The 54164-nt window shown below is 39.5% G+C and carries 53 protein-coding genes and 1 pseudogene; 43 read left to right on the top strand and 11 right to left on the bottom strand.

Annotated elements, in window-relative coordinates; genetic code table 11:
• Nucleotides 1-5: 5 nt before the first annotated feature.
• On the bottom strand, nt 6-983 hold the full coding sequence (locus tag KMHG_RS05890) for a DUF1385 domain-containing protein (RefSeq protein ID WP_010287859.1): 978 nt from the start codon (nt 981-983) through the stop codon (nt 6-8).
• A gap of 149 nt (nt 984-1132) precedes the next feature.
• On the opposite strand from KMHG_RS05890, the gene aroQ reads away from it, so the two are divergent.
• The 21 genes from aroQ to meaB all read left to right on the top strand — a co-directional run bounded on the left by aroQ (nt 1133) and on the right by meaB (nt 24152).
• Complete coding sequence (gene aroQ / locus KMHG_RS05885) at nt 1133-1564, top strand: type II 3-dehydroquinate dehydratase (protein WP_010287858.1); 432 nt, start codon at nt 1133-1135, stop codon at nt 1562-1564.
• A gap of 13 nt (nt 1565-1577) precedes the next feature.
• Entirely contained in the window at nt 1578-2636 is a 1059-nt protein-coding gene (locus KMHG_RS05880; RefSeq protein WP_010287852.1) for a M24 family metallopeptidase, read from the top strand.
• 27 nt (nt 2637-2663) lie between these two features.
• Nucleotides 2664-3221 (top strand): elongation factor P, encoded by a 558-nt coding sequence (gene efp / locus KMHG_RS05875; protein ID WP_010287847.1) that lies wholly within the window; start codon nt 2664-2666, stop codon nt 3219-3221.
• A 345-nt stretch (nt 3222-3566) separates the two neighbouring features.
• A complete protein-coding gene (gene accB / locus KMHG_RS05870) occupies nt 3567-4085 on the top strand; it encodes an acetyl-CoA carboxylase biotin carboxyl carrier protein (protein ID WP_010287845.1) in 519 nt (172 codons plus the stop codon).
• Nucleotides 4086-4099: 14 nt separating this feature from the next.
• Nucleotides 4100-5452, top strand: a complete 1353-nt coding sequence (gene accC / locus KMHG_RS05865; protein WP_010287840.1) for an acetyl-CoA carboxylase biotin carboxylase subunit — start codon at nt 4100-4102, stop codon at nt 5450-5452.
• Between the two features lie 22 nt (nt 5453-5474).
• Entirely contained in the window at nt 5475-5879 is a 405-nt protein-coding gene (locus KMHG_RS05860; protein ID WP_010287837.1) for an Asp23/Gls24 family envelope stress response protein, read from the top strand.
• A gap of 266 nt (nt 5880-6145) precedes the next feature.
• A complete protein-coding gene (gene nusB, locus KMHG_RS05855) occupies nt 6146-6526 on the top strand; it encodes a transcription antitermination factor NusB (protein ID WP_026022012.1) in 381 nt (126 codons plus the stop codon).
• A gap of 75 nt (nt 6527-6601) precedes the next feature.
• Nucleotides 6602-7471 carry a bifunctional methylenetetrahydrofolate dehydrogenase/methenyltetrahydrofolate cyclohydrolase FolD gene (gene folD / locus KMHG_RS05850; protein ID WP_010287834.1) on the top strand — a complete coding sequence of 290 codons (870 nt, stop codon included), beginning with the start codon at nt 6602-6604 and terminating at the stop codon, nt 7469-7471.
• Between the two features lie 153 nt (nt 7472-7624).
• Nucleotides 7625-8971 (top strand): exodeoxyribonuclease VII large subunit, encoded by a 1347-nt coding sequence (gene xseA, locus KMHG_RS05845; RefSeq protein ID WP_026022011.1) that lies wholly within the window; start codon nt 7625-7627, stop codon nt 8969-8971.
• 2 nt (nt 8972-8973) lie between these two features.
• Nucleotides 8974-9204, top strand: coding sequence for an exodeoxyribonuclease VII small subunit (locus KMHG_RS05840; protein WP_010287831.1), 231 nt, complete (start codon nt 8974-8976; stop codon nt 9202-9204).
• Nucleotide 9205: 1 nt separating this feature from the next.
• Nucleotides 9206-10087 carry a polyprenyl synthetase family protein gene (locus KMHG_RS05835; RefSeq protein WP_010287830.1) on the top strand — a complete coding sequence of 294 codons (882 nt, stop codon included), beginning with the start codon at nt 9206-9208 and terminating at the stop codon, nt 10085-10087.
• Between the two features lie 228 nt (nt 10088-10315).
• The gene (gene dxs / locus KMHG_RS05830) at nt 10316-12220 is read left to right on the top strand and encodes a 1-deoxy-D-xylulose-5-phosphate synthase (protein WP_010287828.1); all 1905 of its coding nucleotides are present in this window, start codon (nt 10316-10318) and stop codon (nt 12218-12220) included.
• A complete protein-coding gene (locus KMHG_RS05825; RefSeq protein ID WP_010287826.1) occupies nt 12220-13041 on the top strand; it encodes a TlyA family RNA methyltransferase in 822 nt (273 codons plus the stop codon). Before dxs ends, KMHG_RS05825 begins: the two co-directional genes overlap by 1 nt.
• A gap of 102 nt (nt 13042-13143) precedes the next feature.
• Nucleotides 13144-13593 (top strand): transcriptional regulator AhrC/ArgR, encoded by a 450-nt coding sequence (gene ahrC / locus KMHG_RS05820; protein WP_010287824.1) that lies wholly within the window; start codon nt 13144-13146, stop codon nt 13591-13593.
• A gap of 16 nt (nt 13594-13609) precedes the next feature.
• Nucleotides 13610-15304: a DNA repair protein RecN gene (recN, locus tag KMHG_RS05815; protein ID WP_010287822.1), complete on the top strand. Its 1695-nt coding sequence runs from the start codon at nt 13610-13612 to the stop codon at nt 15302-15304.
• A 225-nt stretch (nt 15305-15529) separates the two neighbouring features.
• Nucleotides 15530-16339, top strand: coding sequence for a sporulation transcription factor Spo0A (gene spo0A / locus KMHG_RS05810; RefSeq protein ID WP_010287820.1), 810 nt, complete (start codon nt 15530-15532; stop codon nt 16337-16339).
• 402 nt (nt 16340-16741) lie between these two features.
• Entirely contained in the window at nt 16742-18313 is a 1572-nt protein-coding gene (locus tag KMHG_RS05805) for a flagellar assembly protein A (protein WP_010287817.1), read from the top strand.
• Complete coding sequence (locus KMHG_RS05800) at nt 18306-19025, top strand: glycerophosphodiester phosphodiesterase (protein WP_010287816.1); 720 nt, start codon at nt 18306-18308, stop codon at nt 19023-19025. The genes KMHG_RS05805 and KMHG_RS05800 overlap by 8 nt, the downstream gene beginning before the upstream one ends.
• 224 nt (nt 19026-19249) lie before the next feature.
• The gene (locus tag KMHG_RS05795) at nt 19250-20941 is read left to right on the top strand and encodes a methylmalonyl-CoA mutase family protein (protein ID WP_238984671.1); all 1692 of its coding nucleotides are present in this window, start codon (nt 19250-19252) and stop codon (nt 20939-20941) included.
• The gene (gene scpA, locus KMHG_RS05790) at nt 20938-23082 is read left to right on the top strand and encodes a methylmalonyl-CoA mutase (protein WP_010287814.1); all 2145 of its coding nucleotides are present in this window, start codon (nt 20938-20940) and stop codon (nt 23080-23082) included. Before KMHG_RS05795 ends, scpA begins: the two co-directional genes overlap by 4 nt.
• A complete protein-coding gene (gene meaB / locus KMHG_RS05785; protein WP_010287812.1) occupies nt 23082-24152 on the top strand; it encodes a methylmalonyl Co-A mutase-associated GTPase MeaB in 1071 nt (356 codons plus the stop codon). Before scpA ends, meaB begins: the two co-directional genes overlap by 1 nt.
• A 118-nt stretch (nt 24153-24270) precedes the next feature.
• Here meaB and KMHG_RS05780 read toward each other — a convergent pair whose 3' ends face one another.
• On the bottom strand, nt 24271-24681 hold the full coding sequence (locus KMHG_RS05780) for a GyrI-like domain-containing protein (RefSeq protein WP_010287810.1): 411 nt from the start codon (nt 24679-24681) through the stop codon (nt 24271-24273).
• 178 nt (nt 24682-24859) lie between these two features.
• On the opposite strand from KMHG_RS05780, the gene KMHG_RS05775 reads away from it, so the two are divergent.
• The 3 genes from KMHG_RS05775 (at nt 24860) to KMHG_RS05765 (ending at nt 26658) form a co-directional block, all read left to right on the top strand.
• A complete protein-coding gene (locus tag KMHG_RS05775) occupies nt 24860-25054 on the top strand; it encodes a hypothetical protein (RefSeq protein ID WP_010287806.1) in 195 nt (64 codons plus the stop codon).
• A 76-nt stretch (nt 25055-25130) separates the two neighbouring features.
• Complete coding sequence (locus KMHG_RS05770) at nt 25131-25571, top strand: BrxA/BrxB family bacilliredoxin (protein WP_010287802.1); 441 nt, start codon at nt 25131-25133, stop codon at nt 25569-25571.
• 103 nt (nt 25572-25674) lie between these two features.
• The gene (locus KMHG_RS05765) at nt 25675-26658 is read left to right on the top strand and encodes an aromatic acid exporter family protein (RefSeq protein WP_010287801.1); all 984 of its coding nucleotides are present in this window, start codon (nt 25675-25677) and stop codon (nt 26656-26658) included.
• Between the two features lie 41 nt (nt 26659-26699).
• On the opposite strand, the gene prli42 is transcribed toward KMHG_RS05765, so the two are convergent.
• A complete protein-coding gene (gene prli42 / locus KMHG_RS19030; protein ID WP_154647360.1) occupies nt 26700-26795 on the bottom strand; it encodes a stressosome-associated protein Prli42 in 96 nt (31 codons plus the stop codon).
• 418 nt (nt 26796-27213) lie between these two features.
• Between prli42 and mce the strand changes: the two genes are divergently transcribed.
• The 6 genes from mce (at nt 27214) to KMHG_RS05730 (ending at nt 33460) form a co-directional block, all read left to right on the top strand.
• Entirely contained in the window at nt 27214-27612 is a 399-nt protein-coding gene (mce, locus tag KMHG_RS05755) for a methylmalonyl-CoA epimerase (RefSeq protein ID WP_010287800.1), read from the top strand.
• 21 nt (nt 27613-27633) lie between these two features.
• Complete coding sequence (locus KMHG_RS05750) at nt 27634-29181, top strand: acyl-CoA carboxylase subunit beta (RefSeq protein ID WP_010287799.1); 1548 nt, start codon at nt 27634-27636, stop codon at nt 29179-29181.
• Nucleotides 29182-29314: 133 nt separating this feature from the next.
• A complete protein-coding gene (gene dsdA / locus KMHG_RS05745) occupies nt 29315-30493 on the top strand; it encodes a D-serine ammonia-lyase (RefSeq protein ID WP_010287798.1) in 1179 nt (392 codons plus the stop codon).
• Nucleotides 30494-30581: 88 nt separating this feature from the next.
• Nucleotides 30582-31736 (top strand): hypothetical protein, encoded by a 1155-nt coding sequence (locus KMHG_RS05740; protein WP_010287795.1) that lies wholly within the window; start codon nt 30582-30584, stop codon nt 31734-31736.
• Between the two features lie 103 nt (nt 31737-31839).
• Nucleotides 31840-32955, top strand: a complete 1116-nt coding sequence (locus KMHG_RS05735) for a M20/M25/M40 family metallo-hydrolase (RefSeq protein ID WP_010287793.1) — start codon at nt 31840-31842, stop codon at nt 32953-32955.
• 22 nt (nt 32956-32977) lie between these two features.
• Nucleotides 32978-33460 carry a chemotaxis protein CheW gene (locus KMHG_RS05730; RefSeq protein ID WP_010287792.1) on the top strand — a complete coding sequence of 161 codons (483 nt, stop codon included), beginning with the start codon at nt 32978-32980 and terminating at the stop codon, nt 33458-33460.
• Between the two features lie 260 nt (nt 33461-33720).
• Here KMHG_RS05730 and KMHG_RS05725 read toward each other — a convergent pair.
• Nucleotides 33721-34410 (bottom strand): annotated as a pseudogene (locus KMHG_RS05725) (M15 family metallopeptidase); the annotation flags it as partial.
• Nucleotides 34411-34483: 73 nt separating this feature from the next.
• Nucleotides 34484-35374, bottom strand: a complete 891-nt coding sequence (locus KMHG_RS05720) for a DMT family transporter (RefSeq protein ID WP_010287789.1) — start codon at nt 35372-35374, stop codon at nt 34484-34486.
• Between the two features lie 101 nt (nt 35375-35475).
• Between KMHG_RS05720 and KMHG_RS05715 the strand changes: the two genes are divergently transcribed.
• From KMHG_RS05715 to KMHG_RS05695, 5 genes are all read left to right on the top strand, one after another.
• Nucleotides 35476-36306 carry a helix-turn-helix transcriptional regulator gene (locus KMHG_RS05715; RefSeq protein ID WP_010287786.1) on the top strand — a complete coding sequence of 277 codons (831 nt, stop codon included), beginning with the start codon at nt 35476-35478 and terminating at the stop codon, nt 36304-36306.
• Nucleotides 36307-36340: 34 nt separating this feature from the next.
• The gene (locus KMHG_RS05710) at nt 36341-37567 is read left to right on the top strand and encodes a DNA polymerase IV (RefSeq protein ID WP_010287785.1); all 1227 of its coding nucleotides are present in this window, start codon (nt 36341-36343) and stop codon (nt 37565-37567) included.
• 8 nt (nt 37568-37575) lie between these two features.
• Nucleotides 37576-38517 (top strand): ribonuclease Z, encoded by a 942-nt coding sequence (rnz, locus tag KMHG_RS05705; RefSeq protein WP_010287784.1) that lies wholly within the window; start codon nt 37576-37578, stop codon nt 38515-38517.
• A 159-nt stretch (nt 38518-38676) separates the two neighbouring features.
• The gene (locus KMHG_RS05700) at nt 38677-40203 is read left to right on the top strand and encodes a fatty acid--CoA ligase family protein (RefSeq protein ID WP_010287782.1); all 1527 of its coding nucleotides are present in this window, start codon (nt 38677-38679) and stop codon (nt 40201-40203) included.
• A gap of 68 nt (nt 40204-40271) precedes the next feature.
• A complete protein-coding gene (locus KMHG_RS05695; protein ID WP_010287779.1) occupies nt 40272-40880 on the top strand; it encodes a flavin reductase family protein in 609 nt (202 codons plus the stop codon).
• A 33-nt stretch (nt 40881-40913) separates the two neighbouring features.
• Here KMHG_RS05695 and KMHG_RS05690 read toward each other — a convergent pair whose 3' ends face one another.
• The 5 genes from KMHG_RS05690 to KMHG_RS05670 form a co-directional block, all read right to left on the bottom strand.
• Nucleotides 40914-41384, bottom strand: coding sequence for an S-ribosylhomocysteine lyase (locus KMHG_RS05690; RefSeq protein ID WP_010287777.1), 471 nt, complete (start codon nt 41382-41384; stop codon nt 40914-40916).
• A 60-nt stretch (nt 41385-41444) separates the two neighbouring features.
• A complete protein-coding gene (locus KMHG_RS05685; RefSeq protein ID WP_010287775.1) occupies nt 41445-42335 on the bottom strand; it encodes a ferrochelatase in 891 nt (296 codons plus the stop codon).
• A gap of 121 nt (nt 42336-42456) precedes the next feature.
• Nucleotides 42457-43371 (bottom strand): alpha/beta hydrolase, encoded by a 915-nt coding sequence (locus tag KMHG_RS05680; protein WP_010287773.1) that lies wholly within the window; start codon nt 43369-43371, stop codon nt 42457-42459.
• A 126-nt stretch (nt 43372-43497) separates the two neighbouring features.
• Nucleotides 43498-44028 carry an isochorismatase family protein gene (locus KMHG_RS05675; protein ID WP_010287771.1) on the bottom strand — a complete coding sequence of 177 codons (531 nt, stop codon included), beginning with the start codon at nt 44026-44028 and terminating at the stop codon, nt 43498-43500.
• Nucleotides 44029-44091: 63 nt separating this feature from the next.
• Nucleotides 44092-44715 carry an NAD(P)-dependent oxidoreductase gene (locus tag KMHG_RS05670; RefSeq protein WP_010287769.1) on the bottom strand — a complete coding sequence of 208 codons (624 nt, stop codon included), beginning with the start codon at nt 44713-44715 and terminating at the stop codon, nt 44092-44094.
• A gap of 195 nt (nt 44716-44910) precedes the next feature.
• On the opposite strand from KMHG_RS05670, the gene KMHG_RS18705 reads away from it, so the two are divergent.
• The 7 genes from KMHG_RS18705 (at nt 44911) to KMHG_RS05635 (ending at nt 53229) form a co-directional block, all read left to right on the top strand.
• Nucleotides 44911-45066, top strand: coding sequence for a YezD family protein (locus KMHG_RS18705; RefSeq protein ID WP_010287768.1), 156 nt, complete (start codon nt 44911-44913; stop codon nt 45064-45066).
• 194 nt (nt 45067-45260) lie between these two features.
• On the top strand, nt 45261-46019 hold the full coding sequence (gene cobA, locus KMHG_RS05660; RefSeq protein WP_010287767.1) for a uroporphyrinogen-III C-methyltransferase: 759 nt from the start codon (nt 45261-45263) through the stop codon (nt 46017-46019).
• 14 nt (nt 46020-46033) lie between these two features.
• Nucleotides 46034-46852: a sirohydrochlorin chelatase gene (locus KMHG_RS05655; protein WP_010287765.1), complete on the top strand. Its 819-nt coding sequence runs from the start codon at nt 46034-46036 to the stop codon at nt 46850-46852.
• Nucleotides 46794-48578: an assimilatory sulfite reductase (NADPH) flavoprotein subunit gene (locus tag KMHG_RS05650; protein WP_010287762.1), complete on the top strand. Its 1785-nt coding sequence runs from the start codon at nt 46794-46796 to the stop codon at nt 48576-48578. The genes KMHG_RS05655 and KMHG_RS05650 overlap by 59 nt, the downstream gene beginning before the upstream one ends.
• A 14-nt stretch (nt 48579-48592) precedes the next feature.
• Nucleotides 48593-50326, top strand: a complete 1734-nt coding sequence (cysI, locus tag KMHG_RS05645; protein WP_010287758.1) for an assimilatory sulfite reductase (NADPH) hemoprotein subunit — start codon at nt 48593-48595, stop codon at nt 50324-50326.
• Nucleotides 50327-50621: 295 nt separating this feature from the next.
• Entirely contained in the window at nt 50622-52313 is a 1692-nt protein-coding gene (locus tag KMHG_RS05640) for a hypothetical protein (protein ID WP_010287756.1), read from the top strand.
• A gap of 184 nt (nt 52314-52497) precedes the next feature.
• On the top strand, nt 52498-53229 hold the full coding sequence (locus tag KMHG_RS05635; protein WP_010287753.1) for a hypothetical protein: 732 nt from the start codon (nt 52498-52500) through the stop codon (nt 53227-53229).
• Between the two features lie 16 nt (nt 53230-53245).
• Here KMHG_RS05635 and KMHG_RS05630 read toward each other — a convergent pair whose 3' ends face one another.
• Entirely contained in the window at nt 53246-53497 is a 252-nt protein-coding gene (locus tag KMHG_RS05630) for a hypothetical protein (RefSeq protein ID WP_010287752.1), read from the bottom strand.
• A 438-nt stretch (nt 53498-53935) separates the two neighbouring features.
• Between KMHG_RS05630 and KMHG_RS05625 the strand changes: the two genes are divergently transcribed.
• The gene (locus KMHG_RS05625; protein ID WP_010287751.1) at nt 53936-54130 is read left to right on the top strand and encodes a helix-hairpin-helix domain-containing protein; all 195 of its coding nucleotides are present in this window, start codon (nt 53936-53938) and stop codon (nt 54128-54130) included.
• The last annotated feature ends 34 nt before the right edge of the window (nt 54131-54164 follow it).

Here is a 54164-nt window from a genome sequence, read left to right as displayed (position 1 = left end):
TTTTTTTATGCTTGTTTTTCAACTGGGTGCATATGTTCATCTGTATTTAATGTATGAATGATAGATGGATCTTGCTCAACTTCGCGTAATTTATTAAATGAAGCAATCGCAATTTCTACTTGATCGTCTGTTGGCTCTTTTGTTGTTAATAGTTGTAGCCATAAGCCAGGGTAACCGAGGATGCGTAATATGGGAATGTTACGACATGCATTTGTCGCTTGTAGTACTTCGAATGACACGCCAAGGACGACTGGAATTAAAATGATACGGTTGACGATACGTAACCAAAATGGATCACTCGGTACGAAGAAATAAATAATCATGCCGACGAATACTGTAAATAAAATAAAGCTAGAACCACAACGATAATGTAGGCGCGTTTGTTTTTGAACGTTTGCTACAGTTAATGGCAAGCCATTTTCAAAGCAATTGATGACTTTATGTTCAGAACCGTGGTATTGAAAGGTCCTTTTAATAATAGGTGTTAAAGATACTAAATAAATGTAGCTTAGGAGTAGCACTAATTTAAACAAACTTTCCAGTAATACTTGTGCAACATGCCCAGGAAAAATGCCGTGAAATGCCTGTGCTAAAAATACCGGAATTAATGTGAAAATAAATTTACCAAATAAAAATGATAACACACCAATTGCTGCAACACCGAGCCATATTTGCATTTTACTAGGTTGTGCTTGGTCGGCTAATGCTTGTTGTTCTTCACCTGGATTGACGTTGTAGCGATCACTCGCAAATTGTAAATGTTTTGAGCCGTTCGCTGCTGACTCAATAATAGCGACAATTCCGCGAACGAAAGGTACTTTTTTCAATTTTTGTAGCGTCGGGTTTTGCTTGCGCTCTGCGTAATAATAATCAACAGAACCGTCATTGCGACGAATGGCTGATACTGTATGCTTACCGCCACCCATCATAACGCCTTCTACTAGTGCTTGACCGCCGTAAATCGGTGGTTTTGATTCACTCATATAAAACACCGCTCTCTTATGTAAGTTCAAACTGCTTTTATTGTACTAAAAACATGACAAATTCTCTACAAAAAGCGTCTTCTAATACTTCAATATCCGAAATAATGTGCTAAAATGTAAGAATAAACTGAAAAAAGGAAGTGTCGTACGTGAAATACTTATGTTTAAATGGGCCAAACTTACAACGTCTTGGAAAACGCGAGCCTGATATTTACGGCCATGAAACGCTAGCGGATATTGAACGTGATTTACGCGCACTAGCTGCTGAATTTGGCGCAGAACTTGAATTGAAACAATCAAATCATGAAGGGCAATTGATCGATTGGATTTATGAAGCTGAAGATGGCGATATTGATGGTATTATTTTTAATCCAGGGGCGTATACACATACGAGTGTTGCACTTCGCGATTGTATCGCAGGGGTAGAAGTGCCGGTAATAGAAGTTCATATTTCAAACGTACATAAGCGTGAAGCATTCCGCCATCATTCTTATTTAGCACCTGTATGTGTTGGTCAAATTACAGGACTGGGCACATTCGGTTATCAAGCAGCTTTACGCATGTTTTTACAAACAACATAAAAGGGGAATTAAAATGAAAGTACAACAATTACGCGATCAGTTCGCGGCACACAATATCGATGCGATGCTCGTAACGAATCCAATTAACGTATCTTACTTATCAGGTTTTACAGGAGATGACAGCTACATTTTAATCACACAAAATGAAGCAATCTTTTTAACAGATGCACGTTATACAGAGCAAGTGAAGCATGAAACGTCAGGTTTCCGCCTTGTAGAACGTAAATCTACTTTATTAGAAGAAGTCGTTCGTGAAGTAAAAACAGCGGGCTTAAAAGCAGTTGGTTTTGAAAAAGAATATGTTACATTTGCGATGTATCAGCTATTTGATAAGTATATTGACGCGCAAATCGTTGGTGTAGGTGGGTTAATTGAAAAATTACGCTTGATTAAGACGCCAGAAGAGATTAATATTATAAAGGTCGCTTGCGGCATTGTTGACGATACATTTGAACATATTTTACAATTCATTCAACCAGGTATGACAGAATTACAAGTATCAACTGAAATGGAGTACTACATGCGCAAACTTGGCGCAAAAAGTTCTTCATTTGATACAATTGTTGCCTCTGGATGGCGCTCAGCATTGCCACATGGCACAGCAACTGATAAAATAATAGAAAAAGGTGACATTGTCACTTTAGACTTTGGCGCCCTATACAATGGCTATATTTCTGATACAACACGTACAATTGCTGTCGGGGAGCCTTCAGATCAACTGAAGGAGATTTACGACATTGTTTTAAATGCCCAAATCCGCGGTGTCGAAGCTTTAAAACCAGGAATGACTGGTGTCGAAGCTGATGCAGTCGCACGCGATTATATTACGAAAAATGGTTATGGGGAAGCTTTTGGTCATTCAACAGGTCATGGGATTGGTCGAGAAGTACATGAAGCCCCAGCATTATCATATCGCTCAGGCTATACGTTAGCGCCAGGGATGTGTGTTACTTGCGAGCCAGGCATTTATATTCCAGGTGTCGGTGGCGTCCGTATTGAAGATGACGTATTAATCACTGAGACAGGACATGAATTGCTGACTCATGCCAAAAAAGATTTAATTATCTTATAAACGAGATAAATTGGAGGAAATTTAGTAATGATTTCAGTAAACGAATTTAAAACAGGCTTAACAATTTTAGTAGAAGGAAACCTTTTCCGTGTTATCGAATTCCAACACGTAAAACCAGGTAAAGGCGCAGCTTTCGTACGTTCTAAATTACGTAACTTACGTAACGGCAACGTAACTGAAAAAACTTTCCGTGCTGGTGAAAAAGTAGAAAAAGCACAAATCGACAACCGTAAAATGCAATACCTTTACGCTTCAGGCGGTCAACACGCGTTCATGGATATGGAATCTTACGAACAAATTGAAATCCCAGAAGAACAATTAGAATACGAATTAAAATTCTTACTAGAAAACATGGAAGTATTCATCATGAGCTACGAAGGCGAAATCCTTGGTATCGATCTTCCAAACACAGTAGAATTAGTTGTATCTGCAACTGAACCTGGTATTAAAGGTGATACAGCTACTGGTGGTTCTAAACCAGCAACACTTGAAACTGGTCTTGTAGTCAACGTACCATTCTTCGTAAACGAAGGCGACAAACTAGTTATCAACACTGCTGATGGTTCTTACGTATCTCGTGCGTAAGCAAAGCTAGGGTAAAACCTCTCATATTTCATGAGAGGTTTTATTTTAACGTAAAATTAGCACCAAGTAATACAATCTGATTTTAATTCCTAATAACTAAAAACTGTTGCAGTACAGAAGAAATGTTATCGTTTTAGGCTGATCGTAATATCGCTTTCATTTATAGGGAATATACAAAAAATTAATTGTAAATATTATGAAAATAAAAATAAAAGTTAATTAGTGCGTTAAAATTCTAATTTATTGATACTTTTATCTAAATTAAGCTAAAGTGTTACAATTTTCCGAAAAAGGATGTACAATAGGTTTTGTATTATAATACACAGACGTTAGGGGAGTAATGTTATGTTAAAAATTCAAGAGATTCGTGAAATCATCAAATTAATCGATTCATCATCAATCGACGAATTCACTTTAAACGAAGAGGGTACAAAATTAAAACTTAAAAAGAACGCTGGCCAAGTTGTCGTAGCAGAAGCGCCTAAAGCGGTAGCTCAAGCAGTTGCACCACAAGCGCCTCAAGCTCCTAAAGCAGAAGCAGCTCCAGCACCACAAGCAGCTCCAGCGGCTCCTAAAGCAGAAGCAGCTCCAGCACCAAAAGCGGAAGCTACAACTGATGCGAACTTACATAAAATCGTATCTCCAATGGTTGGTACTTTCTATCAATCTCCAGACCCAGATTCTCCAGCATTCGTGAAAGTTGGCGATCAAGTGGGAGAAGAATCAGTAGTATGTATCGTTGAAGCAATGAAACTATTCAACGAAATCGAAGCTGAAGTAACAGGCGAAATCGTAGAAATCCTTGTCAAAGATGGCGAGTTAGTTGAATACGGTCAACCTCTATTCCTAGTTAAAGAAGCCTAAGGGGGAGAACTTCGATGAAAAAAGTATTAATTGCCAACCGTGGCGAAATCGCGGTACGTATTATCCGTGCTTGTAAAGAATTAGGCATCGAGTCAGTAGCGGTTTATTCTGAAGCTGACAAAGACGCACTTCACGTACAATTAGCTGACGAAGCATATTGCATTGGACCAAAATCATCATCTGATAGCTACTTACGTATCGATCGCTTAATCACTGTAGCGAAAAAAGTAGGTGCTGATGGTATCCATCCAGGTTACGGTTTCCTTGCAGAAAACGTTGACTTCGCATTAGCTTGTGAAAACGAAGGAATTACATTCATCGGACCAAAATCAGACTCTATTAAAGTAATGGGTATTAAAGACGTTGCACGTGACACGATGGCGGCAGCTAACGTGCCATTAGTTCCTGGTACAGGTATCGTTCCTGATATTGAAACAGGTAAAGAATGGGCAGCAAAAATTGGTTACCCAGTAATTATTAAAGCAACAGCAGGCGGCGGCGGTAAAGGTATCCGTGTTGCACGTACTGAAGAGGATTTAGTAAAAGGTATTGAGATTACACAAAAAGAAGCAGCAGCTGCTTTCGGTAATCCAGGGGTGTACCTAGAAAAATTCATCGAATACTTCCGTCACTGCGAAATTCAAGTATTAGCAGATAACTACGGCAACACAATTCACTTAGGTGAACGTGACTGTACAGTTCAACGCCGTATGCAAAAATTAGTCGAAGAAGCACCGTCTCCAGCATTATCTGAAGAACGTCGTGCAGAAATGGGTGAAGCAGCAGTGAAAGCAGCGTTAGCATGTGGCTACCGTGGTGCTGGTACTTGTGAATTCATTTACGACTATACAGAAGATAAATTCTACTTCATGGAAATGAATACACGTATCCAAGTAGAACACCCAGTAACTGAATTAATCACTGGTGTAGACTTAGTTGAATGGCAACTAAGAATTGCATCTGGTGAAGAATTAGTGTATAAACAAGAAGATGTGAAAGTGAATGGTTGGGCAATCGAATGCCGTATTAACGCAGAAAACCCATACAAAAACTTCATGCCTTCAGCTGGTAAAGTAGATACTTACATCACACCAGGTGGTATCGGTGTTCGTATCGACTCAGCAATGTACGCAGGTTACACGATCCCTCCATACTACGATTCAATGGTTGCAAAACTAATCGTACATGCGGATACTCGTGAAAAAGCGATCGCAAAAATGCACCGTGCATTAGGCGAGTTCGTTGTAGAGGGTCCTGGTATTAAAACAACAATTCCTTTCCATAAGAAATTAATGGAGAACGAAGTATTCAAATCAGGTAAATTCAATACGAAATTCCTTGAAGAAAACGACGTTCTAAATTCATAAGAATAGGAAGGGGCATGAAAAAATGGCTGAACAAGTTGTGAAATCATTACCTCAAATGACACCAGCAGGTAAAGAAGAACTAGGCAGTATTGAAGTCGCGCCAGAAGTCATTGAAGTTATTGCAGGTATTGCAACTACAGAAGTAGAAGGAATCTTCGGAACACGAGGAAACTTTGCATCAGGCGTAGCTGAAAAATTCGGTAAAAAAGTACACGGTAAAGGGATCAAAACAGAATGGACTGCAGATGGTCTAATCATTGATGTATATTGTGTCGTACAATACGGTGCTCAAGTAGCGAAAGTTGCTGCGAAAGTACAACGCCAAATCCGTGAATCAATCGAAAACATGACAGCATTAACGACGAAAGAAGTTAATGTGCATATTACTGGTATTCAATTCGAGCAAGAGCAACAAAAAGCTGAATAACTTGTGCCCGGTAAGAAGGAGTTGCCCATTGTGGCGGCTCCTTTTTTTAGTGGAGATTTGCTAGATTGTGTTCGGTGAATGATGCAAAAATCCGAAAGTTGCATTCGAACTGCACATATTCGACAATTTGTGATAAACTATATGCTATATGTAAACTAATGAAACACTGTACAATTCAGTGATTTTCGCAATTGTCTGCTAACTTTCGGCAATTTAACTGAAAATGACAAGAATTGTAGTAGTATAAAGGAGAACGAAACGACATGATGAAGCGACGTGAAGCGCGTGAAAAAGCAGTACAAACTTTATTCCAATTAGAAGGTACTGAATTAACAATTGAAGAAGCAATGGCCTATGTGTTAGAGGAAGAAAAAACAGATGCATTCTTTGAGCAAGTGGTACGTGGTACAGTAGAAAACCAAGAAGCAATTGACGCTTCTCTTACAGACAAACTTGAAAATTGGTCTTTAAATCGTTTAGCGAAAGTAGATCGTACAATTTTACGTTTAGCTGTATATGAATTACTTTACACACCTGACACACCACAAAGCGTCGTGATGAACGAAGCAATTGAATTATCAAAAACTTTCGGTGATGATAAATCAAGCAAATTCGTCAATGGTGTTCTTTCTAAATATCAAGCTTAATACCAGTCGTGGTGGTAGTTCCGCAGCATAAGTTGCGTTTCTATATACAAATTGAATTTGGGAGTGTTTTAACACATGTCAAGTAAGCTAATTAACTCTAGTAAGCTCATTAACGGTAAAGAAATTGGCAATGCGATTCGTACGTCAATTCAAGCAGAAGTCAATGCATTACAAGAACAAGGTATTACACCAGGTTTAGCAGTTATTTTAGTAGGCGAGGATCCAGCTTCACAGAAATATGTTTCTAATAAGCAAAAATCTTGCGCGAAACTGGGGATTTATTCTGAACTGATTAAATTACCAGCAGAAACGACAGAACAAGACTTATTAGCGCAAATTGAGAAGTTAAATGGAGAAGAAGCCATTGATGGTATTTTAGTACAGTTACCACTTCCAAAACACATCAACGAGGACGCTGTGATTGCGGCGATTGCACCGGAGAAAGATGTCGACGGTTTCCACCCAATCAGCGTTGGTAAAATGATTCTTGGACAAGAAACATTTTTACCATGTACGCCACACGGAGTCATGAAAATGTTAGAGTATTCTAATGTAGACATTCGCGGGAAACATGCCGTTATTGTGGGACGTAGCCATATCGTCGGTGTTCCAATGGGACAATTACTATTGCAAAAAGATGCAACAGTTACATATGCTCATTCAAAAACACCAGATTTGGCAGCTATTACGAAGCAAGCAGACATTTTAGTTGTCGCAACAGGCCGCGCTAAAATGATTAAAAAAGAACATGTGAAAGAAGGCGCCGTAATTATTGACGTTGGTATCAATGTTGATGAAAATGGTAAGCTATGTGGCGACGTTGATTTTGATGACGTATTAGACACAGTTTCGCAAATTACACCGGTTCCTGGTGGCGTCGGTCCGATGACGATTACGATGCTATTAGAAAACACTGTACAATCAGCGAAACAAAAGCTTTCATAAAGACAAATTTCTTTCATTACGTTAAAATGAATAGTAACACAGAGGGGGTGTCCCTAAAGTGCCAATCTTTCCATTTAGTGAGCAATAGCTCGACTGTGAAAGGTTGTCCAGTTTAGGACATCCTCTTTTTTTATGATATAAAAGGAGCGTGAGATGATGAGTGAAGCTTATTTAACGGTTGAAGCGTTAACGAAGTACATAAAGCGTAAATTTGATGCCGATCCTTATTTAAAAAAGGTATACGTCAAAGGTGAGCTTTCAAATGTGAAACATCATACGTCTGGACACTTATATTTCACGTTGAAAGACGATCGCGCACAAATCAAAGGCATGATGTATAAGCGTGATGCCGAGCGTTTGAAATTCCGTGCTGAAGAAGGTATGAAAGTGCTGACTGAAGGGTATGTGAATGTGTACGAGCGCGGAGGTACATATCAATTTTACGCAACGAATATGGAGCCTGATGGTGTCGGCAGCTTATATTTAGCATTTGAACAGTTAAAAGAACAACTTGCAAAAGAAGGGCTTTTTGACGAACGATTTAAACAACCAATACCAGCATATCCGACAGCAATTGGCGTCGTAACAGCAACGACAGGGGCGGCGATTCGAGATATTTGTACGACGTTAAAACGTCACTATCCGTTAGCCGATGTTTATATTTTTCCGACGCTCGTACAAGGCGAGCGCGCTGCAGCGAGCATCGTACAGTCCATCCGACAAGCAAATGCACTCGGTGGCATTGATACGCTAATTGTGGGACGTGGCGGTGGCTCTATTGAAGATTTATGGGCGTTTAATGAAGAAATTGTCGCACGCGCTATTTTTGAAAGTCGCATTCCGATTATTAGTGGTGTCGGCCATGAAACGGATACGACGATTGCTGACTTTGCAGCTGACTTACGTGCACCAACACCGACAGGGGCAGCAAAAATGGCCGTACCTGACGTATTGGCGTTACGTCAGCGTGTGACAGATTATGAAGCGCGGATCATGTACGTTGCAAATACGCAACTTGACCGTGCAAAAAAACGTCTACAACAATTAATGAACGCTTATCCGATGAGCTATCCAGAGCGTATGTATCGCCCTTTTGAGGAGCGCTTAGTCCGTTTAGATGAACAATTACAATTAGCTACAGAACGTCACATAACGAAGCAACAACAACAGTTAGAACGTCTAACAGCACGTTTAACACGACAAATGCCACTTGCAACAGTGCAATTGGAACAACAACGTGTGGCGAATGTGACAGCACGTTTAGAAAACGCGATGCGAAAATTAGTGGATCAAAAAGCGAGCCAATTTGATCGTGCCATTCGTACATTGAGTGCACTAAATCCATTATCCGTCATGGAGCGTGGCTATAGCATCGTATATAATAAAGAACGACAAGTGATCATGTCTACGAACGATGTGGAAACGACAGACGACGTGACGATTCACGTAGCTGATGGTCAAATTACAGCAACCGTTACAGCCGTTCAAAGGGAGGAATAAAGATGGTAGCGAAAAAGCAAACATTTGAAGCGTCTATGACCGCTTTGGAAGAAATCGTACGTAAATTAGAGCAAGGTGATGCTTCATTAGAAGAAGCCATTGCACTCTATCAACAAGGAATGACATTATCGAAACAATGTCATGAACAATTGCAAGTAGCTGAACAACAGCTTGTAGCAGTCGTCAATGAAGATGGCACAACACAACCTTTTGCAACGGATGGGGAGAATTAACATGACAAACTTAAAAGCATTTATGGCAGCAGAATTACCAAAAATCGAAACAGTAATGTTACAACTTGTAGACAACATTACTGCACCAGCCATTTTAAAAGAAGCGATGGCGTATTCATTAAAAGCAGGCGGTAAACGCGTCCGTCCGTTATTCGTATTAGCGGTGTTAGAACATTTAGGTGCTGACAAAAAAGCAGGCTATACGATTGGGTCAGCTGTTGAAATGATTCATACGTATTCATTAATTCATGATGACTTACCAAGCATGGATAACGATGACTACCGTCGTGGTAAATTAACGAACCATAAAGTATATGGGGAAGCGTATGCGACACTTGCTGGGGATGCATTAAATACATTACCTTTTGGTGTCATTGCTCGTATGGATGGCATTTCTGCAGAACAAAAAGTCACATTGATTGATTTACTAAGCGAAGCAGCAGGTGCAGAAGGCATGGTTGGTGGCCAAATTTTGGACATCGACGGTGAAACACGTCAATTAACATTGGAAGAACTTGAACACGTTCATGTGAATAAAACAGGTGCGATTTTACGTTTTAGTATTGAAGCAGGTGCAGTACTTGCAGATGCAGATCAAGCAACACGTAACATTTTCCGTGAATATGCATATCATATCGGTTTAGCATTCCAAATTAAAGATGATATTTTAGATATCGAAGGTACATCTGAACAACTTGGTAAGACGGCTGGTAAAGATGTAGCGAGCGATAAAAGTACGTATCCAGCACTTTTAACATTAGATGGTGCAAAAGAAAAATTAGCGACGCATTATGAAGCTGCATTGGCTGCATTACGTCAATTACCGAGTGATAGCACGCTACTTGAAGAACTTGCAACATACATTGTAAAACGAAATAAATAAAATTCGATTCTTTTAAGTTTGTCTCAGCATCAATGATTGGTATAATGTTAAGTAACTGACTGTTACATTGTATATAACGATTCATGCGCTTTTTAGCGAGTATTTTGCATAGTTTATAGCTAATGAGGGAAAAGTAGTGCATTAGTTGTCGACAAGTGGCACAATCAATTCTGGCATAAACTTAAATAACAGTTGACAGAAAATCAATAATAAAGGTGTGTGATGGCGATGGATTTAACAACAATATCTAGTCCATCCTTTTTGAAACAACTCAATTACAAGCAACTTGAAAGCTTGAGTGAAGACATTCGTTCATTTTTAATTGAAAAATGTTCGATCACAGGTGGTCATATCGGCCCGAATTTAGGAGTTGTCGAATTAACAATTGCACTACATCGCGCATTTAATAGTCCAGAAGATAAGCTATTATTTGATGTAGGGCATCAAGCATATGTGCATAAAATTTTAACAGGTCGCGCATCTCAATTTGATACATTACGCCAATACAAAGGACTTTGTGGTTTCCCGAAACGTATCGAGTCAGAACACGATGTGTGGGAAACAGGTCATAGTTCAACGTCGCTTTCAGCAGCGATGGGTATGGCGGCAGCACGTGATGTACGTAAAAAACATAATTACGTCGTGCCAATTATCGGTGATGGTGCCTTAACGGGCGGTATGGCAATGGAAGCATTGAACCATATCGGTCACGAAAAAACGAACATGATCGTTATTTTAAACGATAATGAAATGTCAATTGCACCAAATGTCGGTGCCATTCATAATATTTTAGGCCGCCTTCGTACGGCGCCTCCATACAACAAAGCAAAAGATGATGTAGAAGGATTCTTGAAAAAGATTCCTGCAGTTGGCGGTAAACTTGCCGGTGCTGCGGAGCGCGTGAAAGATAGCTTAAAATATTTAGTCATGTCAGGTATGTTCTTTGAAGAAATGGGCTTTACGTATTTGGGTCCTATCGACGGTCATAACTTTGAAACGTTAGAACAAACATTAGCAAATGCGAAGCAAACAGAAGGTCCTGTGCTTGTGCATGTGATTACGAAAAAAGGTAAAGGTTATAAACCTGCTGAGACAGATACTGTCGGCACTTGGCATGGTACAGGCCCTTACAAAATGGAAACAGGTGAGTTTCCGAAATCGAAAAACGCAGCGCCTGGTTGGTCAAAACTAGTCGCAGATACGGTTACACGTATCGCGCGTGAAGACGAAAGCGTCGTGACGATTACACCAGCAATGCCAGTCGGTTCAAAATTAACAGGTTTTGCAGAAGAATTCCCAGAACGTTTCTTCGATGTCGGTATCGCAGAGCAACATGCGACAACGATGGCAGCGGGTATGGCATTAGATGGCTGCAAGCCGTTCTTATCAATTTATTCTACGTTCTTACAACGTGCATACGACCAAATGTTACACGATATTTGCCGTCAAAACTTAAATGTGTTTATCGGTATTGATCGTGCAGGTTTAGTCGGTGCTGATGGTGAGACGCACCAAGGTGTATTTGACATCGCCTTCTTACGTTCGATGCCAAACATTACAATTATGATGCCAAAAGATGAAAATGAAGGTCAGCATATGGTTAAAACTGCGCTATCTTATGAAAATGGTCCGATTGCGATGCGTTATCCACGCGGTAATGGTCGCGGTGTACCAATGGATAGTACACTTCATACGATTGAAATCGGCACATGGGAAGTGTTACGCGAAGGTACAGACGCTGCTATTTTAACATTCGGTACGACAATTCCGATGGCAGAACAAGCAGCTGAAATGTTATCAGCGAATGGCATTGAGACAGAACTTGTCAACGCACGTTTCATTAAGCCGATGGATGAAACGATGTTACATCGTTTATTCAAATCAGGTAAACCAATCTTAACGATTGAAGAAGCGATGCTTGAAGGTGGCTTCGGTAGCGCGGTACTTGAATTTGCAAATGACAATGGTTACGATACTTCTCTTGTAAAACGTATGGGTATCCCAGACGAATTTATCGAGCACGGTAGCGTAGATTTATTGTTACGTGACATTCATATGACGAAGGAACAAGTTGCAAGTGATATTACAACGTTGGTCGAAAAAACTAAACAGCAAGCGGGTTTAAAAGCATAATGACAGAAAAAGTATCGAAAGAGCGTGCAGACGTACTACTTGTTCAAAGTGGTTTATGTGAAACACGTGAACGCGCGAAGCGTACAATTATGGCAGGTATTGTATTTGCCAACAACGTACGCGTAGACAAACCAGGTGAAAAATTAGCACGCGATGTAGAATTACGTATTAAAGGACAACAAATTCCTTACGTTAGTCGTGGTGGCTTAAAATTAGAAAAAGCGTTGAAAAACTTTGACGTGTCTGTGGATGGTAAATTGATGTTAGATATCGGTTCTTCAACAGGTGGCTTTACAGATTGTGCGCTACAAAATGGTGCACGTCACTGTTATGCCCTTGATGTTGGCTCGAACCAATTAGCTTGGAAATTGCGCAACGATGAACGTGTAACGGTCATGGAAAAAACAAATTTCCGTTATGTAACAGCGCCGGATTTAGCAGAAGGATTACCAGAATTTACAACGATCGACGTTTCATTTATTTCGCTTGAATTGATTTTACCAGTGTTAAAAACATTATTAGTCCCAGGTGGCGATGTGATTGCACTCGTAAAACCACAATTTGAAGCAGGTAAAGAAAAAGTCGGTAAAAAAGGTGTCGTTAGAGATGCTAAAGTACATCTAGAAGTGTTAGAAAAAATCGCGACATTTGCCGAAGATTTAGGTTTCGTGTTAAAACAAGCTTCATACTCACCAATTACAGGTGGAGAAGGGAATATTGAATTTTTATTCCACTTATATAACCCAAAACAAGGGGAAGCAATTGACACACAAATCGATTTAAAAGCAATCGTGAGCGAGGCACATAGCCAACTAAAATAACACGGGTCGCCTTGAAAGAGGCCCGTGTTTTTTCTTGTCATTTCGGTATTTTGATGATACCGTTATTTTTAGCAAGCATATTTATGCATAGAGGTGAAAGAATTGAATAAAAGTCAACGTCATATCCGTATTCGTGATTTAATCGCAAATCGTGATATTGAAACACAAGATGAATTAGTAGATTTATTAAAGCAAGCAGGCTTTAATGTGACACAAGCGACAATTTCTCGCGATATTAAAGAATTACATTTAATTAAAGTGCCAATGCAAGATGGCCGCTATAAATATAGCTTACCAGCCGATCAACGCTTTAACCCTTTACAAAAATTACACCGCGCGTTAGCGGATTCATTCGTATCAATCGATGGTGCTAGCCATTTCTTAGTCATGAAAACATTACCAGGGAATGCGAATGCCATCGGATCATTGTTAGACCATTTAGATTGGAAAGAAATTTTAGGAACAATCTGTGGCGACGATACGATTTTAATTTTATGCCGTGAGGAAGCTGACCGCGATATTTTAAAAAATCGTTTAATCGAAATGCTGTAATAGAGGTGAGTCGGAGTTGTTAAAGGAATTATCGATACGCAATTTTGCCATTATTGAGTCGCTGACAGTCGATTTTCAAAATGGATTAACGGTGTTAACAGGTGAAACAGGTGCAGGTAAATCAATTATTATTGATGCCGTACAGCTACTTGCTGGCGGTAGAGGCTCGCAAGAATTTATTCGTCATGGTGCGAAGAAAGCGGAGTTAGAAGGCTTATATACAGTGCCAGAAGGTCATCCAGTATATGAAGCATGTGCAGCATTAGGTGTCGACATAGAGGAAGGCATGATTATTTTGCGTCGTGATTTAGGGGCAGGCGGTAAAAGCGTTTGTCGCGTCAATGGTAAAATGATGACGCTGTCACAACTACGTGAAATTGGTACCTATTTAATTGATATCCATGGGCAACATGAGTCACAAGAGCTAATGAATGATAAAGCACACATCCATTTACTCGATCAATTTGCAGGAGACGCATTAACGGCAACACATGCTACTTATAAAGCTACGTATGAGGCGTATCGTGCATTAAAGCGTGAAATTGCAGAGTTTGCTGTCGGTGAACAGCAAATCGCCCAGCGCATTGATTTATATCAGTTCCAATTAGAAGAAATCGATGCTTGCCAATTCCGTACGACGGAAGAGGAAGAACTGAGTGAAGAGCGTTTACGCTTAATGAACTTTAACAAAATTTTTGAAGGTGCTCGTACTGCGCACGAAGCGATTCTCGGTGAAGGCAATGGATTAGATTTTATCGGCAATGCAATGTCTGAGCTCGAACATATTGCACCTGTAGATGAAAATTTTAAAGAACATGCAGAAGTCGTTTCTAATGCATTTTATTTATTACAAGAGGCTGGATTCGGCATTAAAAGCTTATTAGATGACTTAGAGTTCGATCCAGAGCGTCTAAACGAAGTCGAACAACGTTTACAGCTTATTCAATCGATGAAGCGTAAATATGGAACGACGATTCAAGAAATTTTAGATTATCGTGATAAAATTGATGCAGAGCTACAAGTGCTATTAAATCACGATGAAAATATGCAACAACAAGAGCAAGCATTAAAAAAACTTGAAATCGAACTTATCGACATTGCGAAAGAGCTAACAGCGATTCGTAAAAAGGCTGCGATAGGACTTTCTGAAGCAATTATGACACAACTTCGTGAGCTTTATATGGAGAAAGCGGAGTTTGTTGTTCATTTTGATGCGCTAGCACCAGGTCATTTCGATGCGAACGGTGCCGATGATGTTGTTTTTTATATTGCGACGAATGTTGGTGAACCACCGAAGCCACTTACAAAGATTGCTTCAGGTGGGGAACTAAGTCGTGTGATGCTTGCACTAAAAACAATCTTCTCATCTTCAATGGGTATTACGTCGATCATTTTTGATGAAGTAGATACAGGTGTAAGCGGTCGTGTAGCACAAGCAATCGCGGACAAAATCGCGGCGATTTCTGTACATTCACAAGTGTTATGTATTTCGCATTTACCACAAGTTGCTGCAATGGCAGACCATCATTACTACATTCGCAAAGAAGAACAACAGCAACGTACGTATACATCTTTACGCGAGATTGACGGCGACGAACGCATCGATGAATTAAGTCGTATGATGGCGGGACCTGAAATTACCGAAAAAACATTTTTACATGCAAAAGAACTCGTTGAAATTGCAGATGAACGTAAAAAACAATTTTTATAAATATTGGAAAGCGCCTACGATCGAAAATCGATATTTAGGCGCTTTTTGCTCGTTGAATGCGATTTTATTGTTGAAACTGTGATGTTAGTGGAAAATATGTACATAAAGATGTACAGTAAACTATTTCGACGACAGAAATATTATTTTCAGAACGTTCATTTTTTGTTACAATAGATAAGATAGAGCTAGGGCGGTAAATTTGCTGTGGCATAGGGGGATTACGTGATGAAAAAAATAAAAGTTGCGATTGCTGATGATAATAAAGAATTAGTACGAGCGCTTGAAAGCCATTTGTCTGAAAACCCTCAGATCGAGGTCGTTCAAACGGTGTCAAATGGCAAACAATGCTTAGAAATGTTAAAAGATGTTGTGCCTGACGTACTGGTTTTAGATGTGATTATGCCACATTTAGATGGATTAGCAGTATTAGAAGAAATTCATAAAGAGCGCGATTATCAAGAAATTAAAGTGATTATGTTAACGGCTTTCGGTCAAGAAGATGTCATGAAGCAAGCTGTAGAATTGGGGGCAGCTTATTTCATGTTAAAACCATTCGAAATGACACGCTTAGAAGCAAAAATTTTACATTGTGGACAGGGAAACGTTGTAAAACAAGAAACAGAAAAGAAACCGCTAAGTCACACAGGCATCTTACAAGGTTCACAGCCTGAAAAATTAGATCATCAACGTTTAGACATGCAAATTACGCATCTTGTAAAAGAAATCGGGATACCAGCACATATTAAAGGTTATGGTTATTTACGTGAAGCCATTCAAATGGTGTATTTAGATGTCGATTTATTAAGTTCTGTTACGAAAGTCTTATATCCAGAAATTGCAAAAAAATTCGATACGACACCATCACGCGTAGAACGTGCAATTCGACACGCGATTGAAGTCGCATGGAATCGTGGAAATTATGAAGCGATTGCGGATTTATTTGGCTACTCATCACATCATATGAAACAAAAACCTACAAACTCTGAATTTGTGGCGATGGTAGCAGATAAGCTACGCGTCGAAATGATGGGATAACGTCTAGTCAACAATCATTTTATGTAAGCATAATAAACTTCTTTTTATTCGTTTTTTCAGTAGAAATGAATAAAAAGAAGTTTTTTTGTTAGGGTAATAAATGACGTTAAATTTCAATGCTTCCCCTAAAAAATGACAGGTTATTCGTGTGAAATAGTATATTTTTACAGAAAGTGTTTAAAATTTAAGAACTAATGTATGATATAAAATGGAATAGGTCTTATAAATTGTATTAGAGTTGTAATATATAGTTCTAAAGTAATTGATATTATAGAAAAAAAACACAAAAAATATTTCTTGAGCAAAAAATCATATTTTTATAATAGTAGATGTTGGCTATAAATTAGATTTGATACAATGATAATATACATACCTTATATAGTTTAAAAGGAGGAATGCAGCATGATGTTAGTTGAAAACGAGTACTTTCAATTATATGAGAGTTTGGATAAAATTTATATTCTTGTGACAAAAGATGGATTCTCTTTAAAAGAATTCGGTGACATCACGAAAAAGCATACGCGAATTAAAATAACGAGTTTTCAAATGCTGCGTCACGCATTAAATGAACCGAGTGTTACGCCAGTAGAAATTGGCGTTTGGTTACCTGTATTTGCATTAAGTGTATCAAAGGATGGAATGAGCGTTTCCTTACAAGTAAACGACTATAACGATCCTTTATTTCAAGATGAACATAAATTAAATCAGGCAATTGCTGCAGCTGCAAGTAGTATGGGACTTCGTTGCGACATAAAAAATATTACATATGAAGCAGTTTGTAGAGAGAAAAAAGTAACCGTCGGAGAAGGAATAGATCCTGAGCATGGCGAAGATGCGGTTATTAAATATTATGAGAGTCCGGTGAAAAAACCTGTTATTCGCGAAGATGGACGCGCGGATTACTTTGATATGAGCTTTATTTGTGAAGTTCAAAAAGATCAATGGCTCGGAGAAAAAATTCCAGCGACAGAAGGCGAAAGTGGTATTAACGTATACGGTGAGATTGTGCAGGCGTTTGCGGGAAGAGACGAAAAGTTACACTATGATCCAAAGTCGGTTTATGAAATTGAAGAAGACGATATTATCGTATTACGAGCGCGTCATAACGGTGTATTGGACATTACAGATGGTATGGTGCGATTGCTCGAACATTTAACTATTCATGGAGATGTCGGGGTAGAAACAGGTAATCTAGATTTTAAAGGATCTATTTTAGTAAAAGGTACAGTCTTACCTGGTTATCGCGTTCGTGCGCTCGGTGATATTTCGATCGAAGGAGAAACGGGTGTCACAGGCGCCGAATTAATTGAATCAATCAATGGTGATATTAACATTCGAGGCGGTATTTTCGGTAATCACACGATGCGTGTACGCGCAGGTGGAAATATTTATGCAAAGCATGCTAATGATGTAACATTACAAGCTGCGAAAGATATTTTTATTAGTAACTACGTCATGGGCTCACATCTAGATGCGAAAAATGTATTTTTAGATGAGTACCACGGTAAAATTATCGGTGGTGAAACAGTTGTGACGCAAACGATTCGTACAGCTTTCGCTGGCAATCCACATGAACGTTTAACACATTTAACCGTCATTGTAACGGACAGTGCGCAACGTCTTGCAAAAGCACGTGAATTAGCAGTAGAGTTGGAACAATTAAAAGCAGAATATAAAAAGCGGCAATTACACGTTGCACAGTTGGAATCATTTTACGATAAAATGACACAATCCCAACGCTTTGCATTTGAAAATTCAAAGCAAGTTGCGGCGACCGTAAAAAAACGTATTACACAAATTAATGAACGTATTCAAACGTTACTGTTAAGTACCCGAATGGTCGGTAAAGAAGAAATTACCGTCGTACGAGAAGTTTACCCAGGCACCCTTTTGAAAATTGGAAAACACTCAAGTATGCTAAAGAAAGTTACTTGTGGTACATTCAAAATAGAAGGTGGGGAGTTAAATGTCTAAATTACCGATTTATGCACATCGTGGCGTCATTACGAAAGCACCAGAAAATTCAATGGCAGCTTTCCAACAAGCGCTCAACGAACATGCTGACGGACTTGAATTTGACGTGCAGCTAACGAAAGATTTTGTGCCCATTATTACACATGATTTAAATTTAAAACGTCTAACGGGCAAGAAACTTATGTTAAACGAAGTAACGTATCACACCGTGCGTGCGCTTTCAGTCGGCAAAAAATGGTTTAAACGTGGGCATGCTTTTTTAACATTTGATGAACTATTAAAATGGATTGTGGCAGCACAAATTCCTGTGAATATTGAATTAAAAGAATCATTCGTCGGGCAATTTGCAGCGCTAGAATCACTCGTTAAAAAATGCGCACCATTAAAAAATGTGCACATTTCGTCATTTCACGATGAAATCTTACGAGATGTAAAAAAAATTAATCCGTCGATGGAGACGGCATTTATTCCGAAAAAAGCTTACGATTGGAACGATTTGAAAACCGCGAATCATATCGATATCGTACATGCGAATAAAGGAAAGTTTTATCGAGATGTGTATTTAGAAGCGGCACAAGCAGCACAGAAAAAAATGAGGTTTTATAATGTAACGGGCCAAGAAGCATTTGTGAAAAATCCACATCCAGTCGTTATTGGTTGGATTACCGATTATCCTGCTACCGTCTATCGAAAAAGTGTGTCATCAACATGATGATACGTTTTTTCTTTTTTAACGCGTAAAAATGCATTAATGTATATTTTTTCAGAAAATTTTAAATGCAAGCGGATACATTTTTATTTACTTGAATATGTTTTAAATTTGCTAGCAAAAGATTATTTTTTAGGTAATTATGTCTTTTGAATAGACGCTATGTAAGGATGAAAGCTACTGATTATCCATTTTTATACTTTTAAGCATTCGAAATTTTGTGTAAAATGGGGGCTAGAATCACTGAAGGGGGGAAGCGTCTACGCGACCGTATGACAAACTTAAAAGAAGTAACATTTGAACAGCCTACTTACGACCAATGGCAAGAGGCTGCAGTGAAACAATTAAAGGGCAAACCTTTTGAATCACTATTAACAAAAACTATCGAGGGTATCACTTTAGAACCGCTTTACACAGAGGAGCGTTTACTAGAGGCTTTAGATGGTAAATTAGAGGAGCAAGTATCAACTGTACGTGCATTAAAAGCTGATGGTGACTTTGGGGTAGCACAACAAGCTTTTGGTGCTTCAATTGAAGAATTTGTAGCACAAACGAAAGATGCTTTCGAACGTGGTGCTGAATTCGTCACAGTCGGCAAAGTAAGCTTTGCATGGGACGAGGCAGCATTAAAAGGATTAGCAGCATTAATCGATGCCTACAAAAAAGTGGTCATTTATGTAGAAGATAAAGAAGTATTAAACGTCTTTAATTTCGTCACAGACAAATCAGTTGAAGGGTTTATCGTAAGCGATGAAACAATCGCATTATCTGATTTTTCAAATATCCGTTCGTTAAACGCTTATACGGCATCTGCACACTATGCAGGTGCAAACGCGACACAAGAATTAGCGATCGCTTTAGCGCGTGCAGCTGAACTTATTGGAGAGGATTTTGCAGCGAACGAAGATCAGTTCTTCGCATCATTTGCAATCGATCCACAATTCTTCGTTGAAATTGCGAAAATTCGTGCATTCCGCGTACTATGGAAAGCGTTTGCGAATGCTTACGGTGTCACAGCACCAAAGCCAGTACAAATCGTGACAGAAACGTCACTACGCTCATTCTCTAAATTAGATGTTTATGTCAACTTACTACGAGCTGGTAATGAAGCTTTCTCAGCAGTAATCGGTGGTGCAGACGTTGTAACAGTACATCCGCACAATATTTTAACAGGTCCAACAGATCAATCGATTCGTATCGCGCGTAATGCGGCGCTTATCATTAAAGAAGAATCACATGTCACAAAAGTATTAGATCCAGCAGGTGGTTCATACTTCGTTGAGTCATTAACACATGACCTTGTGAAAAATGCATGGAACTACTTCTTAGAAATTCAAGCTGCTGGTGGTTATACAAAAGCAAAAGCGAAAATCGAAGCAGACGTTGAAGCAATTTGGCAACAACGCTTAAAAGAAGTGCAAACACGTAAATCTGTACTTGTCGGTACAAACAACTTCGCAGATGCGACAGAACAAGTGTCAACAGAAAACTTCGTAGACGTGAATCGTTTAGCGAAGCCATTTGAGCAATTACGTATTGATTACAAACAAAACCCAGTGAAAGTGGCCGTACTTGCTTACGGTGAATTAAAGAAAATTAAACCTCGTACCGATTTCGTAACAGGTATTTTCGCAACAGCAGGTGTACAAGCTGAAGTGTCTGAACCAATTACAGACGTTGAAGTAGCAAAACAATTTTTAGCGAATACAGATGCACAAGTCGTCGTATTCTCAGCTGTTGATGAAGATGTCGAAGCTGTTTTACCACAAATTACCGCTGCGAAAAAAGCAGGCACATTGTTAGATGTTGCAGGTAAATTTGATGCAATTGATGGCGTAGACGGTGCGCTATATGCAGGTATGAACATTTACGAAAAACTTGAAGGCATTTTAAGTAGCCTTAAGGAGGTACAACGATGAGCGTGAATTTCGAAACAATTGATATTGAAGCAGTATTACAAAAAGAACAGTATGAACAAAAAGAAGAAACGTTCGTAACGAATGAAGACATCGAAGTGAAACATGTCTATACGAAACAAGATAATGAAGGTTTAAAACATTTAAAAGATGTTGCTGGTATTGCACCGAATACACGTGGACCTTACCCAACAATGTACGTTGGCCGTCCTTGGACAATTCGTCAATATGCAGGTTTCTCTACAGCTGAAGAATCAAATGCGTTCTATCGTCGTAACTTAGCGATGGGTCAAAAAGGTTTATCGGTTGCATTCGACCTTGCAACGCACCGTGGCTATGACTCAGATCACCCTCGTGTAACAGGTGATGTTGGTAAAGCCGGCGTGGCCATTGACTCAGTAGAAGATACGAAAATTTTATTTGCAGGTATTCCACTAGATCAAATGTCTGTATCGATGACAATGAACGGTGCAGTATTACCAATCCTTGCGTTCTACATCGTGACAGCTGAAGAACAAGGGGTAACACCTGATAAATTATCAGGTACGATTCAAAATGATATTTTAAAAGAGTACATGGTACGTAACACATACATTTACCCACCAAAAATGTCGATGAAAATTATCGCAGACATTTTTGAATATACATCAAAATTCATGCCGAAATTTAACTCGATTTCAATTTCTGGTTACCACATTCAAGAAGCGGGTGCTACGAACGATATCGAGCTAGGATACACATTAGCAGATGGTTTAGAGTATGCACGTACAGGTTTACAAGCTGGTATTGATATTGATAAGTTTGCGCCTCGTCTATCATTCTTCTGGGCAATCGGCATGAACTACTATATGGAAATTGCAAAAATGCGTGCAGCACGTCGTATTTGGGCACAACTAATGAGCCAATTCGACCCACAAAACCCAAAAACGCAATCACTTCGTACACACTCACAAACGTCTGGTTGGTCTTTAACAGAACAAGATCCATTCAACAACGTGACACGTACATTAATCGAAGCGAACGCAGCAACAATGGGTCATACGCAATCACTACACACGAATGCGCTTGATGAAGCAATCGCACTACCAACAGACTTCTCAGCACGTATCGCACGTAATACGCAACTGTTCTTACAAAACGAAACAGGTATGACGAAAACAATCGATCCATGGGGCGGTTCTTACTACGTTGAGAAATTAACAGATGAATTAACAAATGCTGCATGGGATTTAATTGATGAAGTAGAAGGCTTAGGTGGTATGGCAAAAGCTATTGAAACAGGTCTTCCAAAAATGAAAGTCGAAGAAGCAGCGGCAAAACGTCAAGCGAAAATCGACTCAAATGCAGAAACAATTATCGGTGTGAACAAATACCGTTTAGCAGAAGAAGAGCCAATCGAAATTTTAGATATCGACAACACATTAGTACGTCAATCTCAAATTGACCGTATTAACAAAATGAAAGAAGAACGTGATGAAGCAGAAGTACAAAAACATTTAGCACGTTTAACGAAAGCAGCCGAAACAGGCGAAGAAAACTTATTAGCAGTAGCAGTTGATGCGGCACGCGCACGCGCAACGCTTGGCGAAATTTCAGATGCGATTGAAGCAGTATCTGGCCGTCATAAAGCTGTTATTCGCTCAATTAGTGGGGTGTACGCTACGAACTATTCAGATCAAGATGCAATCAGTGAAGTAAAACAAATGACAGATGAATTCCTAGAAGCAGAAGGTCGTCGTCCACGTATTTTAGTGGCGAAAATGGGTCAAGACGGTCACGACCGTGGTGCGAAAGTTGTTGCAACAGCTTATGCTGACTTCGGTTTCGATGTAGATATTTCACCATTATTCATGACACCAGAAGAAACAGCAATTATGGCTGTTGAAAATGACGTTCACGTTGTCGGTGTATCTTCACTTGCAGCAGGTCATAAAACACTTGTACCAGAATTAATCGCTGAACTGAAAAAATTAGGCCGTGAAGACATCATTGTCATCGTCGGTGGTGTCGTTCCAGCGCAAGATTACGAATTCTTATACGAAAGCGGTGCAAAAGCAATCTTCGGTCCTGGTACAGTATTGCCAATCGCATCACAAAAAATTATTGAGCTTATTTACGAGCAACTAGGCTACGAGGCTGAATAATGGATGAAAAAAAATCGGCGCTATTCGTTCAACCAGGCGTTGCAGGTACTCATGATGGCATGCAACAAACGACGCGTCGTAAGTTTGTAAAGCGTAAGAAAAAAGAAATTGATTTTGCACAAGCTGTCGACGATATTCGCGCAGGCGATCGTATTCGTCTTGCAAAAGCGATTACGCTCATCGAAAGTGCAAATCATGAAGATAAAATGCTCGGTCAAGAGCTACTGAAACGTCTATTGCCGTATACAGGAAACAGTATCCGCATCGGCATTACCGGTGTACCTGGAGCCGGCAAAAGTACGTTCATTGAAACGTTCGGTAAAATGCTTTGCGACCAGGGTCATAAAGTAGCCGTACTAGCGATTGACCCATCATCAAGTGTGACAGGCGGTAGTATTTTAGGGGATAAAACACGCATGGAAGAATTATCTCGCGAGAAAAATGCTTTCATTCGTCCGAGTCCTTCTGCAGGAACGCTTGGTGGTGTCCACCGCAAAACACGTGAGACAATGCTTCTTTGCGAGGCAGCTGGCTATGACATCATTTTGATTGAAACAGTCGGCGTCGGACAGAGCGAGACTGCGGTACGCAATATGGTCGATTTCTTCCTATTGCTCGTGTTAACCGGCGCGGGTGATGAATTACAAGGAATGAAAAAAGGCATCATGGAGCTAGCAGACACGATTCTTGTGCATAAAGCAGATGGAGACAATTTACGTAACGCGAAGAAAACCGCAATGGAATACAAGCAAATTCTACATTTATTGCAACCAGCCACACCAGGTTGGACGACGCGTACGTTAACAGCTTCTTCTTATGATAAAACAGGCTTTGATAAAATATTTGCGACAGTCGACGAGTTCAAACAGTCCGCATTAGCAAATAACATTTGGAATGAGCGCCGTAACAATCAGACGACAGACTGGTTCCGTCAAATGATTTTAGATAAGCTTGTAGATGATTTCTACGGAACAGCAGGCCGTAAAGAAACGGTCGCTGCACTAGAACGAGAAATTTTAAAAGGTGAATTAACAGTTGCGCAAGGTATTGAACATCTGTTTAAACAGTAAATGAAAAGGTGAGTCGCATAAGCGGCTCACCTTTTTTTGATATGACGTATCATGAGAACTTACTAAACTATTACAAAAAGACCTTCCGTTTTTAGGAAGGTCTTTTTAGTACGTAACTTTATTCGACTGGTACCCATATTTCAATATGGTCTAAATTGTTCCCGATGTATTTTTCAAAACTAATGCCCGGGCGATGCGTATAGTCTTGATGGCTAAATAACGCCTGGAATGTCGGCTCAATTTCTGAGAGCTGATGAATCGTTGCCACGAGGTAGCGCCCACTTGGAATCGGTACAGCAATCGATTCGACCTCTTTCGGCATATTTTCCTCTTTGACACCCGCTAAATAGTCGATGCCATCTTCGGTGAAACCAATGCAAACACCATATAGGACGTCTGTATTTACTTCATAATCATCTAATACGTCGGCAAGCTCTTGCCATTGCTCTGAAATATCAGAGGTTCTTCCTTCATAAACGTTTAAGCCGCGAATGACTTCGTCGGCAATCGTTTCGATACGTGTTTGCATACTATTCATCCTTTCTATTCCAAAATCATCGGTGACATGCACCTTACCCGTATTATAGCGCATGTTATCGCTGTTGACGATTAATTACTGAAATATTCTAAAATTTTAGAAATAAGGATGATTTTAAAAAGTAAATAATGTTAAAATAAAGAAAATTAAAGTCAATGGGGGTCTAACAATGGGAAAAGGGAAATTTCAAATACAGGAGTTATCGAAAATATGCGCAGTTATTGCAGTCGTTTTATTGTTAGGCATGATCTGTAGTTATAGCGTATACGGATATCAATCGCACTATAGCATTTTAACGTTTTTAGTCGGGGGCTGTATGATATTAGCGATGATTTTCAATTATAAAAATCATCCAGAACGTTAATCCAAGTAACAACCTTTGAAATCACTCGCATTCACTGTTATAGTAAGAATGAGATATTGAAAGGGGCTAACGAATTATGGCTATGGAATATGATTTATTATATCAATCAATGATTAACCAATGTCGTTCAGAGCTATCTGAAAACGGCTATACAGAATTACGTACTGCTGAAGAAGTAGAAGAAACAGTAAAACAACCAGGTACAACATTATTTATGGTGAACTCAGTATGTGGTTGCGCAGGTGGTATTGCTCGTCCAGCAGCAGTATACGCTCAAAACTATCCAAAACGTCCAGACCGCTTCGTAACAGTGTTCGCAGGTCAAGATAAGGAAGCAACAGCAATGGCGCGTATGTTCTTCGGTGAAGACCATATTCCATCATCTCCATCATTCGTATTAATGAAAGATGGTCAAACTGTGGCAGAAATTCCTCGTCACGAAATTGAAGGTCACGACCCTGTATCAGTTGTAACGAACTTACAAGGCTACTTCGAAGATTACTGCGAAGAAGTATAATCAGGCGTATTCAACACGTTTAAGCGTGCTTAAACACTTCTAAAGACGAATTGCGTCCTATACGCAATTCGTCTTTTTGAATGCCGCAGAAAGGAGTCCTGATATGAAACCTTTTAGAATAGGCTTTCGTACTGTTAAAACAGCAGTCGGTGTCGGATTAGCTATCTGGTTTGCGCATTTAATGAAATTAGACTACTACACGAGTGCCGGCATTTTAACGATTTTAAGTATTCAAACGACGAAGCGTAAGTCAATTCACGCCATTTATACGCGGATTATAGCTTCATTTGTCGTATTAATATTAAGTTTCATTTTCTTTAATGCACTCGGCTATTATGCGTCAGTGCTCGGATTGCTCGTCCTCATTTTATTACCGATTTTAGTGATGTTGAAAGTAACGCCAGGATTCGTATCTTCGTCTGTTATTTTATTACATATTTTTAATGAACAACATTTTACATGGAGTTTACTCGGTAATGAATTCCTCATTATGCTTATCGGTTTTGGCGTTGGTTTTCTCGTAAATATGCAAATGCCAGATATTGAGCCGGAATTAAACGTGTACCGTATTGAAATTGAAAAAAATTATAGTATCATTTTTACAGAAATTGCGAAATATTTACGTGATGGTGATACGACATGGGACGGTAAAGAATTACTGCAAGCGACAGAAGCGGTCAACAAAGGGAAGTCGCTTGCCTACCAAGATGTTGAAAATCATATTACACGTAAAGAAAATTTATTTTATCGTTACTTTGACGTGCGAGAGCAACAACTTGAAATTATTGAACGTATTTTGCCGAAAATTACAAATCTGCCAACGATCGTGACACAATCACATATGATTGCAGACTTTATGGATGAATTGGCGAGCAATGTACATTCAGGCAATACAGCGCTTAAATATCGCCGAAAACTGGCTAGTGTGAAAGAGACGTTTCAAACGATGCCGCTGCCACGCTCTCATGAAGAGTTTGTAGCGATGGGATCGCTCTATCAGTTCATTGAAGAGATGGACCATTATTTAGCGATTAAGCAAAATTTCAAAGGATTAGCGATTGAAGAAGGCAAGCCGGTATTTGATTAACAAAAAGAGGCTAGGACGTGTCCTAGCCTCTTTTTCATGCACTATAAAATCATCGTTAAGCCCATTGAAATAGCAGAAAGTAACATTAATACGGCCATGATAATGACGATGACTTTTTGAAATTTTTTGTTTCCCATCCGTAGCACTCCTTCATCATGTTGACCATAGTGTATCAAATCTTTTATTTTAGTGCAAAAGGGGAGTATGTCAAAAAACCTAAAAAATATTGCCATCGTGGAGGGATATAACAGTTTCTTTCTATACAATGATGTAAAGCTATATATTAATAATAGTTATAGTACAGATTAAGAAAACTGAAAATTTGCACATGTTCATGTTTAGATGCAAAAACATGCCTATAAAATAGTGCATAAAAGACAAAAAATGCTCTTTTTTACGATAAAACTAGATTTATTTTAGAATTCCTTTAACATAGAGGTATGCATTTGAACGATTTAAAATTTTCTATCTATTCGAAAAATGAAGGGGTTCGATAGAAGATTTTACGTCATTGCGTTATAATTGTGTTATACAACAAAAAGGAGTTGGGGACTCGTGGAGAATGTAGATCACATTGGAATTGCCGTTAAAGATTTAGACGCGCGCATTTCTTATTACACTGATGTGTTAGGCATGAAATTGGAAAAAGTTGAAGAAGTAGAGTCAGAACAAGTGAAAGTAGCTTTCCTTGATGGTGGCAATACACATATCGAGCTATTGGAACCGCTTTCTGAAAAATCTGCGATTCACGGCTATCTTGAAAAACGTGGCGAAGGTATTCACCATATCGCTTTAAAAGTAAAAAACATTGAAGCAGAAATGGAACGTATGGCGAATGAAGGGGCTCGCTTACTTTCAGATAAACCAAAAATTGGTGCAGGTGGCGCCAAAGTAGTGTTTATACACCCGAAATCATCTTTCGGTGTTCTTTATGAATTAGTAGATCGAGGCTAAGAAAAGGAGCAATCAGAACTTATGGATATGTATGATAAAATTAATGAACTTTATGATAAAAAACGCACAATCGAAATGGGTGGCGGTGACGTCCGCATTGAAAAGCAACACGCAAAAGGAAAACTAACAGCACGTGAACGTATTGACTTATTATTAGACGAAGGTACTTTCGTAGAAATCAACCCATTCGTTCAACACCGTACAGTAGACTTTGGTATGGCTGGCGTTGAAGGACCTGGGGATGGTGTTGTAACAGGTTACGGTAAAGTAAACGGTCGTCCTGTATACTTATTCTCTCAAGACTTCACAGTATTCGGTGGCGCACTTGGTGAAATGCACGCAAATAAAATCGCCAATGTGATGGATCTTGCAGCGAAAAATGGTGCACCTTTCATCGGTATTAATGATTCAGGCGGCGCGCGTATTCAAGAAGGCGTACTATCACTTGATGGTTACGGTAAAGTGTTCTACCGCAACTCAGTATTCTCAGGTGTGATTCCACAAATTTCAGTCATTATGGGACCATGTGCAGGCGGTGCAGTTTACTCACCAGCAATCACAGACTTTATCTTAATGGTTGATAAAACATCTCAAATGTTTATTACAGGACCAAAAGTAATTGAAACTGTAACAGGTGAAAAAATTTCTGCTGAAGGGCTTGGCGGCTCGAAAGTACATAACTCAGTAAGCGGTAACGCTCACTTCCGTGCAGCAGATGAACAAGCAGCGATTGATCAAATCAAACAATTACTTAGCTATTTACCACAAAATAACGAAGAAAAAGCACCACGCTTTGCATTCGAAGAAGAAGATCACGAACGTCCAGAACTTCTTGATATCGTACCAATCGACCAAACGAAAGCTTACGACGTTCGTAAAGTAATCGAGCAAGTCGTTGATACAGATTCATTTATGGAAGTACAAAAAGACTTCGCGAAAAATATCGTTGTCGGTTTTGCACGTATCGATGGTGAATCAGTTGGTCTTGTATGTAACCAACCAAAAGTACTTGCAGGTGGTTTAGATATCGATTCATCTGATAAACTTGCTCGTTTCGTTCGTACATGTGACTCATTCAACGTACCAATTATTACATTCGAAGACGTATCTGGTTTCTTCCCAGGTGTTAAACAAGAGCATGGCGGTATTATCCGCCACGGTGCGAAAATCCTTTACGCTTACTCTGAAGCAACTGTACCGAAAATTACAGTGATCCTTCGTAAAGCTTACGGTGGCGCATACGTAGCACTTAACTCGAAAGCAATCGGTGCCGATATGGTATTCGCTTGGCCGAACGCTGAAATCGCTGTTATGGGTGCATCAGGTGCGGCGAACATCATCCACGCGGGTGAAATCGCAAAATCTGCTGATCCAGAAGCGACTCGTGCACAAAAAATCGAAGAATATAAAGAAAAATTCGCAAATCCTTACGTTGCTGCAAGCCACGGCTTAGTAGATGACGTCATCGATCCACGCGATACACGTATCAAGTTAATGCAATCACTTGAAATGTTACGCAACAAAAAAGAATCTCGCCCTGCGAAAAAACACGGCAATATTCCGTTATAGTTAGGCGATTCAAAAGAGCTTAGGTTTGTGCCTAGGCTCTTTTTTTATTCTATATAACTTGTCAGTCTATATATTCTTCAAATAGCATCGCACATAGATGTAACTGTATACTATATATAAAGGAGTGAGCGATATGACATGGATAGAACAATTAAAGCAACAACAGCCTATATTGTGGAAAAATCCACATGTAGAGCAAGTTCCGCAAACATTTTTATTAGATGATCATTTAATCGATGAAGCGGAGGCTCGTTTAGAAAGATTCGCCCCTTATTTTGAAGTGGCATTTCCGGAAACGAAGCCCACAAAAGGAATAATCGAATCACCGATTACCGTATTAACAGATCAAACGTTATTAAAACGTGACGATATTTTACCTGTAAGCGGTTCTATTAAGGCACGCGGGGGTATACATGAAGTGTTGCTACTTGCAGAACAAGTTGCACGTGCCGAACAATTATTGACCGATGAAGATTATCGTCAATTTGCAACAATACGAATTCAAAAGGCGTTGGCACGCCATACGATTATCGTCGGTTCAACTGGAAACCTCGGATTATCGATTGGGATTATGAGCAAAAAATTAGGCTTTCAAGTTGTTGTACATATGTCACACGATGCGAAACAATGGAAAAAAGACATGTTGCGTGCTCATGGCGCAGAAGTCGTAGAACACGCAGGGGATTATAGCGTGGCCGTGCGTACAGGTCGTCTACAAGCAGAAACAGAGCCGTTGCATCATTTTATCGATGATGAAAATTCGCAAGCATTATTTGCGGGTTATGCAGTGGCGGCGCGCCGCTTGAAACAGCAATTACCTACAGCGCCGACTGTTCAAAATCCACTTATCGTTTATGTACCTTGTGGTGTCGGTGGCGGACCTGGTGGCGTTATTTATGGCTTAAAACAGCAATTTGGTGCAGCAGTAAAATGCTGTATGGTAGAACCTACTGCATCTCCTTGTATGTTGCTCGGTATGGCGACAGGAAAGCATGATCAAATTTCAGTGCAAGATATCGGTTTAACGAATGAAACGATTGCAGATGGCCTTGCAGTAGGGCGTGCCTCTCAATTTGTTGGACGATTAATGGAGCCGCTTTTAGATGGTATTTTAACAGTGACAGACGATATGTTACGCAACTACGTTCGAAATGTATGGCAACGTGAGCAAATCTTTTTAGAACCATCTGCGACAGCGGGCTTTGCAGGATTAGATATGTTGCGAGAGCGATATCCGACAGCGCAGCATCTCGTATGGGCAACGGGGGGCGGTCTCGTGCCAACAGCAGAAAAATGTCAATATTTTGCGTAATTCATCCCTTCAACCGGGCATTTATTTTGTATAATAGAAGTATCATTGTTTGAATAAGGAATTTTATGAAGAAAGGAGTGGTGTATAAATGGGGTTTTGGCATAAACAAAAACGTCTACAGCAAAAAGCGGAACAACAAGCGCCACGTGAAGGTAGTACGATCGCGATTGAACTAGACCATCGTTTTATCGACATTCGAATTGATCGACCATATATCGATGTAATCGAAACGATTCATTTCTACAACGAATTACTCGATGGAAAATCGGGTGATGTCATGGTGCGGAATGCAAAAGCGATTGAGTTTTTCGCACAATTTACGAAAGTACCACTCGGGAATGCGTATGATTTCTTCCAGACGATTGTCTTTTTCTATTATAAACATTATGAAGATGAGAGTTGTCCGTTTAAAGGAAGTGAACTTACATTTATTTTCTCACGTGTAGCAATTGACGTTTATCATCATATTCAATCAGATATTGCAGATGTACATATGCGCATTGCGGACATTGAAGCGCGTCATCCACGTGCATTTTACTTCCATGAAGGGAATGTAGAATTAGATGGCATACGCTTTATTCGTGAAACGAAACAATTGATGCCGACGCTTTTAGCGATTGATCAGCATCAATTAACAACGTTGAATAACTTGTTGTTAGCACAAGAAATGCAAGAAATTAGTCAAGACATTCAAGGAGATGTCGCGCGCTTTTTAGACCAGTATGCATATATTGCGCATGATCAATTTGACCAAATTTATCAATTGCTTGCGCATAATAATACGATAGTGGACGAAGAAACAGCTATCGACATTATGGGCATGAAATACATCTATATAGCAAATGTCGATATACAACGTGCGATGGAAGCTATTCGTACGTATCATTTACAACGTGCGATTGAAGAAGGATTACGCAATTATGTATCTTTATATGAAGGAGCGACGCCAACTGTGCTAGGCATTATTGAGTTTATGAATGCTGAAAACGACATGCTATATGAAGATCATGAACCGACAATTCACGCGAACAATAAGCGCTTCTTAAATTTATTTTTCGACGATTATTGCTTAAAACATCATATTGAAGAAGGCAATGACTCACCGAAAGTTCGTCAATTTTTACATGCATTGGCAACACAATATACACAAGAAAAGAAAAAGCAAGATGGTGGTATGATGAAATGCACGAAGATTATAAAAAATGCATTCACGAAGCACCAATTAATGGGTCAAGAAAACTAAAATGACGTTGCGCATACAGGCTATAAGTATGGTATAGTTGTAACGTAAAAATGTAGTGTAAAGCTACACGCCGTAAAGGTGCAAAAGTAAAGGGGTCTTTTTAATGACAAGTCGAATTGTTGATCAATTTTTAGAATTAGTACAAATTGATTCAGAAACATATCATGAGGAAAAAATCTCACCTGTATTACAAAGCTTATTAAAAGAATTAGGCTTTGACGTATACGTAGATGATGCTGACACGAAAAATGGTCACGCTTCAGGTAATATTATCGCGACATTAAAAGGAAACGCAGATGTTGATCCGATTTATTTCACAGCGCATATGGATACAGTTGTACCAGGTGTCGGTATTAAACCAATTATTAAAGAAGATGGTTATATTTATTCAGACGGTACAACAATTCTTGGTGCGGATGACAAAGCCGGTTTAGCAGCATTACTAGAACTTGCACGTCGCATTCAAGAACAAGGTCTTGCGCACGGTGATATTCAATATGTCATCACAGCAGGTGAAGAATCTGGTCTTGAAGGTGCGAAATTTTTAGATCATGAAAAAGTATATGCAAAATACGGTTTCGCAGTCGATTCAGACGGTAAAATTGGTGAAATCGTTGTTGCTGCACCTTATCAAACAAAAGTGAACGCTACGTTAAAAGGTAAAACAGCACACGCTGGTGTAGAACCTGAAAAAGGGATTTCAGCGATTACAATGGCTGCAAAAGCGATTGCTAATATGAAATTAGGCCGTCTTGATAGTGATACGACAGCTAATATCGGTCGTTTTGAAGGTGGTAAAGCAACGAACATCGTTGCAGATGAAGCAATCGTTCTTGCAGAATGTCGTTCATTAGATGCAGATAAAGTTGCGTCTCAAGCTGAACATATGAAAGCTTGCTTTGAACAAGCTGCTGCTGAAATGGGCGGCGAAGCAATCGTTGAAGTAAAAAATATGTATCCTGGTTTCCGTTTCGGTGAAGACGATTTAGTCGTACAAGTTGCACAACAAGCTGCACGTGCAATCGGCCGTGAACCCAAATTAGCACAATCAGGTGGCGGTAGTGATGCGAATGTTATCGCAGGCTACGGTATTCCTACCGTAAACTTAGCTGTTGGTTATGAATTTATTCACACAACAAATGAACGTATTCCAGTAGAAGAGCTAGAAAAATTAGCAGACTTACTCGTATCAATCGTTCAAGTTGTGGCTGCAAAATAACATCGTTTTTCGGAGGGAATTTATGGAAAGTTCAAAAGTAGTTGTATTCCGTTGTGGACAAGAAGATTATGCCATTTCAGTTGATCAAATCGTATCGATTGAAAAAGTAGATCACATTAACCCTGTACCACATTTACCACATTACGTTGTCGGTTTAACGAAAAATCGTGGGGAATTACTACCTGTATTAGATTTTGAACAAATTTTATACAATCGCTCAGCAGGATTTAATGACACACGTCTCGTAATCGTGCAAGCAGATGATTTCCTATTTGCGCTACAAGTAGTAGAAGCAAAAGAAATTATGGATTTACCGAACGAAGTATTAAAACAAGTTGGCTTAATTAATTATGCACGTACAAAATACTTCACAGCGGTGGCAAATTTAGAAGATCGTATGATTACGGTCGTATCACCAACTGTTTTATGTGATACGCTTGATGGCATTAAAGATATTAAGCAATATATGATTGAGCTAGAGAAGCAAAAAGCGGAAGAAGCTTAATGACATAGAAAAAAAGAGGTGGATGTCCACCTCTTTTTTTTATATTGGCATATAACAATATGCTTTTAGTGTGAAGTCTCTGTCATGTCTGCTTGTTGTGGATTCCAATATGTAACGATGACACCATTGTCATTGTCTCCTGAAATCGTATAGCTACGTTTAAGTGGCAATTGAATATCAGTGTTACCTGTTTCGGCAACATCTTGATAAAATACTGTGTAACGTACACCGTCGACCGTTTCTGTTAAACGATCATGTGTTTTTAAATAGTCGATATATTCCTCTAACACCCAATCATGCTGTTGCATGATTAAACTATGTGGTAAACCGACATAACGGAAATGCCATGCTTCATATTGAATACCTGTAATATCCGTTTTGTCTTCTGGATAGCGTAAAATAAAGCCATATTTCGCAGCATTTTTTGCTAACCATTTACCTTCTTCTGCGTTTTCCATGAGGCCAAGGCTTGAGCCAATATCCATCGATAAGCCGAGGTTATGTTCGCTCGCACCCGGTGGTAAAGCAATGTCAGCACCTTTTGTTTCATATAGTTCTGCTTGAACCGCTTTTGAGCGATAGCTACTGTTAATAACAAAATGGGTCACATCGTCTTTCTTCGCATCATCAACCATTACTTGGAACGATGCGAGCATATCACGTGCAACTTGAATTGAATCATCTGAGATCGTAAATCCTTTAAGAAGTTTCGGATGCTTTGATAATGTCAGTAAGTCTTCAGGTACGGCGCGATCGTCGACTTCATGATCATGGTTGATCAGTACGAGTGGACCTTGTGTAATATCATCTGCTGTAACCGACACAGTTTGCGTTGTCGGTTTTTTCGGTGTCTGTTTGACAGTATCGTCGTTTTCATGACCAAGTGTCGCTACGTTATACACAACAAGAGCGAGAATGATTGCGACAAGTGCTAACGCAATTTTCTTCATCTTTCTCCTCCTCAAAATCACTCGCTTATAAGTATATAGCAATTACTTCGAAAATGTTGTAAAAACGCATAACTTATTTTGGCATTAATGAAATAATTGCGACAATCACTAAAATGAGCATCGCACCGACCGCTTGAAGGAGTGAAAACGGCAAAGAAAGCCATAAAATACTACTTACAAGGGCAGCAAGTGGCTCGACGGTGCCGAGTAATGTCGATTCTTTTGCTGATAAATAGCCAACGCTTTGGAAGAAAAACCAAAAGGCGATAGCCGTTCCGAAGAAAATTGTAAAGAATAAGGCAATGTTCGTTTCAAATGAAAAATGAATGTCACCTGTTGCCCAAATTGGATGAATCCATTGCATACAAATACCCGCAATCAGCATGCCCCACCCGATAATGAGTAACGATGAAAAATTAGCAAGTAACGTTTTTGCATAGAGCGTATAAAAGGCAAGTGTGATTGCTGAGATAATCCCCCAAATAACAGCGCTCCTCGGTACAGATAATCCAGCGAAAGAACCGCCTGTTAAGAGCAACCATGTGCCAATAAGTGTCGCGAAAATAAGGACGATATCAATCGGCATAAATCGTTGCTGACGCGTAAAAATTAAATACAAAATAATAAAAATTGGCGCTGTATATTGAAGTAATGTCGCAACCGCTGCGTTACCGTCTGCAATGGAAGCCATATACGAATATTGGACGCCAAGCATACCGATAATACTAAATAGTAGCAATTGAAAAATGAAATGTTTAGAGCGCCAAATATGAAAAATGGGCTTTTTACGTAATGCTTCTATTAGTAAGAGAAGTACACCAGAACAAAGTAGACGTGTAGTGACGAACCAATTGACGTCTACGTGTTGCTGTTGAAATAAATATTGTGATACTGTACCATTTAATCCCCATAACGAAGCACCGACAAGCGCAAGTATAATGCCGATTATTCGTTGATTTTGCATAAAATCACCTATTTCTATCAAGATATATCGACTATAATAAAAAGATACCGTAAAAAATATCGTTTTATACGCGAAAACTATCAATATATTGAGGTGAGACGATGCAAATCAGACATATACCGATTAATCCATTTGGGCAAGAACAAATTCATTACGACAATCCTGCGTTTCCATCGGTCGCTTACAATACGATCATTCGTAATAATAGCGTTGGCTATATACCACTGCATTGGCATGAAGAATGGCAATTTCAGCTTGTAGTCAGCGGACGTGTCCGGATGCAAATTGAAGGAGAACAAGTACTGCTTGAAACAGGGGAAGGTATTTGGATTAACACAGGTGTTGTGCACGAAGCACATGCGTTGACCGACGATGCCGCATATATGTGTTGGAACATTCATACAGCACTATTGCCAACCGTTTTAAAACAATGTGTAGACGATAAAGGGCCGACACAACGCTATGTTCTGCTCCATCATACGTCATGGCACCAGCAAGCAAAGTCACTCATTCAACAAGGAGCAACGAGTGACGATGAATTCATCATTTATGAGGCGTTCGTCCAACTGGCGCATTTATTGTGTCGCCATGCGGATCGTGCACCGAGTCGTACATCTTTTGATGAACGTATAAAAGAATTGTTGAGTTATATTCATACACATTACAGTGAAAAAATAACGTTAGACGAATTGGCGAATGTTGTTTATTTGAGCGATAGTGAAACGATTCGGCTCTTTAAAAAATCGTTACAATTAACACCGTTTCAATACATTTTAAAATACCGTCTCGAAAAAAGTCGTGCGCTTTTAACGCATACAGACGAAGCGGTAACAGATATTGCGTTAGAAGTAGGATTTTCTAGCGCGAGTTATTTTATCCAAAAGTTTAAAGAAGCATATGGCATTACCCCGAAACAGTTCCAAATGTTATAATAAAAAAGAGAACAAAAGTTCGGGAGGCATCGACATGACGATTTTATTTCATATCGATATGAATTGCTTTTATGCGTCTGTAGAACAAGCGTTAAATCCAGCATTACGAGGAAAACCAGTAGCGGTCGGAGGAGATCCAAAAGAGCGACGTGGCATTGTCGTGACATGCTCATATGAAGCGCGTGCCCGCGGTGTATATACGACGATGCGTGTGACAGAAGCGTTAAAAATTTGTCCGGAACTCATCGTCTTAAAACCAAATTTTGAACGATATCGCAAAGCGTCTAAAGCGATGTTTGACATGTTACGAAGTTATACGCACCTCGTAGAGCCTGTATCAATTGATGAAGGATATATGGATGTGACGGACATTACAGTAGGAGCAGAGGCGCTCATGTTAGCACAAACGATTCAACAGCGTTTGCTAACAGAACTGCAATTACCGTGCTCGATTGGTATTGCACCGAATAAATTTTTAGCGAAAACAGCGTCTGATATGAAAAAACCGATGGGGATTACGGTGCTTAGAAAGCGTGAAGTTGCGAACGTACTATGGCCGCGTCCAGTCATTGAGATGCATGGTGTCGGGAAAAAAACAGCGGAGAAATTACGTGCGCATCAACTTGAAACGATTGGCGACATTGCGCATACAGATAAACGAATGATGAAACAATGGTTCGGCAAAAATGGGGAACGTATGCATGAACGTGCGCATGGTATTGACGACCGTACTGTGGACCCAGAAGCGATTTATGATACGAAGTCTGTCGGTAATTCGACGACACTTGCTGAAAATATTTTATCGCAGCGAAAGTTAGACGAAGTGATTTCACAGTTAGCAACGCGTGTGGCAAATCGACTCCAAGCGAAATATTTAGCTGGGACAACGATTTCGATTCAGCTACGTTCGGCTGATTGGCAACAGACAACGCGGAGTAAAACGTTGTTGAATGCGATATATACACAACAAGATATCGCAAGAGAAGCGAAGGAACTAGCCCATAAGTTTTGGAACGGGTCACCATTGCGTTTAGTCGGTGTGAGCGTTAGTCATGTGACAAACCGACAACGGCGCGTAGAACAATTAGATTTATTTACATTTACAAAACACGTCAGAGATGAGCCGGTTATGGATGTCGTCAATGCGCTACGTGACAAATTTGGCGATGATATTATCGCGCGCGGTGCTGTCGTGAAAAAGTCGACATATGAAGCGCCAACAAGTTTTTCAAAAGATTTTTTAGATGATCATAGAAAGTAGGAACAAATATGCAAATGCAATTTTTAGGGACAGGTGCAGGAATGCCATCAAAGGAGCGTAAAACGAGTGCACTGGCCTTTAAATTATTAGATGAAATTGGTGCGATTTGGCTGTTCGACTGTGGAGAAGCTACGCAACATCAAATTTTAGAAACACCGATTAAACCACGTAAAATTGATAAAGTATTTATTACGCATTTACACGGTGATCATATTTTTGGCTTACCAGGTTTTATCGGTTCTCGTTCATTTTTAGGGGGCAATACACCACTAACGATTTACGGGCCGAAAGGGTTAAAAGAATGGGTCACGATGACAAATACGGTGACCGGCACACATTTAACGTATCCACTCCATTTTGTTGAAGTAGAGGAAGGGGTCATCTATGAAGATGAACAATTTATCGTTCGTGCGATGCCATTACAACATGTCGTTCCTTGTTGGGGATATCGTATTGAACAAAAGGCTTTAAACGGCGCATTAGATATCGATAAAGCGACAGCACTTGGTGTTCCGAAAGGACCGCTATTAGGAAAGTTAAAATCAGGTGAAGACATTACATTAGCAGATGGCACCGTCGTGTGTAGTGACGATGTATTAAGTGAACCGAAACCTGGTTTTATCGTGACGATTTTAGGAGATACACGTAAATGTGAAAATGCCATTATTCTTGCGCAAGATGCGGATGTGCTCGTACATGAATCAACATTTGATGCGGCGACGGAAAATTTAGCGAGTCAATATGGCCATTCTACGAACAAAGAAGCCGCAGAAGTAGCAGAAGCAGCCGGTGTAAAAACATTACTACTCAATCATTTAAGTGCACGCTTTTTAGCGACAGATATTGCGCGCATGAAAGCAGAAGCGCGTACCATTCATCCGAGCACTCATCTCGTACATGATTTTAGTGAATTTGAATGGCATCAACATCAATTAATTAAAAAACCATAGTCATTTTTCCTGAGGAGCGCATCATACATTGATCGCTCTTTTTCTTTTAAATGCAAATAAATTCTATTTTAATCAATAATTTCATTTTCCTTTTTATTGAAATAAGTGTACAATATGGATATATGAATAGCTATTCATTTCCGATAGGGGGAACAAAGAATGAATTTATCAACACGCTTCAAAGAAACCGCTACACAATGTGCAGGAAAAGATGCGTATATTTTCATGGATAAAGCAACGACGTATCGTGAGCTCGATGCTCAAGTGACACGTTTTGCAGCAGGACTTCAACAACTCGGTTTACAAAAAGGAGATCATATTGCACTCCTTTTAGGCAATTCACCACATTATATTATCGCGTTATACGGTGCCTTCCGCGCAGGTATTACAGCGATTCCGATTAATCCAATTTATACAGCAGATGAAATTTCATATATTTTAAATGATGGCGATGTAAAACTTGTCGTTGCTCTCGATAAAGTTGTACCTGTGATTGAGAAATTTGCAGATGATGTAGCAGTAAAACAATATATCATTTGTGAAACATCTCCTGACACATCTTGGGTGAAAAGTAAGATGGCGCAAGCGTTTATACCGTTTACGCACTTTATGCAACAATCACATGCTTTACAAGATGTCGTCGTAACAGGCGATGATGTGGCGCTCATTTTATATACGTCAGGAACGACAGGGAAACCGAAAGGCGTCATGTTAACACATGATAATTTATATGCCAATGCACGTGATGTCGGTCATTATTTAGGCATTTCAGGAGAAGATCGTGTTGTGACAACATTACCGATGTTTCATGTCTTTTGTTTAACGGTAGCGATGAATGCGCCGCTTATTCAAGGGGGTACGTTGCTTATCATGCCACAGTTTAGCCCCGCTGAAGTGACGCGTGTTATTAAACAATACGAGGCGACGATGTTTGCAGGTGTGCCAACGATGTTTAATTTCTTATATCAATATCCTGGTGCAACGAAAGAAGATATGCAAAGTGTGCGCTTATGGATTTCAGGTGGTTCATCGTTACCAGTCGCCTTATTACACGATTTTGAAGCGAAATACGATGTGAAAATTCGTGAAGGTTACGGGTTATCAGAAGCTTCACCTGTTACGTGCTTTAATCCGATTGATCGTCCAAATAAAGCAGGCTCTATCGGCTTGAATATCGTCAATGTGACGAATCGTATCGTTGACCCAGATGGCAACGATGTACCGGTTGGGCAAGTTGGAGAGCTCATCGTAAAGGGGCCGAATGTGATGAAAGGGTATTATAAAATGCCTGAAGCAACAGCGGCCGCATTAAAAGATGGATGGCTACATACCGGAGACTTAGCGCGACAAGATGAGGAAGGGTATTTTTATATCGTGGATCGTAAAAAAGAAGTCATTATTGTCGGTGGATTCAACGTCTATCCGCGTGAAGTAGAGGAAGTATTGTACAATCATCCACTAATTGCAGAAGCTGCTGCTGTCGGTATGCCAGACCCTGAACAAGGGGAAGTCGTAATGAGCTATATCGTTAAGACAGATGATGCGCTCACAGAAGAAGAAGTACTAGCATATTGTCGTGAACATTTAGCGAAGTATAAAGTCCCACGTCGCGTCGTCTTTTTAGAAGAGTTACCGAAAAATACGACAGGCAAAATTTTACGACGCGAGTTACAAAAATTATCGTAAAATACGAAGCATTCATCATAGCATGGTGAATGCTTTTTTTGATATGCTAAGTCAAAGGGGGAGAAAATATGTATTCAATTGATCCTAAAGAACAGCAAGAACGCGATAATTATAAATTAATGACTGGGGCCATTATTCCGAGACCAGTCGCATTTGTGACGACAAAATCAACAGAAGGTGTCGTTAATGCTGCACCATTTAGTTATTTTAATATCGTTTCAGCGAACCCGCCATTAATTTCTGTTTCGATTCAACGGAAAAATGGCGTACAAAAAGATAGCGCTAAAAATATTGCGGATACGAAACAATTTGCGGTGCACGTTACGACCGAACATATCGTTGAAGACGTCAACCAAACTGCTGCACCACTTGCGCATAATGATAGTGAGATGCGTTTTACAGATTTTACACTCGTTGAAAGTGATGTCATTGATGTACCAGGGGTAGCACAAGCGAAGTTTTGGATGGAATGCACGCTCGAACAACATATTACGAATGAACAATATCCAACATTCGATTTAATGATTGGTAAAGTTGAACGTTTCCACATTGATGAGACATATTATGATGTAGACAATGGTCACGTAGATGCAACGGGCTTACAAGCAATCAGTCGTCTTGCTGGTAACGACTACGCTAAAGTTGGCGAACAGTTTACATTAGAACGTCCGAAATAATAAAAAGCGAGCCATGTTGCGGCTCGCTTTTTATTATTGTGCGAAAACTTGTGACCATTCGTCACGCTTTGCAAGAAATTCTTTTGCTAGTGCTTGTGCACCTTCTAAACTATGGCTCGCTGCCCAACCACATTGTACTTCATTACATGCAGGAACGTGGTCTGCTGCTAATACATCTTTCATCGTCGCTTCTAAAATGTTTAACACATCTTCATAATCATCATGATTAATGAACGATACGTAAAAACCTGTTTGACAACCCATTGGTGACCAGTCAATTACTTGGTCAGAATGATTACGAATGCGATCGGCTGTTAAATGCTCTAAAGAATGAAGTGCCGGCATGTCCATATGTTCTTTATTTGGTTGTTTGAAACGAACATCATACTTTGTCACGACATCGCCATTTTGGCCTTTTTTCGTACCTGCTAGGCGGACGTAAGGTGCTTGTACTTTTGTATGATCTAAATCAAAGCTTTCTACATTTGTTTGTTCTTTTGACATGGACAATAACCCCTTTATATACAGAATACAAGTATTGTAACACGTCATTGCAAAAATGTTCTAAATTTTTGCATAATTAAGCGTTTTGATTTCATTGGCAAGCGCAACGACACCGTCAAAGCTATCACCGATAAATTCGCTTTGCACGAATGAGACGTTTAGCGATTCACAAACGGCTTTACAATCGCGACCGATTTCGAAATAAGATTCCATATCTGGCACGATTGATAACAATTCACATGTGACAAAGCCGTCATAACCAGTTTCTGTATCGCGACGAATCGCTTCTTTCACATCTGGGTCTAACCAGCCTTTACGCCCGCTACGGTAAACCGCTTCATAATCTGTCACGCCTGCTTTTTCAGACACGAGTTTGGCAAATTTTTGGAACGCTGTTACATACGGCGTGTTGCGTTCAGGGTCTACAATTTGACTATGTACGGTATAAAACACTTTTTTCTTCGCATCGCGTGGTAAAAAGGCTACAGCTTGTTTTACACGACGTGCGTATACAGCGACAATACTGTCTGCTGCGTAATAATTTTTAAGCGCACTTACAGGTAAATCCGTTACTTTTTGTGCGACTTCTTCGTGGAAACTGCCGCCACCTGAAGCTGAGTAAATCGGATTGACTGTAACTGTTGCGAGACGTGTACAGCCGTCTTCACGCGCTTGTGCAATTGCATCGTCCGTAAACGGTGCAGTATGTTTGTAAGCAGTATACACTTTGACTTGTTCATTCGCGTCATGATTTAAAATCGTTTCAAGCGCTTCAGCAATACGTGGTGTGTACACCGTAATCGGGTCTGCTGTTTGTAAATCTTTAAATTGTTGGACGATACCTTTCATCATCGGTTCCGGTGGTGTACGCCCGATAATGTGTTCAAAATAAGCAGGCACATCATCAATCGACTCAGGTGCACCATATGCATAAAATAAAATACCTAACATAGAAAAAAATTCCTCCTTCAACACGTTTTCTTCATTATAAATGATAGCTATTCTCAATAACCATGGATAAATGCGACAACGTATAAAAGGCGTACCGCATATACGATACGCCTTAGATTCATTAAGATTGGTGAATAAAATCTGCGATAAGCTGCGCAGTTTGTTTTGTTTCTTCATCGAAAAATTCAATTTTACTATAGTAGCTATGGATTAATCCCGCCATTTCAACACGCTCTGCATGGACGCCAGCTTGTTGTAGCGTTTCGACGTAACGAATGCCTTCGTCCACGAGCACATCGTATTGTGCGGCGATGAGCAGTGTACGGGGTAAATGGTCAAATCGTTTCGCTTGTAGCGGTGCAACGAGTGGATTTTTCAGGTCAGCACGTGATACGTAATGGTCTGCAAACCAAATCATACCTTCTTTATCTAATCCTAAATTTTCACCATAAGCATCGTAGCTAACTGTCGTGAAATCTGTATCGACAACAGGATAGATAAGGGCTTGTTGTGAAATTTTTGGTCCGTCGTAATCGGCACTTAACGCACTGACAACTGCCGCTAAGTTACCACCTGCACTGTCACCACTGAGGGTAATTTGCTGACGATCGATGTTTAATTGTTCGGCATGTTCATATACCCATACGAGGGCATCATATGCATCATTCACAGGGGTAGGGAATGGATGTTCAGGTGCTAATCGATAATCGACACTGACAACGACGGCACCTGAAGCAGCTGTTAAATAGCGGCAACCACCATCTGCATATTCAGGACTCCCAAATACCCAACCGCCACCATGATAATACATAATAACAGGAAATGGTCCATCGCCTTCTGGTGTATAAATACGAACATTAATTTCCGCATCGCGTACGTCAATTTGACGATCTTCAATAGACTGAATACCTGTTACGCAAACGCCGTAATGTGGTGCACGTGCACGCGCTGCACGAACTGCTTCTGGCGCTTGTTCATAGTAAGGTACTCCTTTATTCGCTTCGATATAACCGATAGATCCTTTATGTAATGTCATATGAAAAACCCCTTTTACGTTTGTTGTTGCACATAGTATAACACAAAATATATTAAACCTACAAGTTAACTTGGTATTAAAATTTCAGAAAACATAAAAAATGACGACGAAAGTCGCCATGAGTTGTTATTTAATTAGCTTACTAATCGCTTTAAATTGCGGATGTTTGGCATGTTTTAATAAATCAAATAAAATCATTTCGGTGCTTGTAATATAGGCGCCATGTTGTGCCATGCGATCAAGACCGATTTGTTTATTGTCCACTGTTCGTGCATCTACAGCGTCGGCAACAACTTCTACGTGATAGCCTGCATCAAGTAAGTCGCGCGCTGTTTGGTAAAGGCAAATGTGTGATTCAATCCCGCACAATACGATACGATCGATGTCCTCAAATTGCGCTAATGCGCTTTTAAACGCAGGCGCTTCATACGCACTAAAAGCTGTTTTTTCAATTGGTTCAATGTGTGGAATAACGGCTTGAATAGCGCTATCTGTTGGACCGAGACCTTGTGGGTATTGTTCTAATAAAATGGTTGGTATATCTAGTAACTGCATACCTGTCGTTAATTGAACGAGGGCGTTCGTCGTTTTTTCGGGTTCACTCATAACTGATAAAATTTTATGTTGGACATCTACGATGACAAATACTGTTGTCATTAAAAAACCTCCCATCACATGTATAGGTTCACTATAGCATGTAATGGAAGGCTGTTTCACGTATTACATATTAAATACGGCAATTGATTGACCCATGAAGTTTGCGTTTGGAATCGCCATAATGACAGCGTTCGCTACATCATCGCGGCTAATTGATTTTGCTGCTTCTGGTACATCATCGTAAGATAATGCATAGCGACGTAGTGGTTCATCATTCGTTAATCCCATTGGGCGAATAATCGTATACGTTAAGCCAGCTTGTTGGATAGCTTCAATTGATTTTTTATGATCAATTAAATACGGTTTTAAATAGTTCATCACTTGTTGGCCACGTTCACCTTGGATTTCACCATCTACGCCAGCACTCGCTGTATAGACGATGCGTTTTACCCCGTGTTTCACCATACCGTCTACAACGTTTTGAATCATCACAGAGATTGGATTTTCAACGTCTGTATTTTGTGGTGTACCTAACGTAGACACGACTGCGTCTGCACCTTCGATTGCTGCTGCTACTGCTTCAGCATCCATTGCGTCCCCTTGAATCACCGTTAAGTTTTCATCTTCAATCGCTAATTTTTCTGGTGAGCGTACGAATGCTGTCACCGCATACTCCTCGGATAAAGCTTGACGTACAGCATGTTGACCGACGCCACCTGTTGCTCCAAAAATTACTAGTTTGTCCATTATGTAAGCACCTCCGTTACTATTATCCTGATTTCTTATTGAAATGTAAACTACTTTGCATTTGACTGTTTTTAAGAAAATTTTCTGTCAATTTCTAAAAAGCGGTTGACATTTATTAGTGAACGGCATAGAATTGAAACAATTCTTGTTAAAACCTATTAGTTTACTAAGGATTTAAAGGGGGGAACGATCACAATGGCTCAAATGACACATGAAGAACGTCTAAAGGCAATTGAGAAAGCAATTGAAGGCATCCAATTCGGTGAAGTTCAAATTACGATTCAAGATGGTGTAATCGTTCAAATTAATCGCGTAGAGAAACAACGATTCCAACAACAACGTAAAAAGTAAAAAAATCCTAGCTATTGACTTTGTTTACAGATTATTTTATTATCTTTACATGTTTACTAGGAATTAAAAATCGACAGCTGACTAGACAACTAGAGGCGCTTATTTCACCTATATTAATAGTATGGACATAGGGAAGTAGGGGCTTTTTTGTTCAAATTTACATACGCAGCATAGAAAGTAAAGGAGTAATCGCTATGACGAAAGTATATATTGTTGGCGCGGGACCTGGTGATGTTGAATTAATTACTGTAAAAGGCTTACGCGCTATTAAAGAAGCAGATGTCATTTTATATGACCGATTATTAAATAAAGAGTTATTAAAATATGCGAAGCCAGGAGCAGAATTAGTGTTTTGCGGCAAGCTACCAAACCGTCATGCGATGATTCAAGAACACATTAATGAATCACTTGTGCATTATGCACAGCAAGGAAAAATTGTGACACGTCTAAAAGGCGGCGATCCTTTCGTATTTGGACGTGGCGCCGAAGAAGCGGAAGTACTAGCACAAGCAGGCATTCCGTTTGAAATCGTACCAGGTGTTACGTCTGGTATTGCAGCACCTGCTTACGCAGGGATTCCTGTAACGCACCGCGATTTAAGCGGTAGTTTCGCCATCGTGACAGGTCATCGTCAAGAAGGAAAAAATGATGATTTGAAATGGGAATCACTCGCCAACATTGAAACGCTTGCTGTTTATATGGGCGTTAAAAACTTACCGTATATCGTTTCGCAATTGTTACGCTTCGACAAAAGTCCTGATACACCAGTGGCACTTGTCCATTGGGGTACGTACGATAAGCAACAGACTGTCGTTGGGACACTTTCGACGATTGAGCAAATCGTTGAACAATCAGCAATTCAAAATCCAAGTATGATCGTTGTCGGAGAAGTTGTCCGCATGCGTGAAAAAATTGCTTGGTTTGAAGAAAAAGTTGCACTTGCAGTAAAGTAACGGAGGGATGTTGAATGCAAGCAGTATTGTACGTTGCACATGGTACAAGGGTTTCAGAGGGCATTGATGAAGCGAGGGTATTCGTGGAGCGCGCGAAAAAACGTATTCCGGTCTCTATTCAAGAGATGTGTTTTTTAGAGTTAGCTACACCGACGATTGCAGAAGGTGTTGCATCTTGTGTGGCGCAGGGCGCAACTGAAATTGCGGTCGCACCAATTTTATTATTAACAGCTAATCATGCGAAAATGGATATTCCTGAAGAAATTGCGCCGCTTGCTGAAAAATATCCTCATGTAACGTTTACATTTGGTAAACCTTTTGGCATTGATCGCCGTTTAATCGAACAATTACATACACGTTTGGAAGCATCAACATCAAAATTTACTGAAGATTCAGAAGTGTTGTTAATCGGACGTGGTAGCAGTGATCCTGCAGTATTACGGGATTTCTCTGAAATTGCGACACGCTTGAAAATGCATATTGGCATTCGTAAAGTCGAAATCGCTTTTCTTTATGGCAAAGGTCCACGCTTTGAAGACTATGTTGCAAACTTAGAACAAAAAAGTGCGAAGAAAATATTCATCGTGCCGTATTTATTATTCCAAGGTCTGTTACGAAAGCATATCGAGCAGACATTACAACAAGCAAATGTACAACAAGAGCTCGTCATTTGCGACAGCTTAGGGTATGGCAACAAGGTGTTAGATGTACTCGTTGATCGTACGAAAGAAGCAGTAGCAGAAGCTACGAACATTAACAATGAGGTGATTATTCATGGTTTTACTAGTCGAAAACAGTCCATTTACCGCACAACAAGTACAGCTGCTAAATGAGCTACTACCTAACTTAACGGATACGCAAAAGATTTGGTTAAATGGTTATTTAAGCGCACCCGGGGCAACGATTGCGCAAGCGACACAAGCTGTAGAAGCGATTCAAGCAGCTGTGCCAACAACAATTTCAGCAACAATTCTTTACGCGTCTCAAACAGGTAATAGTCAAAAGCTAGCGGAAAGCTTCGGGGCAGAACTTTCACAAAATCAAGTGGACGTCACTGTCGCATCGATGACAGATTTTAAACCGAAAGATCTAAAAAAGTTAGAGCATTTAATTATCGTTGCAAGTACGCACGGTGAAGGGGAAGCACCAGACAATGCGATTGCATTTTATGATTTCCTACACAGCAAACGCGCACCAAAACTAGACCAATTAAAATATGCGGTACTAGCACTTGGCGATAGCTCTTACGAATTTTTCTGTAAGACAGGCGCAGATTTTGACAAACGTCTAAAAGAACTTGGCGCAACACAAATCGTACCACGCGTTGATTGCGATGTAGACTACGATGATGATGCAGCAAAATGGTTCACAAACTTACAACAAGAACTATTAAAAAGTACAGGTACAGCGCAGCCAGCTCAACCGACAGCTGCTGTAACGACTTCAACATCAAAATATGATAAAAAGCATCCATTCCAAGCGGAGATTTTAGAAAAGATCAACTTAAACATGGATGGCTCTAACAAAGAAACATATCATATTGAATTATCACTTGAAGACTCAGGGATTACGTTTGAACCGGGCGACAGCTTAGGTATTATTCCAAACAACGACCCAGCACTTGTGGCACAACTAATTGAAGCATTAGGCTTTGCTGCAGACGAAACAGTAACAGTTGCAGACGAAACAGTAACGCTTGAACAAGCGCTAACGAGCCGTCTAGAAATTACGGTCGTATCAAAACCACTCGTTCAAAAATTAGCACCATTTACAGAAGCAGATGTTGCAGCGCTATTAGTGGGGGATTTCCAAGCATATAGCTACGGACGTGACCTTATTGATTTCGTAACAGAATACGGCCCATTCAATTGGACAGCACAACAATTTGTTGAACAGCTACGCGCGATTCCACATCGTTTATATAGCATCGCATCAAGCTACAATGCGAATCCTGATGAAGTACACTTAACAATCGGTAAAGTGGCATACGAAGCACACGGACGCGCACGCACAGGCGTTGCAAGCGGCCAAGTAGCAGACCGTTTAGAAATCGGAGATACAGTTTCTGTATTCGTAAAAGAAAATCCAAACTTCAAACTACCTGAAAATCCAGAGACACCAATTATTATGATCGGTGCAGGTACTGGTGTTGCACCATTCCGTTCATTCGTTGAAGAACGTGCTGAACAAGGTACAGAAGGAAAGTCATGGTTATTCTTCGGGGAACAACATTTCATGCTTGATTTCTTATACCAAGTAGAATGGTTAAACTATTTAAAAGATGGCGCATTAACACGTATGGACGTTGCCTTCTCACGTGACCAAGCGCAAAAAGTATACGTTCAACACCGTCTGCAAGAAAAAGGTGCTGAAGTATACGAATGGCTACAACAAGGGGCGGTTATTTACGTTTGTGGTGATGAAAAAGCAATGGCGAAAGATGTACATGAAACATTAATTCAAATTATTGAACAACACGGCAACGTATCACGTGAAGAAGCAGAGGAAACGTTAAAACAATATCAACAACAAAAACGTTACCAACGCGATGTGTATTAAGAGGGGGCTTTAACATGACAAAAGAGGTAGAAGCACCAAAAGGTAAACTGAGTGCAAATGAAATTTTTAAAGACAAAAGTAATTTCCTACGCGGAACAATTGAGCAATCATTTAAAGAGCCATTATCAGGTAAAATTCCTGAAATGGATACACAATTAATCAAGTTCCACGGTAGCTATATGCAAGATAACCGTGACGAACGTTTAATCCGTCAAAAGAAAAAATTAGAACCATCTTATCAATTCATGGTGCGCGTACGTACACCAGGGGGTACAGCGACACCGGAGCAATGGTTAATGATGGATGAAGCGGCAAATACGATCGGGAACGGTACGTTAAAAGTAACGACACGTCAAGCATTCCAAATTCACGGCATCGTGAAATGGGACGTGAAAACGTTCATGCAAAAAATGAATTCAGTATTACTAGATTCACTGGCAGCATGTGGTGACGTAAACCGTAACGTGATGAATGGCGTAAACCCTTATCAATCAGATGTCCACGCTGAAATTTATGACTATGCATCAAAAATTAGTGAGCACCTATTACCGCGTACACAGGCTTACCACGAAATTTGGTTAGACGGTGAAAAAGTAGCAGGTACACCACAAGTAGAAGAAATCGAACCAATTTACGGCGAGCATTACTTACCACGTAAATTTAAAATTGGTTTAGCTGTACCACCAAGTAATGATGTCGATGTATATTCACAAGATATCGGCTTAATCGCAATCATCGAAAATGGCGAATTAACAGGCTTTAATATCGCTGTTGGTGGCGGTATGGGTATGACACATGGTGAACCAGAAACATATCCTCAATTAGCGCGTACAATCGGTTACGTTGCGAAAGAAAATATCGTAGATGCATGTGAAAAAATCTTAACGATTCAACGTGACTACGGTAACCGTACGAACCGTAAAAACGCACGTTTCAAATATACAATCGATCGCGTCGGTATCGAATGGTTTAAAGAAGAATTAAACCGTCGTCTAGGCTATGACGTACAGCCGACACGCGAAGCAAAATTTGAAAAACGTGGTGATGATTACGGTTGGGTGAAAGGTACGGACGGTAACTGGCACTTCACATTATTCATCGAAAATGGTCGTATTAAAGATGTAGATGGCTATCCATTAATGACAGGTATTCGTGAAATTGCGAAAGTACATACAGGTGAATTCCGTATGACGCCAAACCAAAACTTAATGATTGCAAACGTAACGCCACACAAAAAGCGTACAATTCAAAAATTAATCGAACAATACAATTTAACAGACGGTAAACATTATTCAGCACTACGTCGTAACTCAATTGCATGTGTATCATTACCAACATGTGGTTTAGCAATGGCAGAAGCAGAACGTTACTTACCAGGCTTAATTACGAAAATTGATGCCATCATCGATGAAGCAGGCCTTCATGAAGAAGAAATCGTTATTCGTATGTCAGGTTGCCCGAATGGTTGTTCACGTGCTGCAATGGCTGAAATCGGCTTTATCGGTAAAGGCCCAGGTCGCTACAATATGTACTTAGGTGCTTCATTTATCGGTGATCGTTTAAGTAAAATGTATTTAGAAAATATTGATGAAGAACGCATTTTAGCAGAATTAACGACATTAATTAATCGCTATGCGAAAGAACGTGAAGAAGGCGAACACTTCGGTGATTTCGTCGTACGTATCGGTATTGTTGAACCAACAACAGACGGCACGAACTTCCACGCAAATACACCAGCACACGTTTAATTCATGAAAAAGAGCGCCTTTTCTAAAGGAGGCTCTTTTTTTATGTTCAAATTTACTATAAAATATCGAATATAGGTTTATTTTTTTTACAAAAAGTTCAAAAAATAGATGCTTGATTTTAAATTGAATGATTATTTTTAGTATAGAAATCATTCGCCAATATAGTGAAGTTATGCCTAATTGTGACGATATAAGAATAGTTATGATAGACAGAGTGTTCAATGATTAAAACAAGGTGACAACATCATGTTATAGATAGCTTAAAGAACATTGCATGGATGGAGAGAGATGAAACATGACGAGTGAACAAATAAACAATAAGGCGATAGCTCCGCACGATGAAAATCCATTGTTTAATCGATTAGTGTCGCAATTGAAAGAACTTCATCGGATCGTCGTAAAATCGTCATATATAAAACGTAGCGCACAAATTTTAAACGTTTTAATCGACGATGCTACGCAACCAAAAAAAGTGCTCATCTTAGGTAGAAATGGCGAGCATCAAGCAACATTTATTAATGCACAATTGAATCGTCCGCTCATGCCACTATTAGCTGAAAACACTGTTATTAGCACTTCTATTATTCGCTATGGCCACGAAGAAAAGATAACTGCTCATTTTTTAGACGGACAAATTGCCTCATTTGATTTAAGCCATTTAGTATTGTTTACGTCAGCACATAGTGAAGGCGCACATATTTTGCAAGAAGGATTAGATTATGTCGATGTGTTTTTAAATGAGCCTTTACTTCAACAAGTATCATTAATTGACGCACCGACAATTTCAACAGATCGAACGATTTTCATTCAGCCGAGTATATTACGTCGCGCAGATGATATTTATTGTTTAATAGAAGATAGTGAACTGACAGATGCGGAAAAACGTTTATTAAAGCGATTGAATAAAATGGACTTTGAACCACTTGCGATTACAACGAAACCACTGCAATTAGAAAATGATTTATTCCGAGATATCGTCGTCAACGATAAGGAGAGAGTAATGAATGAATTGCAATCGTATAGTGCGTTTCGTTCAAAACGTATTTCGAAAATGACCGATCGCTTTTTACAATGGTTAGACCGTTTCTACATGGAAGTGATAAATTTAATGAAACGAGATCCATATTTAGAAGCGCGTGAGCAATTAGAAAAAGAAATTGCACAATTAGACGTTGGCCCCAGCTACAAAAATGAAGAAGTAGAAACATTACAACTACATATTGAGCGAATAATTAAACAATATAATAAAACACAAACGATTTACCAGTTAATCCAATTCATTAAACAGCATACATTTATCGAAGATGCCGCTATTTTAGAATTTGTGCTGAGCGGTAATCAGTATTTAGAAGAAGCGCATCAATATCGTCGTATTCAAAAAAATTATGCGGAGTTACAAGTAGAAGTAGAAACGTTAGAACGCAAATCGCGCAGTAAATTAATGTTAAGTTTATTTACGAAAGAACATACGGACAAGTTACAACATATGCGAAGTGAATTGCCAGTGTTACGCGAGCAATTACTACAAGCGTATAAACGCACGAAACATTTAGAAGAAGCCATGCAGGAGCAGTTAACAATCGTTGTGCCAAAAGTACATACACTTGTAGGCAACGAAATCGAACGTTTAATGGAACTGTTAGACAAACTTCAAGGGCAACCACCAAAAGGTCCTACGAAGCGATTTAAAGCAGTGCAACGTTTGAAAAGCTTTGATTCATTGCAAGAAGCACAAATCTATTTAAATCAGTTTTTAATCGATATGAAAAAAACGTTGCATCTTTATTTGAGTGAAGAGCAGCAGCGACATTTAGAAAAAAGTGCTGCGAATATTGCAACGCTTCAGTTTGATTATCATCATATTATTGAAGAAGCATTGAAACTGCCAGAAGTAAATAGTAAATATGCCGTACAACTTGAGCCGTTAGCAACCTCTCCATTAAACGTAAAGAATGCCTTTTTTGCGATTGAAAAGCCAGACATTTAGCTGGTTTTTTTCATTTTCACAGTTTTAGTAGTATAAAAGTTCTGTGAATGCTAATTTTTATGTGTATTTGTAAGTGTTTATCACTATGAAAAAAATGGAGAAAATTAAGTGGTTTATCTCATGAGGCACCGTTTTAAGTTTTGTATACTAAAACTATATGAATTAACGTAAAGGTGTGAAAATTGTGAACGACCAACAGCGGCCAGAAGATCCAATATCGCATAAAGCACTACTTGCGCAAATCGTATTATCGTGTGCGGTAATTAGTTATACACTATTGAGTCCAGTCGTCGTGACTTTCTTTATGAAAGGAAGTTATTTTACGAGCGTTCGCCAATTTATTGTATACATATGGACAACGCCTTGGACGCTTTGTTGTATGTTTACATTTGTCGCAGTCGGCCTTTATTATTTTATTGACGGGGTGAATGCGCTCATTATTCGAAAGCGTCAATTTAGCGTTACAAAGGCCGAGAAAAAAGGGATAATAGAAGAAGCACCGCAGACTGTACCGGTTGTCATTATGCAATCGTCACTTAAAAATGCGACAGAGCAGCAAGCAATTGATGCGTTAACCTACCATTTAAAGCAACTCGGCTTTATTGATTTTGAACAAGAAAAAGCACAAAAAAGTTTCGGTGTCCAATTAATCGCTAAGTCTGCTGAAGGTAGGTTTGCGTTTATGATTGGCGGATTGTCTAAAACATTAACGATGACAGATATCGAATCTTTCGCTACAGGACGTGCTTATTTTGACTGTCATGATGCGCTTTGCATTGCGACAGAAAATGTGACAAAAGATGCGAAACGTCGTGCATCTGAATTATTTATTCCTTATATTGATGCAGATCACTATAAAGAAGAATTACAGCGTTACTTTGCGAGCATTCGAACAGATCAACATATTTATACATAATAAAAACCAAAAGTGATTACCGCTTTTGGTTTTTATTATGGCGATTTTGTTGTAGTAAAAATGTTAAATCAAGTAATAGCAAAATGAAAAATGCGACCCCACGTGCAATCGGATAAGGACCTTCTGCCATAAAATAAGTGATGATTGCCACAACGAGCAATACATAAAAAATATTTTGTGGCACTTTATGAGGTTGTTGCCATTTATAGTAGAACAGCAATAAATAGGCGAGCATTGCAATGACGTTAATAAACCAAAAAATATTCATTTTCTTCCCTCCAATCCATTATAAGTATACAAAAAATGTATATTGAAATGTGATGGAAACGTTAAATCCACCAAAAAAAAGTAAAATTATGAACACATATTGACATTTTACATAAAAGCATCGATTTTTTATAAAAAAATTGAGAACCATATGTCGAAATAACACGAAAATGTGATAAAATAATGAACTTGTAAGAAGTATTTTGTTATACTACACGAAGATATTTAGCATCGTATACGTTATACAGATGCTAACCCTCAATAGCGCAATACCCACTATAAAGCAACCATTTCTCATTATTACACGTCAAGGACACAATCATATATCGTCACTGCGGCTACATGCAATACGGCGGCCGTTATTTTGATGTGCGTAAGGGAGAATGTAATAGATGTTTGAAGGCATATGCCTTGTGTTAAAAGGAGGTTTACATAAACAATGAATCATTGGCCAGAAGGTGTCGCACGTCCAGCAATTCGTGCGTTGCATACGGCGGAACTGTATAAGTTAGAAGATTTGCAAAATATTTCAGCAACAAAGCTTCAACGTTTACACGGTATCGGACCGAAAGCATTTAAAACGTTAAAAGAAGCAATGGATGATAAAGGTTACCGTTTCTTAGAAGAAGCTTAATATAAATTCAGTCCAACAAAAAGCCCGTCACGTA

Source organism: Kurthia massiliensis, from assembly GCF_000285555.1.
GTDB lineage: Bacteria > Bacillota > Bacilli > Bacillales_A > Planococcaceae > Kurthia > Kurthia massiliensis.
Note: the sequence above shows the minus strand (reverse complement) of the source record. Positions and strands in the feature narration are given on the sequence as shown.

What these genes read in the sequence shown, in the direction of transcription:
- KMHG_RS05690 (WP_010287777.1), bottom strand. Translation starts at nt 41,384, where the DNA reads ATGTCAAAAGAACAAACAAATGTAGAAAGCTTTGATTTAGATCATACA.
- KMHG_RS05740 (WP_010287795.1), top strand. Translation starts at nt 30,582, where the DNA reads ATGGGGTTTTGGCATAAACAAAAACGTCTACAGCAAAAAGCGGAACAA.
- accB (WP_010287845.1), top strand. Translation starts at nt 3,567, where the DNA reads ATGTTAAAAATTCAAGAGATTCGTGAAATCATCAAATTAATCGATTCA.
- KMHG_RS05710 (WP_010287785.1), top strand. Translation starts at nt 36,341, where the DNA reads ATGACGATTTTATTTCATATCGATATGAATTGCTTTTATGCGTCTGTA.
- KMHG_RS05775 (WP_010287806.1), top strand. Translation starts at nt 24,860, where the DNA reads ATGGGAAAAGGGAAATTTCAAATACAGGAGTTATCGAAAATATGCGCA.
- KMHG_RS05655 (WP_010287765.1), top strand. Translation starts at nt 46,034, where the DNA reads ATGCAAGCAGTATTGTACGTTGCACATGGTACAAGGGTTTCAGAGGGC.
- KMHG_RS05700 (WP_010287782.1), top strand. Translation starts at nt 38,677, where the DNA reads ATGAATTTATCAACACGCTTCAAAGAAACCGCTACACAATGTGCAGGA.
- accC (WP_010287840.1), top strand. Translation starts at nt 4,100, where the DNA reads ATGAAAAAAGTATTAATTGCCAACCGTGGCGAAATCGCGGTACGTATT.
- meaB (WP_010287812.1), top strand. Translation starts at nt 23,082, where the DNA reads ATGGATGAAAAAAAATCGGCGCTATTCGTTCAACCAGGCGTTGCAGGT.
- KMHG_RS05735 (WP_010287793.1), top strand. Translation starts at nt 31,840, where the DNA reads ATGACAAGTCGAATTGTTGATCAATTTTTAGAATTAGTACAAATTGAT.
- efp (WP_010287847.1), top strand. Translation starts at nt 2,664, where the DNA reads ATGATTTCAGTAAACGAATTTAAAACAGGCTTAACAATTTTAGTAGAA.
- KMHG_RS05835 (WP_010287830.1), top strand. Translation starts at nt 9,206, where the DNA reads ATGACAAACTTAAAAGCATTTATGGCAGCAGAATTACCAAAAATCGAA.
- KMHG_RS05805 (WP_010287817.1), top strand. Translation starts at nt 16,742, where the DNA reads ATGATGTTAGTTGAAAACGAGTACTTTCAATTATATGAGAGTTTGGAT.
- KMHG_RS05780 (WP_010287810.1), bottom strand. Translation starts at nt 24,681, where the DNA reads ATGCAAACACGTATCGAAACGATTGCCGACGAAGTCATTCGCGGCTTA.
- KMHG_RS05630 (WP_010287752.1), bottom strand. Translation starts at nt 53,497, where the DNA reads ATGAATATTTTTTGGTTTATTAACGTCATTGCAATGCTCGCCTATTTA.
- KMHG_RS05750 (WP_010287799.1), top strand. Translation starts at nt 27,634, where the DNA reads ATGGATATGTATGATAAAATTAATGAACTTTATGATAAAAAACGCACA.
- KMHG_RS05765 (WP_010287801.1), top strand. Translation starts at nt 25,675, where the DNA reads ATGAAACCTTTTAGAATAGGCTTTCGTACTGTTAAAACAGCAGTCGGT.
- KMHG_RS05650 (WP_010287762.1), top strand. Translation starts at nt 46,794, where the DNA reads ATGGTTTTACTAGTCGAAAACAGTCCATTTACCGCACAACAAGTACAG.
- KMHG_RS05795 (WP_238984671.1), top strand. Translation starts at nt 19,250, where the DNA reads ATGGGGGCTAGAATCACTGAAGGGGGGAAGCGTCTACGCGACCGTATG.
- KMHG_RS05640 (WP_010287756.1), top strand. Translation starts at nt 50,622, where the DNA reads ATGACGAGTGAACAAATAAACAATAAGGCGATAGCTCCGCACGATGAA.
- KMHG_RS18705 (WP_010287768.1), top strand. Translation starts at nt 44,911, where the DNA reads ATGGCTCAAATGACACATGAAGAACGTCTAAAGGCAATTGAGAAAGCA.
- KMHG_RS05670 (WP_010287769.1), bottom strand. Translation starts at nt 44,715, where the DNA reads ATGGACAAACTAGTAATTTTTGGAGCAACAGGTGGCGTCGGTCAACAT.
- prli42 (WP_154647360.1), bottom strand. Translation starts at nt 26,795, where the DNA reads ATGGGAAACAAAAAATTTCAAAAAGTCATCGTCATTATCATGGCCGTA.
- KMHG_RS05685 (WP_010287775.1), bottom strand. Translation starts at nt 42,335, where the DNA reads ATGTTAGGTATTTTATTTTATGCATATGGTGCACCTGAGTCGATTGAT.
- KMHG_RS05770 (WP_010287802.1), top strand. Translation starts at nt 25,131, where the DNA reads ATGGCTATGGAATATGATTTATTATATCAATCAATGATTAACCAATGT.
- cobA (WP_010287767.1), top strand. Translation starts at nt 45,261, where the DNA reads ATGACGAAAGTATATATTGTTGGCGCGGGACCTGGTGATGTTGAATTA.
- spo0A (WP_010287820.1), top strand. Translation starts at nt 15,530, where the DNA reads ATGAAAAAAATAAAAGTTGCGATTGCTGATGATAATAAAGAATTAGTA.
- rnz (WP_010287784.1), top strand. Translation starts at nt 37,576, where the DNA reads ATGCAAATGCAATTTTTAGGGACAGGTGCAGGAATGCCATCAAAGGAG.
- KMHG_RS05625 (WP_010287751.1), top strand. Translation starts at nt 53,936, where the DNA reads ATGAATCATTGGCCAGAAGGTGTCGCACGTCCAGCAATTCGTGCGTTG.
- KMHG_RS05675 (WP_010287771.1), bottom strand. Translation starts at nt 44,028, where the DNA reads ATGACAACAGTATTTGTCATCGTAGATGTCCAACATAAAATTTTATCA.
- KMHG_RS05890 (WP_010287859.1), bottom strand. Translation starts at nt 983, where the DNA reads ATGAGTGAATCAAAACCACCGATTTACGGCGGTCAAGCACTAGTAGAA.
- KMHG_RS05800 (WP_010287816.1), top strand. Translation starts at nt 18,306, where the DNA reads ATGTCTAAATTACCGATTTATGCACATCGTGGCGTCATTACGAAAGCA.
- KMHG_RS05840 (WP_010287831.1), top strand. Translation starts at nt 8,974, where the DNA reads ATGGTAGCGAAAAAGCAAACATTTGAAGCGTCTATGACCGCTTTGGAA.
- folD (WP_010287834.1), top strand. Translation starts at nt 6,602, where the DNA reads ATGTCAAGTAAGCTAATTAACTCTAGTAAGCTCATTAACGGTAAAGAA.
- cysI (WP_010287758.1), top strand. Translation starts at nt 48,593, where the DNA reads ATGACAAAAGAGGTAGAAGCACCAAAAGGTAAACTGAGTGCAAATGAA.
- dsdA (WP_010287798.1), top strand. Translation starts at nt 29,315, where the DNA reads ATGACATGGATAGAACAATTAAAGCAACAACAGCCTATATTGTGGAAA.
- KMHG_RS05720 (WP_010287789.1), bottom strand. Translation starts at nt 35,374, where the DNA reads ATGCAAAATCAACGAATAATCGGCATTATACTTGCGCTTGTCGGTGCT.
- KMHG_RS05730 (WP_010287792.1), top strand. Translation starts at nt 32,978, where the DNA reads ATGGAAAGTTCAAAAGTAGTTGTATTCCGTTGTGGACAAGAAGATTAT.
- KMHG_RS05715 (WP_010287786.1), top strand. Translation starts at nt 35,476, where the DNA reads ATGCAAATCAGACATATACCGATTAATCCATTTGGGCAAGAACAAATT.
- scpA (WP_010287814.1), top strand. Translation starts at nt 20,938, where the DNA reads ATGAGCGTGAATTTCGAAACAATTGATATTGAAGCAGTATTACAAAAA.
- nusB (WP_026022012.1), top strand. Translation starts at nt 6,146, where the DNA reads ATGAAGCGACGTGAAGCGCGTGAAAAAGCAGTACAAACTTTATTCCAA.
- KMHG_RS05825 (WP_010287826.1), top strand. Translation starts at nt 12,220, where the DNA reads ATGACAGAAAAAGTATCGAAAGAGCGTGCAGACGTACTACTTGTTCAA.
- KMHG_RS05860 (WP_010287837.1), top strand. Translation starts at nt 5,475, where the DNA reads ATGGCTGAACAAGTTGTGAAATCATTACCTCAAATGACACCAGCAGGT.
- xseA (WP_026022011.1), top strand. Translation starts at nt 7,625, where the DNA reads ATGATGAGTGAAGCTTATTTAACGGTTGAAGCGTTAACGAAGTACATA.
- KMHG_RS05680 (WP_010287773.1), bottom strand. Translation starts at nt 43,371, where the DNA reads ATGACATTACATAAAGGATCTATCGGTTATATCGAAGCGAATAAAGGA.
- dxs (WP_010287828.1), top strand. Translation starts at nt 10,316, where the DNA reads ATGGATTTAACAACAATATCTAGTCCATCCTTTTTGAAACAACTCAAT.
- KMHG_RS05695 (WP_010287779.1), top strand. Translation starts at nt 40,272, where the DNA reads ATGTATTCAATTGATCCTAAAGAACAGCAAGAACGCGATAATTATAAA.
- KMHG_RS05880 (WP_010287852.1), top strand. Translation starts at nt 1,578, where the DNA reads ATGAAAGTACAACAATTACGCGATCAGTTCGCGGCACACAATATCGAT.